Here is a 55,767-nt window from a genome sequence, read left to right on the forward strand (position 1 = left end):
CGTGCCGTCTCGAAAACCGCGGTCGGCGAACGCCGCCCCCACCGCGCTGGCCATCCCCCCGCTGCCCCGGATCAGCACCGACTGCCGCGGATCGAGACCGTTGTCGTCGATGAGTTGTTGCACGGCAAGGTAATCGGTGTTCGACGCGGTCAGCCTGCCACCCGGCGCAGAAAGGTCGTTGACGATCGTGTTGACCGACTGCAGCGTCTGCGCCGAGGGCTCCACCACGTCGACGAGCGTGAGCACGTCGGCCTTGAACGGCATCGACACCGAGCATCCGCGGATGCCGAGCGCCCGGACGCCACCGATGGCGGCGACGATGTCGGTGGTGGTGAACGCCTTGTAGATGAAGTCGAGCCCGTACACGTCGTACAGATGATTGTGAAACCGCGTGCCGATGTTGCTCGGGCGCCCGGACAGCGAGATACACACGCGGGTGTCCTTGTTCAGCGCGGGTTTGCGATCAGCCGGGCTCATCCGACGGCCCTGATCACCTGGCGCGCCACGTCGCGGATCTGCTGCACCAGCTCGGCGTCGAAGGGCAGCTCGGACGGTTTCGGCACGTCGATCTCGGTGACGACGACACCCAGGTCGTCGCGATGCCAGACGGCGCCGAACCGGTCGAGGATGGCTCGCATCGGCACGTTGTCGGACAGTACACGCGCGGTGAATCGGCGCACACCGTCGTCGTGCGCCGCCACCGAGATCGCGCGCATCAGGAACGTTCCGATGCCCCGGCCCTGGTAGGCGTCCCCGACGATGAAGGCGATCTCGGCCTCGTCGGGATGTCGCTCGTCGCGCACGAATCGGGCATCGGCCACCACGGGCCCGTCGACGCCCTCGGTCAGCACGAACACGAAGTGGTCGAGGTAGTCCACCTCGAACAGGTAGGTCATCAGCGACTTGGTCGGTGAGCGGACCGACTGGAAGCGCCGGTAGAGCGTCTCGCTGGAGAACTCGACAGGTCCGTCGGTGGTGCGCGCGTTGTCGCCCGGCAGCACCGGCCGCAGATGGAACACACTGCCGTCGCGCATCATCACCGGGATCGGCGTGATGAACGCGGCCAGTCGTTGACGCGCCGTGCGCACCAGCTTGTCCATCATGCCGGGGATCTCGAGCATCGTGGCGAAGGCTTCGCGGCCACCCACCCAACCGGTCAGCTGCTCGGTGGCGATGACGGTGGCGGTGCGGGGGGCATCACGCAGCAGCGCGATCTCGCCGACGATGAGTCCGGGACTGACGTCCACCACGGTGTCGTGGCCGTCGACGCCGGCGTGACTGACCTCGGCGTGCCCCGAGCCGATCAACAGGAAGCTCACGGCGAGCTCTCCCTGCTGCATGAGCACCTGGCCGGGGGCCGCGGACAGCGGGCGCAACTGCTCCGCGAGCGGCACCAACGTCGTCACTGCGACGCCGGCGAAGACATCGAGGCCGGCGAGGTCGTCGGCCTCTACGGCAGTCACCCCGGGCATCTCTCGAGGCTACGGGCGCCCGTCCGCGCCCGGCAACACCTCCGATGTGACGGTCGGCATGTTGCTAGGGCCCTAACTATTAGGGCACCATGATTAGGTGACCGCCGCCGCTGACGTCGACCCGCTCTCCTTGGAGCAGCAGGTGTGCTTCGCGCTGGCGGTCACCAACCGCGCGGTGCTCGCGGTCTACCGGCCCCTGCTGGAGCCTCTCGGCCTGACACACCCGAAGTACCTGGTGATGCTCGCCCTGTGGGACCACCGGAGAGCAGCCGGGGACGACCCAGCGCCGATGTCGGTCAAGCAGATCGCCACCACATTGCAAATGGACTCCGCGACGCTCTCCCCGATGCTCAAGCGGCTCGAGGCGCTGGGATTGATCACCCGCACGCGCAGCGCGACCGACGAGCGTGCCACCGACGTCGAGCTCACAGCCGAGGGAGTCGCCCTGCGCACACGGGCGCTGGCCATCCCGGCCGCCGTGGTGGCCCGTCTCGGCGTCGACATGGCCGAACTCGAACTCCTGCGCTCTACCCTGACCCGCGTCAACACCGCCGCCCTGGCAGCCGGCGCCCCGTACGAATGAACCCCACCCGAGGAGCCGACATGTCCGCCGAGAAACCCACACTGTGGCAGTACCTGACCTACATCTACGGCCGGCGCCTGCCGGCGTCGATGCAGCGCTGGGTCGCCGAGGACCTCGCGGGCGAGGGCGCGGTTCGCCGGCACATGATCCGCTACTCGATCCCGCCGATCTTCGTCCTGGCCCCGTTCTGGCTCATCCCGGTCAACCTCTACATGCACCTCGAGATGACGGCACCCATCTACGTGTGGGCCGTGCTGATGGCGCTGGCACTGAACAAGCCGTGGCGGCGGCACCGGCTGGCGGTGCACGGCCTGGACCCGAACCTGGTCGACGTGATCAAGCGCAAGAAGCAGGCGCAGATGCACGAGGACTATGCCCGGCGGTTCGGCGCACGCCCCGACTCAGCGGACTGGCAACAGAACAGCAGCCCCTTCTGAAGACGGTCAGCCCAAGCCCGGCGTGGGCACCAGCACCTCGGTGATGTTCCCGTTGACGGTGACCTGATTGGCCGGGTCGTCGAGGTTGATGTCCGAGTAGTCGGTGTGCCGCTTGCTCATCTGGCCGTCGATCGAGCGTTCGTCGCCGGGGATGTAGTAGCAGAAGCCGTCCCACTTCCGGCAGATGTCCACGACCCTGTACGGGGTGTTCGGCGGGATCCCGAAGCCCTGCGGTGCCCGCCAACGGTTCTTACCCTCCGGATCGGTGTAGACGAACCCCGTGCCCGCGCGTTCGGGGGAACCGGTGGTGACGAACCGCAGCTCGCTCGGCGGCGGCGCGGTCGGGTCGAACGAGAACTGCCGCAGCCACCGGTTGATGACGTTGGAGCCCAGCGAGTGCCCGAACACGATCTTGGGCCCCGGGGTGTTCCTGATCCACCCGTCGAGCCTCGCCACACCGTCGTCGAGGCTGGCCTGCCCGATGGCCGGTCCGGCGAGACCGACGTTCATGTAGTTGAGCGGCTCGCAGACGTTCGGGGGCGCACACAACGAGCCGTGCAGCTGTTGCATGGTCCGCTCGGGCCTGTCGAGCGCTCCCGCGAGCACCGCCACGTGAGCTCCGGAACCGGCGCCGTCGTCGACGTCGGCATGGGCGATCGCGGGCGAGACGCCGAACAGCGCCATCACCACGGTCGCGAGAATCACCAGGTGTGGTCTCATCGCGTCTTTTCCTTGCGCCGGCCGAATACGGGGTCTGGTCTCTGCATCGCAATCCCAGGCCACAAGGTTACGTCCGAACTGGCGGACGCTGCCACGAATACCCCACAGGGTATATTCGGAGACACGCTCCCCTTGAGGAAGGACTCACCGTGTGTCGTGCAGTTCAGTGCCGCACGTGCGGCAAGACGACGTGGTCAGGCTGCGGAAACCACGTCGATTCGGTGCGCCGCAGCGTCCCGGCGAACCAGTGGTGCGCCGGCCATGACGCCGTACCCGCCAAAGGTCGGATATGGAACCCGTTCGGCAAGAAGCGGATTCGATGACGGCCTGAGACCTACCGTGCCGGGTAGGCGTGAACGAGCGCCGAGGACAGCTTCGGCACCGCATGGGTGAGGGTGTGCTCGGCCTCGTGCGCGATGCGATGCGCGTCGGCGAGACTGACGGCCGGGTCGATGTCGAGTTCGGCATCGGCGTGAAGCCTGTGCCCGATCCACCTCATTTTCACGCTGCGGACCGCCGTGACACCGGGCTCGGCCGCCAGCGCCTCCTCCGCGGTGTCGACGAACCGCGGATCGACCCCGTCCATCAGCCGGCGGAAGATGTCGCGGACCGCGGTGCGCAGCACCGCGAGGATCGCGACCGTGATCACCAACCCGATGATCGGGTCGGCGAGCGGGAAGCCCGCCGCCGCGCCCCCGGCGCCGAGCAGCACCGCCAGTGACGTGAATCCGTCTGTGCGAGCGTGTAATCCATCAGCGACCAGAGCTGCTGATCCGATCTTCCTCCCGACGCGGATTCGGTACAGAGCAACCCATTCGTTACCGAGAAAGCCGATGAGGCCGGCCACCGCGACCCAGCCGACATGGTCGATGGGCACCGGGTTGATCAGCCGCCTCACCGATTCGATTCCTGCGACGATCGCGGACAGAGCGATCATCGCGACGACGAACAGCCCGGCGAGATCCTCGGCGCGGCCGAAGCCGTAGGTGTAGCGCCGCGTCGCGGCCTTGGTGCTCAACGCGAAGGCGATCCACAGCGGGATGGCGGTCAGCGCGTCGGAGAAGTTGTGGATTGTGTCGGCGAGCAGAGCCACCGACCCGGAGACGGCGACGATGCCGATCTGGGCGAGCGCTGTCGCGCCGAGGACGAGCAGGCTGATCTTCACTGCGCGGATTCCGGCAGCGCTCGACTCGAGCGCGCTGTCAATACTGTCGCTCGCGTCGTGGCTGTGCGGGGCGAAGATCTCACGCAACGCGCCGCCGAGGGTCACGCCGTGATCGTGGCTGTGCGAGTGGTGATGATGGTGCGGTTCGTGACTCATGCCCGCTGCCCTCCGTTCGTGTCGGAGTGCAGCACCGCGAGCTCGGAGTCGTCACGGTGATGACCAGGCACGCCGGGCCCGGCGTGTTCGGCGTTGTAGACCGCGTCGGTGACCAGTTGCCGCACGTGCTCGTTGTCCAGGCTGTAGTAGATCGTGGTGCCTTCGCGGCGGGTGCGGACCAGCCGCGCCATGCGCAGTTTCGCCAAGTGCTGGGACACCGACGGTGCCGGTTTCTCGATATGAGCGGCGAGATCGTTGACCGACATCTCCCGACTGCCCAGCGCCCACAGCACCTGTACCCGTGTGGCATCGGCAAGCATGCGGAAGACCTCGACGACGAGGTCGACCTGGTCGTCCGGAAGACGACGAGAGCATCCTCGGTTATCTGCATGCATACGCAGATAGTAGAAATAGGCGTTGCGATGCGTCAAGCGGGACCGAGGGTCGTGCTGCAGGTGTCTGACATCGAGACTCCCGGCCATCTTGGCCGAAACTGAGGTGCGCCAGATCGAGATGTGTGGGCCACGTGCGCTCAAACCCGCGAAGCACGGCGAACTGATGCTCGTCGACGTCGATCAACAGCACGTGCACCGCAGGCCGACGCACCAGCCCGGCATGATCGACAGCCGCATCAACGGTCTCATCTGCACCTTCGACGGCCGACGGGCCGGGATCCGCCCCAGTGTTGCCGTGCCACCGGCGTCGTCGCTGCTACGACCGGCACGCCGTTAGGTGGTAGGTCTCGGTTCGTCCAGGAATGCCATGGTGTTGCCGTGGCCGGATGCGGTGGCCAGTGGCGTGCGGTCTAGAGCTGCGACGAAAAGATCTCTGGGACTGGTTGATTCGGGAATATCAGCCGCGAGATCGATCACGTCGCGGCCTTCGAAGCTGATCCAGCGGGCACCGCTGTCAGCGATGATCGCGGCAGTGCGACGTCGATCTTCTGCTGAGAGGTAGGCCAGGGTGGCGGAGTGCTGGATGACGGCGGTGGCCCCGGAGGGCACCTCTGCCAGCAGCGCGCCCAATCCGTCGCGTAGGTCAGCACGATCGATGCGGATGGACACGCTCGCGGCCACGTTCAGTGCTGCCAGCAGCCGGGTACGTCGATCGTCGTGCTCCGGCCAGATCAGCGTCGTCAACCAGGCAGCGGTGTCTTGGTCGGAGGCATTGAGTGGGTTGAGGTCCAATCCGGCTCTCCACACGATGTCGGGGGTGGCGAGCTGAGGCGGCAGGGTGCCGGCGGTGATCTGGCAACCGATGACGACTGGCGATGGGCCAGTGGCTGGGTGGACGACGGTGCCGTCGGAGTAGCGATAACTGTAGTGGTCAGGGATGAGGCACAGCCCAGCGGCGGCGCCGAGTTCGATCAGCGCGATGGGGCCCGATATCTGATGCATGAGTGGGAGCAAGACGGCGCATCGTGCGGGCTCGTTGGTCTGGGTGGAACGCTTCAGAATTGTGGTGCGTAGCCGGTCCCAGTGGCCCAGCACACCGTCTCGCAGGGAGTCCGCGTCCCCGGGTCGGGCACCGTGCCAGCGCAGGCAGGCGAACACTAGGTTTGGCTGTCGCTTGTTCTGTGGCAGTTCAGCCAACCGAATGTGGACCTCCGGGTCTTCGACCACTGTTCGCGCCCACGATTCCAGGCTTGGCGAACTGCCGCGAGCTTGCCGGTCGGCGAACTGGGCATAGACCGCGGCAGTCTGTTCACCAGCATTCGCCATCACCTCAGGATGCCTGCGTTGGCCGAGCCCGGTGTGTGACTTCCCTTGGGGATGGGCTGCGGCCAACTTTTGTGGCGGGTCAAACCCTCGAGGCAATTGAAAGGACTCGCTACGCCCGAGACGGCCCGCCGGTGCGCAAGCTCGACAGCGCGGCCAGATAGAACAACCGCCGCAGGGGCGGTTGAAGGGCTTCGGCCGGTGCAGGTTGCCGCTGACGCGACCCGAACTGCGAATTCGTGGTGGAGCTAAGGGGAATCGAACCCCTGACCTACTCGATGCGAACGAGTCGCGCTACCAACTGCGCCATAGCCCCTGATACCGGTAGCAGGCTACCAGCCGCCGGTCACCGGCAGAAATCGCCTGGGCTACTGCCCCGCTGCGCGCGGCAGGTCGAAATGCCGGGCGAAGGCGACGTACTCGAGGTGCTCGAACTCCGGGTCTTCGTCGTCGATCTCGAGGACCGCGGCTCCGGGCCGGCGCAGCCGCGACGGGACGACGTCGAACTCCTGATCGCTGGTGTTCTCGACCCCGAGACGTGACCGCGCCATCCGCTGCGCGCGGCGGCGGCGCACCTGCTCCTCGATCCGGGTCTGACGGCGCAGATACGCCAGGTACAGCAGCGTGATCGCTGCGATGGTGCCGCATGCCCACCACATCGACGCCGACCAGGTGATCGCTGCCACAGCGCTGGCGAGGATCAGGACCGCCATCACGGCCAGCGTGCGGGCACGGAAGCGATACTTTCGCGCGCTCACCGCGGCGGCGGTGGCCGATTCACGGCGACGCCGCGACTCGCCGCGTGAACCCGCGATGCGCAGATCGCTGTCCGCGGGCGGCTCGAGACCTGAGGAGTCGTCGACGTACTCGTATTCGTCATCGTTGTGGACGTCGTCATCGGCAGCCGAGAGCTCCTCGGGGTCGTCGAGCTCCTCGACGTCCTCGACATCGGACGTCGCATCGGCGCTCACGACGGGTTCGTCGGCTTCGTCGGCCGTCGGCACCGATTCCGCGATCGGGAGCGCGCCGGACTCTTCCACGACGTCGACGTCGAGGTAGTCGGGCTCGTCGCTCTCGCGGGTGTCGGCGGCGACCATCACCACCGCGCGACCCGCCGCTTCATCGGCCTGCGCCTCGCCGTCGTCGTCAGCGGGTTGCCAGTGCGGATCGCTGCGATGTCCCGCAGCGGGCCCGCCGCGCCGACGCAGCCGCGCACCCGCACCGCTGTTGAGCACTCGGGTGGCCAGCGCGACATCGCTGGTTCGGCGCACGGCGTCGCGCTTGCTGATCAGCATCGGCACCAGCACGAACAGCCAGAGCACGACAAGGGAAATCCAGAGAAGAGATTGGGGGATGCTTGGCATGGCGCCTGCTCCTTTCCCCATCAGGCTAGGTCTGTTCGACCAGCGCATCCGTGAGCGGCGCGCCGTGACAATTACACACCTGTAATTCGCTGAGTACAAGCACCAAACGTCACACGTGTCACATCAGCCACAGCGGGCCGGGCAAAGCGGGGATCAGCCCCACGACGCGCGGCCGGCACGCACCAGTGCGGAGGTCACCGACCCGTTGACCTCTTCGATCGTCAACCCCACCAGCAAGTGGTCCCGCCAGGCGCCGTCGACGTCGAGGTAGCGTTTCAACAGACCCTCTTCTCGAAATCCCGCCTTTGCCAGAACCGCGCGGCTCGCCGAGTTCTCCGGCCGTACGGTCGCTTCTACGCGGTGCAGCATCACCGGCCCGAAGCAGTGATCCAGGCCCAGCGCCAATGCGCCGGTCGCGATCCCTCCCCCGACGTACTCCCGAGCCACCCAGTAGCCGATCCATGCCGACCGCAGTGCGCCATGAGTGACGTTCCCGATGGTCAACTGACCGGCGAACTTCCCGTCGAGTTCGATCACATAGGGCAGCATCCGCCCCTTGCGCGCCTCGGCCCGCAACCCAGAACACACCGCGGGCCACGACGAAACAGCATGGCGCAGTTGCCAATCCATATCCGTCGACGGCTCCCACGGCTCCAGGTGGTCGCGGTCGGTCAGCCGTATCCTGCTCCACTGCGCGGCGTCGCGCAGACGCACGGGGCGCAACCGCACCGTTCCCGCGGCCACCCGGATCGGACCCACGGGCTGAGGCCACCCGGGGTGCTGCGAACGGGAGCCGAGGAGGTTCATCACGGGACGTGGGGTTCGAGCTCAGCCGCGCTGAGCCAGGAACGCGACGTCGACGATCTCGCCCGTGCGGATCTGCTCGGCGTCGCTGGGCACGACCACCAGGCAGTTTGCTTCTGCGAGCGTGGCCAGTAGATGCGACGAGGCACCGGGCGACCCGCCGAGAGCCTGCACCAGGTACTCGCCGGTGTCCTGGTCGCGCATCAACTGCCCCCGCAGGTACCCCTTGCGGCCCACCACCGACGTGATCGGCGACAGCGCGCGGGCCTGCACGACGCGCCGCATCGGCTGTCGCTTACCCAGCGACAGACGCAGCAGCGGTCGCACCATCACCTCGAAGACCACCAGGGCGCTGACCGGATTGGCAGGCAAGAGGAACACCGGCACGCCATCGCGTCCGAGCTGACCGAAGCCCTGCACCGAGCCCGGGTGCATCGCGATGCGCGTCACCTCCATGTCGCCCAACTGAGCCAGCACGGACCGCACGCCCTCGGCGGCCGCGCCCCCGACCGCTCCCGCGATCACCACCGCTTCTGATCGGCTCAGCTGCCCCTCCACGATCTCACGCAGCTTCGCCGGATCGGTGGGCACGATGCCGACGCGGTTCACCTCGGCGCCCGCATCCCGTCCGGCCGCGGCCAAGGCATAGGAGTTGACGTCGTAGACCTGGCCGTTGCCCGGGGTCCGCGAAATGTCGACGAGCTCACCGCCCACGCACATCACCGACAACCGCGGCCTCGGATGCACCAGCACACGCTCCCGGCCCACCGCGGCCAGAAGGCCCACCTGAGCCGCGCCGATGATCGCCCCCGCCCGCACGGCGACATCGCCGGGCTGAACGTCGTCACCCGTGCGGCGCACATAGGCCCCCGAGCGCACACCTCGCAGCACCCGGACCCGGGATTCCCCGCCGTCGGTCCACCGCAGCGGCAGCACCGCGTCGGCAAGCGTCGGCATCGGCGCACCTGTCTGCACGCGCGCAGCCTGGCGCGGCTGCAACCGGCTCGGCGTGCGCGAACCGGCCTCGATCAGGCCCATGACGGGCAGGCTGAGGTCGCGGTTGTCGCGTTCTTCACCGTCACCGCCGTCCGGCCCGCCCCCGATGCCCAGCACGTCGACGCTGCGCACCGCGTAGCCGTCGATCGCCGCCTGGTCGAACCCGGGCAGCGGCCGCTCGGTGACCACCTCTTCGGCGCACATCAAACCTTGCGCCTCGGCTATCGCCACTCGTACGGGCCGGGGTGCCACCGCGGCTGCGGCCACCCGAGCCTGCTGCTCCTCCACCGAACGCACAGCATGCCTTTCTTCTGTTGAGCGCCTACGCGCTCCGCAGAAGATGCGCGTGATCGGTGGCGCTAGTGCTCGGTCGAATCCCGCCCGAGTCCCAGCCGCTCGACCAACCACCGCCGTAATTCGGGCCCGTAGTCGTCTCGCTCCAACGCAAAGTCAACCGCAGCCTTCAGGTAGCCCCCGGGATTTCCCAGATCGTGTCGAGATCCGCGGTGGACCACGACGTGTACCGGATGGCCCTCCTCGATCAGCAGCGCGATGGCGTCGGTCAGCTGGAGTTCGCCGCCCGCACCGCGCGGAATCCGCCTCAGCGCGTCGAAGATCGCCCTGTCCAGCACGTAACGGCCGGCTGCCGCATAGGGCGACGGCGCGTCCTCGGCCTTGGGCTTTTCCACCATGCCCTTGACCCGCAGCACATTCGGATTCGCCGCGTCGGGCACGGTCTCGACGTCGAACACGCCGTAGGCGCTGATGTCCTCACGGTCGACCTCGATGGCGCACAGCACCGATCCGCCGCGCTTGGCACGTACCTTCGACATGGTCTCGAGTACGCCGGTCGGAAGTACCAGATCATCGGGGAGAAGCACCGCGATCGCGTCTTCGTCGGGCGTGAGGCTGGCCTCGACACAACCGACTGCGTGGCCGAGGCCCTTGGGCTCGGCCTGCACCACGGACTCGACCTTGATCAGCGCGGGCGCTCGGCGCACCTTCTCCAGCATGGTCTTCTTGCCGCGCGCCTCGAGCGTGCCCTCGAGCACCAGATCCTCGACGAAGTGGGCAACCACGCTGTCCTTGCCCTCGGAAGTGATGATGATCAGACGTTCGGCGCCTGCCTCCGCGGCCTCGGCGGCCACCAACTCGATACCGGGCGTGTCGACGACCGGCAGCAACTCTTTGGGCACCGTCTTCGTGGCGGGCAGGAAACGGGTTCCCAGCCCCGCGGCGGGGACGACCGCAGTGTGCGGTATGGGAACTTCAGGCCGATTCATCGTTCACACACTAACCTCTCGGGGTCGGTAGTTCCTCCTTACCCGGCACGCGGAAGGCTACTCAGTGCGCCAGACGAAAACACAGGTACGCGCCGCAATCCTCGCCGCACGCGCGGCGTCGACGCCGCAGCAACGGGCCGCCGAGGCCACCGCGCTGACCGGACACCTGCTGGCGTGGGTCACCCCCGGCTCCACCGTGTGCGCCTACGTTCCCGTCGGGTCGGAGCCCGGGTCTGCGGAACTGCTGGACCAATTGAGCAGCCGCGGCGTGCGGGTCCTACTGCCCGTGGCGCGACAGGGCGACGACGGCGTGCCCCGACCTCTGCAGTGGGGCACCTACCGCGCGGGCACGTTGGTCCGTGCGGCGTTCGGACTGCGGGAACCACCACCTCCGCATCTGCCGCCGGAGGCTGTGGCCGAGGCGAGCGCAGTGCTGGTGCCGGCGTTGGCGGTGGACCGTCGCGGCGCGCGCCTGGGCCGCGGCGCCGGCTTCTACGATCGGACGCTGCAGCGGGCCGCCGACACGGCACCGCTGGTGGCCGTCGTCCGCGACCAGGAACTCCTCGACGCACTGCCGCACGAGCCGCACGATGTCCGGATGACTCACGCCGCGACGCCCGGCCTCGGGGTGGTCGAACTACGACGGGAATGACAGGCACCCGCTGGCGGTTCTAGCACTTGAGTCGGTAGAGTGCTAACAAGCGTGACGACCTCGGAGGAAGCTGTGCCCACCTATTCTTATGCGTGCACCGAGTGCGACAACAAGTTCGACGTGGTGCAGGCCTTCAGCGACGATTCACTGACCGAGTGCCCGCAGTGCCACGGTCGGTTGCGCAAGGTGTTCGGCAAGGTCGGCGTGGTGTTCAAGGGCAGCGGTTTCTACCGCACCGACAGCCGTGAGTCCGGCAAGAGCTCGACGAGCTCCAGCCCCAAGAGCAGCAGCACAGAGTCGAGCTCGTCCAGCTCCTCGGACAGCTCCTCCTCGAATTCCTCGACGAGCAGCTCCGCCAGTTCATCGTCGAGTTCGTCGTCGTCGACGCCTGCTGCAGCCGCGTCCAGCTGACCGTTATCCACAGGCGTCCAATAACCTCCTGACGGATAAGCGCCGTCGCCTTAGCGTGGCCGCATGTCCGGCTCGCTCGACCCCACCGCTCTGCACAAGCTCACGCGGGCGCTGCGCCCCGACTGGGCGCGGACGGTGGTCGCCCGTCGGGTGCTGGCGGGTGCGCTGGTTCTGCTGGCCGCCGCTGCTGCATGGCGTGACGATCCCCGCGACGACCGCACCGACGTCGTCGTCGCCGCCCGCGACCTGAGCCCCGGCTCGGCGCTGACAGCCGACGACGTGCGACTCGAACAACGAAGTCCCGCAACCGTTCCCGACGGCGCACAGACCCGGATCGACGACGTGGCGGGAAGCATACTGGCCGGCCCCGCCCGGCGCGGTGAAGCGCTGACCGACGTCCGGCTCCTCGGGTCGCGGCTCGCCGAATCGGCTGCCGGCCCCGACGCCCGCATCGTCGCCATCCCACTGGCGGATCCCGCCCTGCTCGACCTGATCCGGGCGGGTGATGTCGTCGACATCGTCGCCGCCCCCGCCTCGGCCGACAACGGCTCCGAGGCACGGGCGATCGCGACTGACGCGATCGTGGTGATGGTGTCGACCAAGAGCGGCGGAATCACCGCCCAGAACGGCAATCGCGTTGTCCTGATTGCCCTTCCGTCGGCTTCGGCAAAGACTGTCGCGGGTGCGGCGCTGGTGCAGACGGTCACCGTGACCCTGCACTGACCTACTTCACGGTGAGGTAGATGACGTTACCCGTCCTGATCAAGTGCTGATCGTCGAAGTTGGCGTCCCACACGCGCTTCCAGATGTCAGGACCGGTCGTCAGGTTGACCACCGTCGCCTCGTCGAGCGGAACCCGGGACTGACGGGTGACGATGACCCGATTGCCCGCGGACTCCAGTTCACTGATGGTGTCTTCGGCGCTACCAGCGGTCGGCGCGGCGAGCACAGGTGCGGCAAATCCCAGAGCCACGGCGGTGAGGGCGGTTGCTGCTGCGGTGGCGATACCGATCCTGGTCATCTCGAACCTCTGCTCTGTGGCGATGTAATCATCTAGTCGCTTAAACCCGCACCTCAGGCGGATCATTCCGGTGGCAGGAAGTATTCGATCAATGGCAGGAACGACTAACGTGGTGCCCTGTCAGTCCGCATATTCCGACCGAGAGGACCAGCATGCTCAAGGGGTTCAAGGATTTCCTCGCCCGCGGCAACGTGATCGACCTGTCGGTGGCGGTGGTCATCGGTACTGCCTTCACCGCTCTGGTGAAAGCCTTCACCGACAACGTGATTCAGCCGCTCATCGATCGTATCGGCGCGGGAGGCGACCGCGAATACGGGGTCTTGAAGGTGCCGCTGGGTGCTGACAAGTTCCTCGACTTCAACGCGGTGCTGTCCGCGGTGATCAACTTCGTCCTCGTCGCCGCCGTCGTGTACTTCGTGATCGTGCTGCCGTACAAGAAGCTGCGCGAGCGCGGCGAAGTCGAACAGGCCCAGGACACGGAGCTGAGCCTGCTCACCGAGATCCGTAACCTGCTGCGGGAGAACGAGGGTTCGGCAGGCAAGCATGTCAGCGGGCCCGGTACCGGCCCCAGCCCGGACACTGCGAAGCACACCAGCGCAGACCGCGACTGATAGCACGCAACAAAAAGCCCCCGGGTCTTCACCGGGGGCTTTTTGTTGCAGAACTCGATCAGGGGTTGTTGATGTCGAACGGGATCGCCATCCAGTTCGCGCACCACGGTCCGTCGTACACGCAGGCGCTGATGTCACCGGCAGCACCGGAGAACACCCATGCCTTCGTGCCGGGGACACCCCGGCTGGAGGTGCGAACCTCGCCGCCCTGCGAGGCGAGCGCCTCGCCGAAGCCGGAGGTGCGAACCTCGCCCTGGGCGTAGACGCCGGACGAGCCATTGGACACGTCAGGCGAACGCACAGCGCCGTCGGCCTCGCGGCCGTTACCCGGCGTCGAGGGGTCGGCGCTCATGTCGTCGGCGCTGGCAGTGCCCACGCCGATCGTCATCAGTGCGGCGGCAGCGGCGAGGCCGCTCAGCCCCATTGCGATCGGCTTCGCCAACCGCGCGGAAACGGAAGTACCGTACTCGGCCACCGGCCGTCCCTTCTCTCTGAACTGGTTGAAGCTATGTCGGCTCAGATTACCAGTGTTGATCGCGTCGCGCGCACGTAGCGCGATGTTCAGAATCATCTTCTTCACCTTGAGTTTTCCGCCACCGAAGTGGGTACAACTCTCAGTTCATGTTCCACGGTTCGCCGTAGGTGGTGACGCTGTCTCCGTCCTTGGAAATCAGCCGCGCGTACGGCCGCAACAGCACACCTCCGGCAGCACCGGTCACCGTCCCGTGCGCGTTCGAGACTGCCACCGCACCGTGGTCACCGGAGACGTCGACGGAGAACGTCGCGACCTCCTGGATACCCGGACCGTTGCCCAGATCCGCCGAGATCGAGACGCCCGGCAGCAGCGGCGGAGTCGAGATCGGCGGGAACAGATCGATGGCTCCCTGACTGGTGCCGATGACGTCCTGCGCGTCCAATGCGATGTTGGGGGTGGTGTAGCTGAAGTTGATGCCCACACCCAGCGACCACGGGAAGCCAATCTGGTACCCCAGTTCGAGCGTGCCCTCGAAGTCCTTGGCACCATCGCCGACCACGGTGTAGACCGCCTTGCCCGAATGGAACCACTCCCGGGTCAACCGGTTGCGGTCAAGGGGGAACACACCATTGAGGAACGTGTCCCACTGCTGGATCGTCAAGGTACGACCCTTGCCGTCCACGAGGCTCAGTTCGTTGTCCAGCCCTGCGTGTGAAGTGCCAGTGCTGACGAGCAGCGCCGCGACGCTCATGCTCAGTGCAACCAACACCCGAATGATCAGCTTCATGCTCTCCTCAGCCCGTAGACGGTGATTTATTGGAAAATTTCTCATCTTTGAGGAGACGAAAATAACCAGCACTGGGCCGGAGCGCTTGCCGGCCAAGCTGTTTGGTATCGAATTGCCAGCTCCGTCACAGGAAGCGGCCCCTGACCGAAGTCAGGAGCCGCTTCTGGGAGTGCGAACGTGTGAGGTCAGTTCATGTTCCAGGGCTCTCCGTAGGTGGTGACGCTGTCTCCGTCCTTGGAAATCAGCCGCGCGTAGGGGCGCAGCAGCACACCTCCGGCAGCACCGGTCACCGTCCCGTGCGCGTTCGAGACTGCCACCGCACCGTGGTCACCGGAGACGTCGACGGAGAACGTCGCGACCTCCTGGATACCCGGACCGTTGCCCAGATCCGCCGAGATCGAGACGCCCGGCAGCAGCGGCGGAGTCGAGATCGGCGGGAACAGATCGATCGGACCCTTCGCCGTACCGATGACGTCCTGCGCGTCCAATGCGATGTTGGGGGTGGTGTAGCTGAAGTTGATGCCCACACCCAGCGACCACGGAAAGCCAATCTGGTACCCCAGTTCGAGCGTGCCCTCGAAGTCCTTGGCACCATCGCCGACCACGGTGTAGACCGCCTTGCCCGAATGGAACCACTCCCGGGTCAACCGGTTGCGGTCAAGGGGGAACACACCATTGAGGAACGTGTCCCACTGCTGGATCGTCAACGTCCGACCCTTGCCGTCCACGAGGCTGAGCTGGTTGTCCAGTCCTGCGTGTGATGTCGCGGTGCTGACGAGCAGCGCCGCACTACTCATGCTCAGTGCCATCAGCACCCGAATGATCAGCTTCATGCTCTCCTCAACCCGTAGACGGTGACATCTCGCGAAGGTTCTCCTCGTCGAGGACACGAAATTAACCAGCGGCACGTCGGAATGCTTGCCCGCCAAGCTGTTTGGTAACCAGTTGCCAAGCTGGTCACAGGTGGGGCTCGCATGATCGGTAAGTGCAGGGGTGCAGAACACGAAAAGCGGCCCCTGACCGAAGTCAGAGGCCGCTTCTCAGCTGAAAGGAGTTGCGTTAGTTCATGTTCCAGGGCTCGCCGTAGGTGGTGACGCTGTCACCCGCCGACGAGATCAGCCGTGCGTAGGGGCGCAGCAGCACACCGCCGGCAGCACCGGTCACCGTGCCGTGCGCGTTCGACACCGCCACCGCACCGTTGGCACCGGAGACATCGACGGTGAACGTCGCGACTTCCTGGATGCCGGGGCCGTTGCCCAGGTCCGCCGAGATCGACACGCCGGGGAACAGCGGCGGCGTCGAGATCGCCGGGAACAGATCGATGCCGACATCGCCGACACCGATGACGTCCTGACCGTCGAGCGCGATGTTGGGGGTGGTGTAGCTGAAGTTGATGCCCACACCCAGCGACCACGGGAAGCCGATCTGGTAGCCCAGCTCCAGGGTGCCCTCGAAATCGTCGGCACCTTCACCGGCGACGCTGTAGACAGCCTTGCCCGAGTGGAACCACTCGCGGGTCAGACGGTTGCGGTCGAGGGGAAACACGCCGTTGAGGAACGTGTCCCACTGCTGGATCGTCAACGTCCGACCCTGACCGTCGACCAGGCTCAGCTCATTGTCCAGCCCTGCGTGAGAGGTGCCAGTGCTCACGAACAACGCTGCGATGGCCGCGACCATCGCGATCAGCACCCGGGAGATTGTCTTCATGGTTGTCCTTTTCAGGTGAGTGAGAACGACGGAGTGCCGGCCACAAGGACCGGCACTCCACCGAACTCATGGGCGATGCCCGTGGGTCAGTTCATGTTCCAGGGTTCGCCGTAGGTGGTGACGCTGTCACCCGCCGACGAGATCAGCCGTGCGTAGGGGCGCAGCAGCACACCGCCGGCAGCACCGGTCACCGTGCCGTGCGCGTTCGACACCGCAACCGCACCATTGGCGCCGGAGACGTCGACGGTGAACGTCGCGACTTCCTGGATGCCGGGGCCGTTGCCCAGGTCCGCCGAGATCGACACGCCGGGGAACAGCGGCGGCGTCGAGATCGCCGGGAACAGATCGATGCCGACATCGCCGACACCGATGACGTCCTGACCGTCGAGCGCGATGTTGGGGGTGGTGTAGCTGAAGTTGATGCCCACACCCAGCGACCACGGGAAGCCGATCTGGTAGCCCAGCTCCAGGGTGCCCTCGAAATCGTCGGCACCTTCACCGGCGACGCTGTAGACAGCCTTGCCCGAGTGGAACCACTCGCGGGTCAGACGGTTGCGGTCGAGAGGAAACACGCCGTTGAGGAACGTGTCCCACTGCTGGATCGTCAACGTCCGACCCTGACCGTCGACCAGGCTCAGCTCATTGTCCAGCCCTGCGTGAGAGGTGCCAGTGCTCACGAACAACGCTGCGATGGCCGCGACCATCGCGATCAGCACCCGACTGATTGCCTTCATGTTCTCCCTTGCTCAGTAGAACGGGTCCCCGTGTCGGGGCACCGGTTGCTCGTGCCTGGCCGTACCGCTACACCACACACCTCGCGAGAACTTCATGTGAGTGGAATTAAAAAGCTCACATTTTGTTCTTACGAATCACTCATCGTTTTGACGAGAGGAACATAACGAGGAGGCATCCGACCGGCAACGCGTACGTCTGTGTGGTGTCGCGAGATGCGCGCCGCGGCCATCGTTTGCTGACGACTCCTCGAGAGTCGGCGGCCCCCTCCTTGCGACGACGGGGGTTGGCCGAAGAACACCGTCGCTGATCTTGACCCCGCACCAACGTCTTCGTCACAGGCGGCGCAGGCGTTACACCACGTTCCTGTACTGCAGCTGTGGTGAACCTACAGGTCAGCCGTGATCACTGTGATGGGGCGGAATGTTGTCGCGCAGCCAGCTGTCCCGATCGGTGCCCTCCCCCGGGTGGTCGGGGTCGCGCTCGCCGGTCGGCATCTCGGGCAATGTGTCGCCGAAGATCTTGTTAACTACATTCCGCGACGGGCGGGGGTGATCGGTCATTGAGCCCATCCTATGTGACGAACATCACATCGCAGCGGAGACTGCAGTTCACCCGGCGTTAACACTGCAGGTCGAACACGCCGTACGCGCATACCAAAGCGGGCCGGAGAGGAAGCTCCTCCGGCCCGCATGCGGACTAGCTGCTGCCAGCCCACGGCGATTAGATCTCCAAACTGGATAGCTGCGCGATGATGTGCGAGGCCAGCGGCCCGAGGGTGGCCATGCCGTCGCGGACGGCGGCCCGTGACCCGGCGAGGTTGACCACCAGCGTGCTGCCAGACACGCCGGCGAGGCCGCGAGACAGTCCGGCGTCTGCGGTGCCCGCCGCCAGGCCCGACGCGCGCAGTGCCTCGGCGATGCCGAGGAGCTCCCGGTCGAGCAGATCGCGTGTCGCCTCCGGGGTGACCTCGCGCGGCGTCACGCCCGTGCCACCGACCGAGATCACGAGGTCCACGCCGCCGATCACGGCAGTGTTGAGTGCGTTGCGAATCTCGACCTCGTCGGAGGACACCACGATGACGCCGTCGACGACGAACCCGGCCTCGCCGAGCAGTTCTGCGACCAGAGGCCCGCTATGGTCCTCCTCGTCTCCGTGCGCGGAGCGGTCGTCGACGACGACGACGAGAGCCCGGCCGACCAACGTATTGGGCTGTTCCATGGGGACAACCGTATATGTCGGCACCGACGACGTCGCAGCCACTCGCAGCGTCAAATGCGGCGAGCCGTGAACCACCCTCACTGTGCCGCCTTACCCAGCGTCACGTCGACGGTCTGCGGCTTGCCGGACGGATCCAGATACGTCAGCGTCACCTTGTCGCCCGGCGCCTTGGACCGCACCGCAGCCACGAGCGCATCAGCGCTGTCGATCACCCGGTCGTCGAGTTTGGTCACCGTCACGCCCGCGGGAAGCCCGGCCGAAGATGCCGCGCCGTTCGGCGTCACCTCGACGATCTTGGCCCCGTCCCCGCCGGCGTTGTTGCCCACCTGGACGCCGAGCGAGGCGCGGGTCGCGCTGCCCGTCTGAATCAGTTCGTCGGCGATCCGCTTGGCCTGATCGACCGGGATCGCGAATCCCAGACCGATCGAGCCGCCCTGCGCCGCTCCGGAATCGGCTCCCATGGTGGCGATGGCCGAGTTGATCCCGACCAGCTCACCGTTCATGTTGACCAGCGCGCCGCCCGAGTTGCCCGGGTTGATCGCCGCGTCGGTCTGGATGGCGTCGAGCACCGTGTTCTGGTTCTGCGCGTCACCGCCGGCGGCGACCGGGCGGTTCAACGCGCTGATGATGCCCGTCGTCACCGTGCCCTCCAGGCCCAGCGGTGATCCGATCGCGACGACGTCCTGACCGACCCGCAGGTTCGCAGACGATCCGATCGCGATCGGAGTCAGGCCCGAGACACCCTTGGCACGCACCACCGCGATGTCGCTACCGGGATCGGTACCCACGATGTCGAATGGAGCGGTCCGGCCGTCGGCGAACGTGACCTTGGTTTCCGGGCCACCCGGACCGGCCGCCGCGGCGACCACGTGGTTGTTGGTCAGGATCAGCCCGTCGGTGGACAGGATGACGCCGGAACCCTCTTCGGACTGGCGGCCCTCGTTCACCTCGAGCTTGACCACACTCGGCACCACCTTCGCCGCGACCTGCTCCACCGAGCCGTTGGGCACGCTCGCGGCCGGCTGACTCGGCGCCGCACCTGACGCGCTGAACCCGGTGGAACTGTGGGCCGGATGTATCAGAGTCGCGACACCACCACCGATGCCCGCCGACACGATCGCGATGGCCACCGCTCCCGTGACGAGACCCGTTGCGCGCGAACGCTTTTTAGGGACCGAAGGGGCCGGTGGAAAACCGGGCCGCTGGTAGGGGTTGGGCATGGGCGCGCCGGGGTAGGGATCGTAGGGCGAGCGGTAGGCCTGCCGCTGCTGCTCCGTCGCGTACCGCCAGTCATAGCCGGGCTGCTCATGGGCACCGGACCGTTGGGGGCCGACCTGACCCTGCGGCGCCTGGCCAGCCATTCCGGGCTGCTGACCCGGATGCGGCCCCGGTGAGTACCTCGGATGGTTGGTCATGTCGATGCAGTGTCTTCCTCGAGTAGGGGTGGTCTACTTCACCAACGAAGTGTGTGGCATCCAGAGTGCCCACCTGGGCTGAGAGTGCCCTGAGATTCGCTTCGGTACACGCCCAGATTCTGCCGCGCTCACGTGAAGATCGTCGCTGGTGACACGCGTCACCACGGGAATCACGATGCGCGTGTCGCCGTCGTGTCCACCGCCGTGGACGGCCGGCCGGGCAACACCATGTGCACCGATGTCCCTGGCGGATCGCCGCCGGGGACGGCGTCGGTGACGAGCAGAGTTCCGCCGTGCTTGGCCACCACCTGCTTGACGATCGCCAATCCCAGTCCTGAACCCGGCATCGCCCGCGCCGCAGTGGACCGGTAGAACCGCTCGAACACGAGATCTCGTTCGTGGGAGGGGATTCCCGGTCCGCTGTCCGACACGACCAACGCCGCGTGGTTGGCGTCGACCTGCCTCATTTGGACACCGACCCGGCCGCCCTGGGGGCTCCATTTGGCTGCGTTGTCCAGAAGATTGAGAACCGCCCGCCCCAGCCCGGCCGCATCGCCGTACACCTGCCAGGGCGTGACGGTGACGTCGAACTCGATGTCGTTGCGGCGACGGCGAACCCGCTCCAAGGAGCGATCGATGACGTCGGCGATCTCCACGACCTCGTACACCACGCGGCCGGCGTCCTCACGGGTGAGATCCACCAGATCACCCACCAGCGTGGACAATTCCTCGATCTGCCCCATCACGTCGGCCTGCAGGTCGGCCATCTCGTCTTCCGGGATACGCGGGGCACCCGGCCGCATCGACGCCATCAGCAGTTCGACGTTGGTGCGCAGCGAGGTCAAAGGCGTGCGCAGTTCGTGACCCGCGTCGGTGACCAGCCTGGCCTGGCGGTCGCGTGACTCGGCCAGCGCCCGCAGCATCATGTTGAAAGCCTCTGTGAGTCTGGCCAATTCGTCGTGACCGACCACGGGGATTGGGCGAAGGTCGTCGGTGCGCGCGACACGTTCGGCCGCCTGGGTCAATCGAGCCACGGGTCGCAGGCCTGCGGTGGCCACCATCCCACCCGCGATGGCGGCGATCGCGACCCCGATCCCGCCGACCCAGAACAGCACCGTCCCCAGCTTCTTGAGAAGATCGCCGGTCGGCCCCAGGCTCTTCGAGAGCAGGAGCGACGAGCCGTTCGCGAAATGTACGGCGAACACCCGCTGGTGACCCACGGTGCGCAGCGACATTCCCAAATTGCCTGCGATGACGTCCTTTTCGGGCTGCCCGACCGGAATGTTGTCCGAGGTCCGATACCCGGCCCGGCCGGGGATGACCAGCCGCGCGTTCATGTCCGAATACGCCGTCGCTTCGATGGCCTTACCCGGGTCGACTTCGAGCGAGCCGCTCTCCACGAGAAGTTGAGCGCGCTTGAACAGCTGGCTGTCGAGGTCGTCGTAGAGCGCTCGGGACACCACGGCGTAAACGGCGACACCCATCAACACGACAGCCATCAGAACCATCGACATCGCCAGCAGCATCACGCGCCAGCGCAGCGACACCGAACTGCCGGCCGGTGGCTGTTGAGGTTGTCCCGGCCACGCGACATCGGGGTGCGGCTGCATCAGGGTGGGGTCTCCCGAAGCACATAGCCGACGCCCCGCACAGTGTGGATCAACCGCGGCTCGCCCTCGGCCTCGGTCTTGCGGCGCAGATACCCGACGTAGACCTCGAGCGCGTTGCCCGAGGTCGGGAAATCGAAGCCCCACACCTCTTCGAGGATGCGGCTGCGGGTCAGCACCCGACGGGGGTTGGCGATGAGCATCTCGAGCAACGCAAACTCCGTGCGGGTGAGGCTGATCGAACGCTCACCTCGGGTGACCTCACGGGTCACCGGATCCAGCGAGAGGTCGGCGAACGTCAACGCGGCCGATTCGCTCGAATCGTCGAGCGTGGTGCGGCGCAGCAGCGCCCGCATGCGCGCCAGCAACTCTTCTAGCGCGAACGGCTTGGGCAGGTAGTCGTCGGCGCCCGCATCCAGGCCTGCCACCCGCTCGGACACGGAATCGCGAGCCGTCAGCACGAGGATCGGCAGATCGTCGCCGGTACTGCGGAGCTGTCGGCACACCTCGAGCCCGTCGAGGCGCGGCATCATCACGTCGAGCACGACAGCGTCGGGACGAGCTGTGGCGATCAGATCCAGTGCTTCGCGGCCGTCCTGAGCCAACTCCACGGAGTAGCCGTTGAAAGACAGGGAGCGGCGCAGCGATTCGCGGACCGCGCGGTCATCATCGACGACGAGTATGCGCACCGGCACAGTCTCAACCCCGTGTCTGAGAGAGTGCTGAGAGCCGCGCCGATGAAACCTGAATGTTTCCGCTACGCGTCGTGACGGTTAGCGACGGTCCAGGTCGATGAGACCGAGACGCGCTGCCTTGAGCAGACGTCGCGGCACCTTGCGCTGCTGACCTGCAACGGTCACTCCCACGAGCCCGGTGGCCGTGGCTTTCCACTGCGCGCGCCGGCTCCGGGTGTTCGCACGCGACATCCTGCGCTTCGGGACAGCCATGATCGAGCTCCATCTGTTTCGGGGTGTCCATCGGATTACCCACGGACATCGGTACTGCCTGCAGGCCCGGGCGTACCGGGCGCGGGCAATTGGTGTCCAGGATAACCGGTGAGCTCGGCGGGTTCCAAACTCCGCGGATCCCGCCACGGGCGACACGCGGTCAGGTCTTGACGTGCTACCGCCGGTACCCGTTAACCTACCGGTTGGTTGGGCGCTCTGCCCACTGGAGCGACGGGAGAGTGCGTGAGGTCGGTGTCGGACCGCGATCCCGTCCGGATAGGGAACTGCTCGGGCTTCTACGGCGACCGACTCTCGGCCATGCACGAGATGCTCACCGGCGGCGAGCTCGACTACCTGACCGGCGATTACCTGGCCGAGCTGACCATGCTCATCCTCGGCCGCGACCGGATGAAGGACCCTGATCGGGGCTACGCCAAGACGTTCCTGCGCCAGCTCGAACAATGCCTCGGCCTTGCCATGGACCGCGGCGTGCGCATCGTGGCCAATGCCGGCGGCCTCAATCCCGCAGGCCTGGCCACCGCCATCCGTGACCTGGCCGAGCGCCTCCAGATCACTGTCGCCGTCGCGCACGTGGAGGGCGACGACCTGCTCCCCCGCGCCGGCGAGCTCGGTCTGGGCCAACCGTTGACCGCCAACGCGTACCTGGGCGCGTGGGGCATCACAGACTGCCTGCAGGCGGGCGCCGACGTCGTGGTGACAGGCCGCGTCACCGACGCGTCGGTGATCGTCGGTCCCGCGGCAGCGCACTTCGGGTGGCAGCGCGACGACGTTGACCGCATCGCCGGCGCGATCGCCGCCGGCCACATCATCGAATGCGGCACTCAGGCCACCGGCGGCAACTACTCCTTCTTCACCGAGATCGCCGACCTGGACCACGCCGGCTTCCCGATCGCCGAGATCCACGCCGACGGCTCGTCCGTCATCACCAAGCACCCGGGCACCGGCGGCGCCGTCACCGTAGGCACAGTCACCGCGCAACTGCTCTACGAGATCGGCGGAGCCCGCTACGCCAATCCTGACGCCACACTGCGGGTCGACTCGATCACGCTGACCGACGACGGACCCGACCGGGTGCGCGTCAGCGACGTCACCGGTGAGCCTCCGCCACCGACCCTGAAAGTCAGCCTCAACAGCCTCGGTGGTTTCCGCAACGAGATGACGTTCGTACTGACCGGGCTCGACATCGAGGCCAAGGCTGCGCTCGTACGCCGTCAGCTCGAGGCGAGCTTGACCGTCCGGCCGGCGGAGATGCAGTGGTCCCTGGCCCGCACCGACCACGCGGACGCCGACACCGAACAGACCGCCAGCGCCCTGTTGAGCTGTGTGGCGCGCGACCCCGACGCTGCCGCGGTGGGCCGCCGATTCTCCGCAGCTGCGGTCGAATTGGCGCTCGCCAGCTACCCCGGCTTCACGAGCACCACCCCGCCCGGTGACGGTCAGGTCTACGGCGTCTTCACTGCCGGTCACGTACCGGCCGCGCAGGTGCCCCACGTGGCCGTGCACCCCGATGGCACCCGCGTGAACATCGCACCGGCCGCGCAGACACGCGAACTCGAACCGGTTCCCGAGGTCGAGCCACCAGAGCCGAGTCCCGCCGGCGCGACGCGGCGGGTGCCGCTGGGCACCATCGCCGGCGCCCGCAGCGGGGACAAGGGCGGCAGCGCGAACGTCGGTGTCTGGGTGAAGACCGACGATCAATGGCGCTGGCTCGCATCCGCATTGACCGTCGACAAGCTCCGCGAGCTGCTTCCTGAGGCGGCCGACCTACCGGTGACCCGCCACCTGCTGCCCAACCTGCGGGCCGTGAATTTCGTGATCGACGACATCCTGGGCCAGGGCGTCGCGTCCGCGGCGCGTTTCGATCCCCAGGCCAAAGGGCTGGGTGAATGGCTGCGCAGCCGAACCATCGATATCCCCGAGGAGTTGCTGTCGTGAGCATCTGGACCACACCGGAACGTGAAGACCTGCGAAAGACGGTGCGCGCCTTCGCCGAACGCGAAGTACTCCCCCACGTCGACGAATGGGAACGCGTCGGCGAGCTCCCTCGAGATCTGCACCGCAAGGCAGCCGCGGCAGGGCTGCTGGGCGCCGGTTTCCCGGAGACGGCCGGCGGCGACGGCGGCGACGGCGGCGACGCGCTGGTCATCTGCGAGGAGATGCACCAGGCGGGAGCACCCGGCGGCGTGTTCGCTTCGCTGTTCACCTGTGGCATCGCGGTGCCTCACATCATCGCCTCCGGCGACGAGCGCCTCATCGAGACCTACGTGCGGCCGACACTGCGCGGCGAGAAGATCGGCTCGCTGGCCATCACCGAACCGGGCGGCGGCTCCGACGTCGGGCACCTGACCACCCGGGCAGTCCGAGAGGGCGATGAGTTCGTCATCAACGGCGCCAAGACCTACATCACCTCGGGCGTGCGGGCCGACTTCGTCGTCACCGCGGCGCGCACCGGCGGCCCGGGCGCGGCGGGGGTGTCCCTGATCGTCGTCGACAAGGGCACGCCCGGTTTCGAGGTGAGCCGCAAGCTCGACAAGATGGGCTGGCGCTCCTCCGACACGGCCGAACTGTCCTACACCGACGTCCGCGTCCCCGTCGCCAACCTCGTCGGCGCCGAGAACAGCGGCTTCTTCCAGATCGCCGCGGCGTTCGTCTCCGAACGCGTCGGCCTCGCCGCGCAGGCCTACGCCAGCGCGCAGCGCTGCCTCGACCTCACCGTCGAGTGGTGCCGCAACCGCGAGACCTTCGGCAAGCCGTTGATCGCGCGGCAGTCGGTGCAGAACACGCTGGCCGAGATGGCGCGGCGCATCGACATCGCGCGGGTCTACACCCGGCACGTGGTGGAACGCCAGATCGCGGGCGAGACCAACCTGATCACCGAGGTGTGCTTCGCCAAGAACACCGCTGTCGAGACGGGTGAATGGGTGGCCAACCAGGCGGTTCAACTGTTCGGGGGCATGGGCTACATGGCCGAATCGGAGATCGAGCGCCAGTACCGCGACATGCGCATCCTCGGCATCGGCGGCGGCACCACCGAGATCCTGACCTCGCTGGCCGCCAAGACGCTGGGCTTCCAGGCGTGACTCTCCACTCGACACTCGATCCCCGTTCCCCCGCCTACCGCGAGGCCGCCGACGCGATGGCGATCAAGCTCGCCGAGCTCGACGCCGAGCACGCCAAAGCGCTGGCAGGCGGCGGAGAGAAATACGTGAGCCGCCACCACGCCCGCGGCAAGATGACCGCGCGCGAACGCATCGAGGCGCTCATCGACCCCGACTCGCCCTTCCTGGAGCTGAGCCCACTCGCCGCGTGGGGCAGCGACTTCACGGTCGGAGCGAGCGTCGTCATCGGCATCGGCGCGGTCGAGGGCGTCGAATGCCTGATCGTTTCCAACGATCCCACCGTCAAGGGTGGCACCAGCAATCCGTGGACGCTGCGAAAGATCCTCCGTGGCAACCAGATCGCTTTCGAGAACCGTTTGCCGGTGATCTCGCTGGTCGAGTCGGGCGGTGCGGATCTGCCCACACAGAAAGAGATCTTCATCCCTGGCGGGCAGATGTTCCGCGACCTGACCCGGCTGTCGGCGGCGGGCATCCCGACAATCGCGCTGGTGTTCGGTAACTCCACCGCGGGTGGAGCCTACATCCCCGGGATGTCCGATCACGTCGTGATGATCAAGGACCGCTCGAAGGTGTTCCTGGCCGGCCCTCCGCTGGTGAAGATGGCCACCGGCGAGGAGTCCGACGACGAGTCCCTCGGCGGGGCCGAGATGCACGCCCGCACATCAGGTCTCGCGGACTACTTCGCCGTCGACGAGCTCGATGCGATGCGCATCGGCCGCCGCATCGTGGCTCGGCTCAACTGGCGCAAGAAGGGACCGGCGCCGAGGCCGTACGTCGAGCCGGTGTTCGACTCCGAGGAACTGCTCGGCATCGTGCCGCCGGATCTGCGCATCCCGTTCGATCCGCGCGAGGTGATCGCCCGCATCGTCGACGGCTCGGAGTTCGACGAGTTCAAGCCGCTCTACGGCGGCTCGCTCGTGACGGGATGGGCCACGCTGCACGGGTTCCCGCTCGGCATCCTCGCCAATGCGCGCGGCGTGCTGTTCAGCGAGGAGTCGCAGAAGGCCACGCAGTTCATCCAATTGGCCAACCGATCGAACACGCCACTGTTGTTCTTGCACAACACCACCGGCTACATGGTGGGCAAGGCGTACGAGGAGGGCGGCATGATCAAACACGGCTCGATGATGATCAACGCCGTCTCCAATTCGACCGTGCCGCATCTGTCGCTGCTCATCGGCGCCTCTTACGGCGCGGGCCACTACGGCATGTGCGGACGCGCCTACGACCCGCGCTTCCTGTTCGCCTGGCCGAGCGCGAAGTCGGCGGTGATGGGCGGCGCCCAATTGGCGGGCGTGCTGTCGATCGTGAGCCGGGCCGCGGCGCAGGCCCGCGGTCAGGATGTCGACGAGGCTGCCGACGCCGCTCTGCGCGCGGCGGTGGAGGCGCAGATCGACGCCGAGTCGCTGCCGATGTTCCTGTCCGGGCGGCTGTACGACGACGGCGTCATCGATCCGCGCGACACCCGCACGGTGTTGGGCATGTGCCTGTCGGCGATCGCCAACGCACCGATCGAGGGGACGTCGAATTTCGGCGTCTTCCGGATGTGAGGGCCCCCATGAGTGCGATTTCGGCGTGCTCGTCGTCGCTGAGCGCAGACAACCACGCCGAAAACGCGAGAAGGGGCGAGCGATGATCACTCGAGTTCTGGTCGCCAACCGTGGCGAGATCGCGCGGCGGGTGTTCGCCACCTGCCGGCGGCTGGGTATCGGCACGGTCGCGGTCTACACCGAACCCGATGCCGAAGCACCCCACGTCGCCGAAGCCGACGTTCGGGTGCGCCTCGACGGCACCCGCGGTTACCTGGACACCGCCCAGCTGATCGCCGCCGCACGGGCTGCCGGCGCCGACGCCGTTCATCCCGGTTACGGATTCCTCTCGGAGAACCCCGATTTCGCGGCCGCGGTGATCGACGCCGGCCTGACGTGGATCGGCCCGCCCGTGGCCGCTGTGGCTGCGATGGGTTCCAAGATCGAGGCGAAGAAGATGATGGCCGCGGCGGGCGTGCCGGTGCTCGACGAACTCGACCCCGACACGGTGACCGCCGAGATGCTGCCGGTGTTGATCAAGGCCTCAGCCGGCGGTGGTGGCCGGGGTATGCGCGTGGTGCGTGATCTCGCCGAGCTGCACGCGCACGTCGATGGCGCCCGACGAGAAGCCGAGTCGGCGTTCGGCGACCCCACGGTCTTCTGCGAGCGCTACCTCGAGGCGGGCCATCACGTCGAGGTGCAGGTGATGGCCGACGCGCAAGGCACGGTGTGGGCGGTCGGTGAGCGGGAGTGCTCGATTCAGCGCCGCCACCAGAAGATCATCGAAGAGGCGCCCTCACCCCTGGTGGAGCGCACACCGGGCATGCGGGACAAGCTCTTCGAGGCGGCCCGGCTGGCTGCCACCGCGATCGGCTACACCGGCGCAGGCACCGTCGAATTCATGGCTGCCTCGGATTCGACGAAAGACGGCGGAGAGTTCTTCTTCCTGGAGATGAACACCCGCCTGCAGGTCGAACACCCGGTCACCGAGCTCACGTCCGGCCTGGACCTGGTGGAGCTGCAGCTCGCGGTCGCCGACGGGGCGCCGCTGCGCCCGCACCCGCCGGCCTCGTCGGGTTCGTCCATCGAAGCGCGCCTCTATGCCGAGGACCCCGCCAAGAACTGGCAACCGCAGGCGGGCACCGTGCACCGAGTCGACGTGGCCTCGGCGGTCAAGCATTTCGAGCTGCTCGACCGGCCGGGTGTGCGCCTCGACTCCGGGGTGGGCGACGGCTCGGTCATCTCGGTGTTCTACGACCCGATGATCGCGAAGGTCATCTCCTGGGCGCCCACCCGGGAGCGGGCCTCCGCACTGCTGGCCGATGCGTTGACCCGCACCCAGCTGCACGGTGTGCGCACCAACCGGGACCTGCTGGTCAACGTGCTGCGCCACCCGGCGTTCCTGGCCGGCGCCACCGATACCGCGTTCTTCGACACTCATGGCCTCGCCGAGCTCGCCGCACCGGTGGCCGACACCGCGACGACGGAGCTGTCGGCCATCGCTGCGGCGTTGGCCGATGCCGCGCACAACCGCAGGACCGCAACGGTGTTCGCAGGCATCCCGAGCGGATGGCGCAACCTCGCGTCGGGCTGGCAGACGAAGAGCTACGTCGACGACGAGGACACCACCCATGACGTGGCCTACCGCGTCACGCGCGACGGCGTGCGGATCGCGGATCGCGACGACGTCACGCTGGTGACGGCGACGCCGGACCAGGTGGTGCTGAGAGTGGCCGGCGTGGACCGTCCGTTCACCGTCAGCCGCTACGGCTCCCGCGGACACGACGTGTACGTCGACTCGCCCAACGCGGCGGTCCACCTGACGGCGCTGCCGCGGTTCCCCGATCCGGCCGATGCCGTCGCGCACGGCTCGCTGCTCGCCCCGATGCCCGGCTCGGTGCTGCGGGTCGGGGCCGCCGTCGGCGACGCCGTCACCGCGGGCCAGCCGCTGGTGTGGCTGGAGGCGATGAAGATGGAGCACACCATCGCTGCGCCGGCCGACGGTGTGTTGGCCGAACTCAACGTCACCGCGGGAACGCAGGTGGAAGTGGGCGCCGTACTGGCGCGAGTCGATTCAGGAGAGGCGTCATGACCGGATTCGTCGAGACCGAAGAACAGCAGGCCCTGCGCAAAGCGGTCGGCGCGATGGCCGCCAACTACGGGCAGGACTACTACCTGGAGAAGGCGCGCGCCGGCCAGCACACCGACGAGCTGTGGGCCGAGGCAGGCCGGCTCGGCTTCATCGGGGTGAACCTGCCCGAGGAGTACGGCGGCGGCGGCGCAGGCATGTACGAGCTCAGCTTGGTCATGGAGGAGATGTCGGCAGCGGGTTCGGCGTTGCTGATGATGGTGGTGTCGCCTGCGATCAACGGGACGATCATCGCCCAGTACGGCACCGACGAGCAGAAGCAGCGCTGGCTGCCCGGCATCGCCGACGGCACGATCACGATGGCTTTCGCGATCACCGAGCCCGATGCCGGCTCCAACTCCCACCGCATCACCACCACGGCGCGGCGCGACGGCAGCGACTGGATCCTCTCAGGCCAGAAGGTCTACATCTCCGGCGTCGACCAGGCTCAGGCCGTGCTCGTCGTCGGCCGCACGGCCGACCACAAGACGGGCAATCTGAAGCCCGCGCTGTTCGTCGTGCCGACCGACACCCCCGGATTCAGCTTCACCAAGATCCCGATGGAGATCGTCAGCCCCGAGTTCCAGTTCCAGGTGTTCCTCGACGAGGTCCGCCTGCCTGCCGACGCGCTCGTCGGTTCTGAGGACGCCGCGATCGCGCAGCTGTTCGCGGGGCTGAACCCCGAGCGCATCATGGGTGCGGCGAGCGCGGTCGGGATGGGCCGCTTCGCGATCGACAAGGCGGTCGACTACGTCAAGACCCGGCAGGTGTGGAAGACGCCGATCGGCGCGCATCAGGGGCTCTCCCACCCGCTGGCGCAGAACCACATCGAGGTCGAGCTGGCCAAGCTGATGATGCAGAAGGCGGCCAGCCTGTACGACTCCGGTGACGACGTGGGCGCGGCCGAGGCGGCGAACATGGCCAAGTACGCCGCCGGCGAGGCGTCGGTGCGCGCCGTCGACCAGGCAGTGCAGTGTCTCGGCGGCAACGGGCTCACCAAGGAGTACGGCATCGCCTCGGTGCTGACCGCCTCGCGGCTGGCCCGCATTGCACCCGTCAGCCGGGAGATGGTGCTGAACTTCATCGCGCAGACATCGCTCGGGCTCCCCCGGTCTTACTGATGCTGGTGTCCTACGAGGGCGACGGCGCGGTCGCCCGGCTGACCCTCGACTCACCGCACAACCGCAACGCGCTGTCGACGGCGTTGGTCGCCCAACTGCGCGAGGGCCTCGAGCGGGCCGCAGCGGACGCGCAGGTGCGGGTCGTCGTGCTCGGCCATACGGGCGGGACGTTCTGCGCGGGTGCAGACCTGGCCGAGGCCGCAGGCCGCGATCCCTCCGAGCTGGCGCTCGACCGGGCCCGGGAGATGACGCAGGTGCTGCGCCAGATCCTGACGTGCCCGCTTCCCGTCATCGCCGCCGTCGACGGACACGTCCGTGCCGGCGGGCTCGGTCTGATCGGCGCCTGCGACATCGTGGTGGCCGGCACCGCCAGCACGTTCGCGCTGACCGAGGCCCGCATCGGGGTGGCTCCATCGATCATCTCGCTGACGTTGCTGCCGAAGATGACCTCCCGCGCCGCCGGTCGCTACTTCGTCACCGGCGAGAAGTTCGGCGCGACGGAGGCCGAGCAGATGGGCTTGGTCACCGTCGCCACTGCAGACGTCGCGGCCGCCGTCGACGACCTGACGGCGGCGATCGCGCAGGGCTCACCGCAGGGGCTGGCCGAATCGAAGGCGCTGACCACGGCCGCGATCCTCGAGGAGTTCGACCGTCGCGCCGAAGCATTGACGCAGCGCTCGGCGGCGCTGTTCGTCTCCGACGAGGCCCGCGAGGGCATCCTCGCGTTCCTGGAGAAGCGCAAGCCTCGCTGGATCAACTGACAGCTCACAGTTTGGCCACGGACCTTGCATGTACCGCCGATCGTCGTAACCTGGTGGCGATGTGCGGACGTAGCAGGAAGGCCCGATGAGCAGCCCCGCGTCACGGAGCCGCTCGATGCGCGCTGCCGACACCGATCGCATCCAGGTCGCGCAACTGCTGACCGACGCGGCAGCCTCGGGAACGATCGGCGTGACGGAGTACGAAGCCCGGTTGGCGAGGGCGTATGCGGCTCAGACCTGCGATGAACTCGATCGGCTGTCTGCTGATCTGCCGGGTGCGATCACCCGCGGCCGCAGCGGCACGTGCCGCCCCGCACCGTCGAGCACCCTGTTGGCGATCCTGTCGGGCTACGAGCGGCGCGGCCGGTGGAACGTCCCGAAGCGGCTGACCACCGTCGCGTTCTGGGGTGGCGGCGTCGTGGACCTGCGCTACGCCGACTTCACCGCACACGACGTCGAGATCCGCACCTACACGATCATGGGCGGCCAGACCATCCTGGTGCCGCCGGAAGTGAACGTCGACCTGCGCGGTGTGTCGGTGATGGGCAGCTTCGAGCACAGCATCGAGGGCGAAGGCGCTCCGGGTGCGCCCTGTGTGCGGATCTCCGGGTTCGCTCTGTGGGGCAGCGTCACTGTCAAACGGAAGAGGCGTAAGGCCTGAGGCCTACGTCCGATCGGCGGTCAGCGTCGCCGCTTCGACCCCAGGTAGTCGCCGACCACCGCCGCGCCGAGCCCGTCGAGGTCAGGCACCACGACACGACCGCCCACCCGGCGGGCGACCTGATCGATGAACCGAGCCAGGCCCGGGTCACTACCCAACCGGAAGATCGTCACCTGCGCGCCCAGCCGCGCGACCTCGTCGAAGCCCTTGACGGTGTGGCCGATCGTGCGGGGGTGCGGCGGGTAATCAAAAAACACCGCGGGACTTCCGTTCCTGTCGAAGTCCTCGAGATGGGCGGTCGGCTCACCGTCGGTGACGACGAGGACGACGGGCTGCGCGTTCGGATGCCTGCGGAGGTGACGGGTGGCCAACGCCAGCGCGTGATGCAGATTGGTGCCCTGCTCGTAGACACCCTCCAGACCGGTCAGCTCGGCCGCGGTCACCGTGCGCGCGTAGCGCCCGAACGCGATGATCTGCAGCGCATCGGAGCGGAACCGGGTGCTGACGAGATGGTTGAGCGCCAGCGCGGTCTGCTTCATCGGCAGCCAGCGGTTCTCCATCACCATCGAGAACGAGGTGTCGACGAGCAGCGCGACCGCGGCCTGCGTACGTGTCTCGGTCTCTGAGATCTCGACGTCCTCGACGGTGAGGCTGATGGCTCCCGCGCGCTCACCAGTGCCCGCCTCTCTCAAGACAGCGTTGGTGAGGGTGCGCGTGACGTTCCACGGCTCGGTGTCACCGAACTGCCACGGCCGAGTCGCACCGGTCAGCTCCCCGGCCGCACCGGCACGGCGGGTGTCGCGTTCGCCGTGCCGACCCGAGAGTTGTTGGGCCACATCCCTGAGCGCGGTCTGGCCCAGCTGACGCATCGCCTTCGGCGAGAGCCGCCACTGCCCGTCGGCACCCCGATCGAGGAAGCCCTGGTTCATCAGTGCACGTTCGAGTTCGGCCAGCGCGCGCGCGTTCACCGCAGCCTCGTCGCCGAGCTGACGGGCCAGCATGTCGAGGTCGACATCGTCCATGGAGGCACCCGAATAGCTCTGTGAAAGCTGCTCGGCGAGCTGCTCGAGCTCGGCGATGTCGGCCAGCGCCTGGGCACCCTCCCCCATGCCCATCGGGTCGTCTCCAGAGAAGCGTTCCGACCCGTTCCAGTCCTCCCCGGGCCGCGCGGCCTGCAGATGCGCGTCGAGCCGGTTGAGCGCGTTCATCAATGACGGCGACCCGAATGCCTGCTGTGCCAGCGAGTCCAGCTCGGCACGCTGCTGTTCGGACAGGCTGTTGCGGAAGCGCTGCGCGGCCGCCGACCGCTTGGCCAGCGAATCGAGCAGCTCGTCGATGTTGCGCGGGTTCTCGGGGAAGAACTCGCCGTGCTTGGCCATGAAGTTCTCGAAGTCCTGCTGATCGTCTTCGCCTTTGGCGTGCTTGTCCAGCAGGTCGTTGAGGTCGTCGAGCATGTCGTTGACGCGTTGGCGATCCTCGTCGGTGGCGTTCTCCAGCGCCTCCTTCATGCCGGCGAAACGCTGATCGAGCATCTCGCGGCCCATGAGGTCCTTGATCTGCTCGTACTTCTGCCGGGCCTCCGGGGAACGCCAGTCGTACTCCGAGAGCTCCTGGACGGCCTTGGCCGGCGACGGCGACAGCGATTCCAGCTGCAGCTCACCGAATCTCGCGTCGTCGTCGAGCGCCCGCGCCAGCTCTTTGCGTTCGGCGAGCACCGCCTCGTCGAGCAGCTTCTTGATGTCGGCCAGTGTGCCGTCGAGGTTGTTGCGCTGCAACAGCTCTCGACGACGACGGTTGGCCTCTGCGGCCAGCTTGTCGGCGCCTGGCATGTTCTTGGACCCGCGCCGCAGCAGTTCCTGCAGCGCGCGCCGTGGCGAGGTGCCCTCCATGACGTCCTGCCCGATGGCTTCGAGGGCCTCACGCAGGTCGACCGGAGGGGCCAGCGGATCAGGTCCGCCGGTGTATCGCGAGTACCGCGACAGTCGTTTAGCCATAGATGGTTTCGCCCTCTCCGGACACCTTGTCGATCCGCTTGGCCAGATAGAGCGCCTCGAGCGCCAGCTCGATCGCCGCTGCCCGCTGCCCGTCGGTGCTCGCCTCGAGGCGGCGCTGGATCTCCGCGACGGCGGGCACCTCGGGCAGTGCGGCGAGCACCTCGCGTGCAGACACCCGCTCCCCTGTCGTGACGGGCGAGCCGTTCTCGACCGCGGTGACGATCGGACCGACGTCGATACCGCCGAGGAGCCGCTGGGCGGTCTCGGCGGTGGCGCGCCTCAGCAGGTGTTCGAGCACTGCCTGCTCGCGTCCCTCTTCGCCGGATTCGAATTCCAGCTTGCCGCGCAGCACGTCGATTACGGTGCCGAGGTCGACGACGCGCGCCACCGGATCCTGTTCGCCGAGCAGCGCGGCGCGATGCCGGGCGGATGCGGCGACGGTCTCAGCCGCGGCGATCGCGAACCGGGCCGAGACACCGGAGCGCTGATCGATCGCGGTCGATTCGCGCAGTGCGCGAGCGAATCTGGCGAGGATGCTCATCAAGTAGGGCGGCACCTCGGCGGCCAGATGCGCTTCCTGCGTGATCACGCCGACCTCGGCGTCGAGCTCGAGCGGGTAGTGGGTGCGGATCTCCGCGCCGAAGCGGTCCTTCAGCGGGGTGATGATGCGCCCGCGGTTCGTGTAGTCCTCGGGGTTGGCGCTCGCGACGACGAGGACGTCGAGCGGCAACCGCAGCGTGTAGCCGCGAACCTGGATGTCGCGCTCCTCCATCACGTTGAGCATCGCGACCTGGATGCGCTCGGCGAGGTCGGGCAGCTCGTTGACCGCGACGATGCCGCGGTGCGCACGCGGGATCAGACCGTAGGCGATCGTCTCCGGATCGCCCAGGCTGCGGCCCTCGGCCACCTTGATCGGGTCGATGTCGCCGACCAGGTCGGCCACACTGGTGTCGGGGGTGGCGAGCTTCTCGGTGTAACGCTCACTGCGGTGCCGCCACGCGATCGGCAGGTCGTCGCCGGAGTCGGCGGCCCGCCGGATCGATTCCGGCGTGATGGGGCTGTAGGGGTGCTCGCCCAGTTCCGCGCCGGCGATCACCGGCGTCCACTCGTCGAGCAGTCCACTCAGCGCGCGCAGCAGGCGTGTCTTGCCCTGCCCGCGCTCACCCAGGAGCACCATGTCGTGGCCGGCGATCAACGCCCGTTCCAGCTGCGGGATCACGGTGTCGTCGAAGCCGAGGATGCCCGGCCAGATCTGTTCGGCAGTGGCTCCCGAGCTCAGCGCGGCGAGCAGGTTTTCCCGGATCTCGGCCTTGACGCTGCGCTCCTGATGCCCGGAGGCGCGCAGCTCGCCGACGGTCCGGGGCATGTCTGCAGTGGCGGGCGAGGGTTGAAAAGCTGAAGTCACCACTCCACGCTACGACTGTTCCCCGCGAGCGCGCGGGTCTGCACGCAACACACCACCTCACGCAGGCATTTTGCGCGCAGTCGCGGTGATCGTCAGTGCGCGAAGTGACGCGCTCCGGTCAGGTACAGCGTGATGCCCGCCTCCGCGGCAGCCGCGGTGACCTCGTCGTCGCGCATCGAACCGCCGGGATGGACCACCGCCGTCACACCGGCCCGCGTCAGCGTCTGCAGCCCGTCGGGGAACGGAAAGAACGCATCGGAGGCCGCGACAGCCCCCTGCGTGCGATCCCCGGCCCGCTCCACGGCCAGACGCGCCGCGTCGACGCGGTTGACCTGGCCCATACCGACGCCGACCGTCGCGCCGTCCTTGGCGATCACGATCGCGTTCGACTTGACCGCCCGGCAGGTCCGCCACGCGAACACCAGATCAGCGAGCACCGACGGATCCGCCGGCGTGCCGGTGGCCAGCGTCCAGTTCGCCGGATCGTCGCCCGAGGCGTCCACCGCGTCGCGCTGCTGCACCAGCAAGCCGCCGCTCACCTGACGGAACTCCGTGCCACCGGGCTGCGGCTCCGACGCCACCAGGATGCGGATGTTCTTCTTGCCGCGCAGCACCTCCACCGCGCCCGGCTCGTAGGCGGGCGCGACGATCACCTCGGTGAAGATTCCCGCCACCGTCTCGGCCATCTCGACGCTGACCTCGGTGTTGGTGGCGATCACGCCCCCGAACGCCGAGAGGGGGTCGCATTCGTGGGCCTTGCGGTGCGCATCGGCGACCGACACCGACGACACCGCGATGCCACAGGGGTTGGCGTGCTTGATGATCGCCACGCAAGTGTCCTCGTGGTCGAACGCCGCGCGCCACGCCGCGTCGGCGTCGGTGTAGTTGTTGTACGACATCTCCTTGCCGTGCAACTGTTCTGCCTGCGCCAGACCCGGCCAGCCGCCGTCGTCGCTGTAGAGGGCCGCCTGCTGGTGCGGGTTCTCGCCGTAGCGAAGCACCGCGGTGCGCCGGAACGTCGCCCCGAACCACGGCGGCAGCGTGGCTGCGCCGTCCTCGGCGGCGTCCTCGGGCGCCAGCACCGACTCCATCCATGACGCCACCGCGACGTCGTACTCCGCGGTGTGACGGAAAGCCAGTGACGCCAGCTTCTTTCGCTCGGCGAGCGTGAATCCGCCGGCACGCACCGCGGCCAGCACACCGTCGTAGCCCAACGGTTCGACGACCACCGCCACGCTGGGATGGTTCTTCGCCGCGGCGCGCACCATCGACGGGCCGCCGATGTCGATCTGCTCCACGCACTCGTCCACACCGGCCCCGGAATTCACCGTCTGGGTGAACGGATACAGGTTGACCACGACCAGCTCGAAGGCCTCGACGCCGAGGTCCTCGAGCGCCGAAACATGTTCGGGTTTACGCTGATCGGCCAGCAGCCCGGCGTGAACGCGGGGATGCAGCGTCTTCACCCGACCGTCGAGCACCTCGGGGAATCCGGTCACGTCCTCCACCGGGGTCACCGGAACACCGGCGTCGGCAATGGTTTTCGCAGTCGAACCGGTCGAGACGATGCTGACCCCCGCCTCGTGCAGGCCCTGAGCCAGGGGCACGAGCCCGGTCTTGTCGTACACGCTGATCAGGGCGCGGCGGATACGCCGCCTGCCGTCGAGCTCGCTCATCCTATGGTCGCCTTTCGTCCCGTCCAGGTGACGCCGCGGGTGGCCAGCGCCGCCAGGACATCCACCAGAAGTTCTCGTTCGATCACCTTGATCCGTTCGTGCAGGGTGGCCTCGTCGTCGCCGTCGAGCACGGGCACCGCCTGCTGCGCGACGATGGGGCCGGTGTCGGTGCCCGCGTCGACGAGATGGACGGTGCACCCGGTCACCCGGACGCCGTAGGCGAGCGCGTCACCGACGGCGTGCGCGCCGGGGAAGGCGGGAAGCAGCGCCGGGTGGGTGTTGACCACCCGCCCCGGGAACCGCGAAAGAAACGCCGGACCAAGGATTTTCATGAAGCCCGCCGAGACCACCAGATCGGGCTCGTGCGCTGCCGTCGCCGCAGTGATCGCGGTGTCCCATGCTGCGCGGTCGGGGTGGGCGCGGAGCGGCACGGTGAACGTCGGAACCGCCGCCCGCTCCGCGATCTCCAACGCACGGCAGTCGCGGTCGGTGCCGACGGCGACCACACGCGCGGGGTAGTCGCCGACCGCGGCCTCGAGCAGCGACGCGAGCAGGGAGCCGGTGCCGGAAGCGAGGACCACGAGCCGCGACGGCGCACTCGGGGGAACCCGGACCGGTGGCTGCACGGCTGGAAGCCTAGTGGGTGGTGCCGTCGCGGCCCGAACGCATGTCGTCGTCGGCCACGAAATGGTCCTCGGGATCGTCATGCTCGCCCGGAAGGTCTACGGCCGCGAGTTCCTCGCGCACCGGTGGCGGCGACACGTCGGGCTCGGTGTCGACGCGCTCCGAGACGATCACGACGGTGTCGGAATCCGATTCGAGTTCGGCGTAGGCCGGCTCGTCATCGTCGGCGTCCTCCGCGAGGGTGCCGGATTCGACGACGGGCTTGGGCCTGCGCACCCGGGGCGTGAAGCCGCCCGACATGGCGACGGTCAGCGCCCCGATGCCGGCGAACCACACGAAGACCGCAGGTCCGAACGTGGCATGGTCGACCCCGACGTCGCCGAAGTTGCCCAGCGGTCCGCCGCCCGCGTACCCCAGCAGCGCCATCGCCGCCGCTCCGAGGGCCGAGGCCACCACCACCTTGGCCAGCGCCTGCACCGTCGGCAGCGCGCGGCGTGCGCACTGCTGGCCTAGCGCGACCCCGGACACCGCGCCGACGATCAGCAGCGCCACCCAGACCGGGCCGAGCGGCGGGGTCGGTACGGCGGCCAGCACGGGCAGCGCCGGCACGTCACCGCCCAGGACGGTGAAGGCGCTGAACGTGGCCAAGCCGACGTGCGCGCTGGAGCCCACCGCGACGGCGGCGGCGCCGACCACGACGTTGGGCAGGTACAGCAGCGAGAGCACGGTCAGGCTCAGCTGCCCGAACAGCGAGTCGGTGATCGAGTAGAGGTCGTGCATCGTCGACCAGTGCACGACGAGCGAGCCCGCCACCACCGCCGCGGACAGAGCCGAGAGGGCCAGCACACCGACGCCCGCGGCGCGGAACGCGTCGGGCAACCACGCCGGCAACGGCGGGCGCAGCAGGCGCCGGCCCATCCGGGTGCCGACGCCCAGCGCGGCCCCCAGCAGGTGCACGGTCAGCACACTGGCGAAGGCACGCGACGCGTCCGGTGTCTGCAGCTCCGTCAGCACCGACGCGGCGTCATGGATCACCGCCAGGCACAGCGCCGCGATCAGCAGAGGCCCACCCAGCGCCGACGCCACAACCCAGCGCGTCACGAACCAGGACGTGTGGGTCACCGCGGCCGCGGTCGTGCGCGCCGTGCCGTAGACCATGGCCAGAGCGGGAAGCAGCGGCATGACCCCGAGTGCGCTGCCCGCGATGGACACCGGCACCTGATGCACACCCAGCCACATGCTCGCGATGGCACCGAGCGCACCGGTCATGTCGCTGTTGGCGATCAGAAGCTGCAGCAGCACCACCGCCGCGATGACGACCAATGCGACCAGTGACGGCCCGAACGCCACCCGGAGCAGTTCACGCGCCTGGCGTGGGCCCGCTGGTCCTGGCGTGTTACCCGCGCGTGGGGCTGTGTTCACGGGTCGGGCCGCTCCTGAAAAGACGCTCTCGGACGCGCGACGGTCACGCATGCGCGCTTGAGACTACGACGCTTGAAACACTGCGACGCGCCCGACACTACGACGCACCCGACACTACGAGGAGGACTGGCCCGACTGCGAGGACGGCGAGGGCTGCTGTTGCGTGGGGACCTGTGTCGTCGGCGTGCTGCTCGACGGCGGTTGGCCGTAGGTCGGGTAGCCGGTGGGCGGCGTCGGCGAACCCGACTGCGCACCCGAGTGCTGACCCGACTGGCTGCCCGACGGCTGCTGACCCGACGGGGACGTGGCGGGGAAGCCGCCGGTGGACGGGCCCGCGCCCGGGTAGCCGCCGTAGGGCGTCGGATAGCCGGGGCGCTGCTGCGGCTGACCGTGCTGCTGGCCGGGCTGACCCGGCTGCTGTCCGTAGTAGGACCCGGGGTACTGGCCGTACTGCGGCTGCTCGTACTTCGGCCGCGGCGTGGGCGGGGTGAGGATGCCGGAGTCGAACAGCAGCACCACGACGGCCGTCGCGGCCTGGAGCAGCGTGAACGCGGTAACCAGCCACAGACCCCAGGCGACGCTGGTCCCGCTGGGCTTGTTCAGCACCTCCGAGATGACCAGGAGGAACCCCAGCACCGACGCGACAGCGGCCAGCGCGACGCGACTCTTCTGCTTGGGCAGCAGGCCGACGCCGGCGACGAGCGCACCGACGAGCGAGGCGACGACGGCGATACCGAGCCCCACGGAGCTGCCGCTGAGCTCACCGAGACCCGGGAAATCCGAGGACTCCACGGTGAATTGCGGCGCGAAGTACGACAGGTAGGCGAGCAGGCCGAGACCGGCGACTGCGGCGCTCAGGTACTCGGGCAGCTTGCTGGGGCCTTCCGCGCCGGGGCTGCTGGGCTCACCGACCCTGGCGAACTGCTGCGTAGGCGCGCTGAACTGCGTGGTGGGCTGCTGACCCGGCTGGTAGCCGTGGCCTCCGGTCGGGCCTTGTGGGTACGACATGACCTCTCCTGTGGTGTGCGGGGCCCCGCGTCGACATCATTTGTCGACATTTGTCAACGATGTCAACGCAGGCGACTGCGATCCCGACGGACCGCCTGAGCGATTCGATGACCCACGCTAGCGCACATCGCTGGAGACCCCGTGCGGCGGAGGCGGCGGCTAGGCGGGAATCAGGACCGCCCGCTCCCCGGCCGAGCGCTCCGCGGCTTCGATCTCGCGGACGAGCGGCAACACCCTGGCGCCGAAGTACTCGATCTCCTCCTGGAAGTGCAGGAACCCGCCGAGGATCAGGTCGACGCCACGTTTGCGATAGGCCGCGATGCGCTCGGCGATCTGTTCCGGTGTGCCGATCAACTGGGTGCGGAAGCCGTCGTTGTACTGCACGAGGTCCTCGAAGCTCGAGTCGGCCCACATCCCCTTCTTGTCGCTGGTGGAGCTGCCTGCCTGCTGCACCGCCGCCCGGAAGCCCTCCACTGCGGGCTTGTTGGCCTTCTCGATGATCTCCCGCAGGGTGTCCTTCGCTTCTTTTTCTGTGTCGCGGGCGATGATGAATCCGTTCAGGCCGAATTTCACCTCCCGGCCGACCTCCCGGGCATGGTCACGAACGTCGACGATCTGTTCGGTGACGCCGTCGAAATCCTTGCCGTTGGAGAAGTACCAGTCCGCGTAGCGGCCCCCGTTTCGCCGCGCTGCGGTGGAGTTCCCGCCCTGGAAGATCTCCGGGTTGGGGCGCTCGGGCGAGTTGACCGGTTTGGGCTTGAGCGTGAATTCGTGGATGCGGTAGAAGTCGCCGAGGAACTCGACGTCGTCCTCGGTCCATATCTTGCGGAGAACCTGCAGGAATTCGGCGCTGCGCCGGTAGCGCTCGTCGTGCTCGAGCCAGGGCTCGCCCAGGTGGGTGAATTCGTCCTTGAACCATCCGGACACGACGTTGACGGCGAAGCGGCCGCCGGAGAGCTGGTCGGCGGTGGCGCCCAGCTTGGCCAGCACACCCGGCTGCCACAGTCCCGGATGGACGGCGGCGATCACCTTGAGGCGCTGGGTGGCCAGCAGCAGCGCAAGGCTGAAGCTGGTCGACTCGTGCTGGTACTCCGCGCCGTAGCTGGCCTCGTAGCGCACCTGGGACAGCGCGTAGTCGAAACCGTTGTTCTCGGCGGTCTGCGCGAGCTTGACGTTGTAGTCGTAGTTCCAGTCCGTGCGCTGCTCGATGTCGCTGGTCACCAGGCCGCCGCTGACGTTGGGCACCCAGTAGGCGAAAGAGACGTTCTCGGCGATGCGTTCGGTCGTCATGGTGTGCCATCCAAACCCCGCGACGACCACCAGTCATCGGTATGGATCGCGGTGAGGCGAAGTCAGCTCATCACGATCGGCGTGGCCTCGATGCCGTTGAACCGCGACGCGGTGACCGAGGTGTAGGCGCCCATCATCGGACTGACGAGGACGTCGCCGACGGCCAGGCTGGGCATCGGGTAGTCCCGGGCGATGACGTCGGCGCTGTCACACGTGGGCCCTGCCAACGTCACCGGCTGCAACGTCGGCTCACCCGGCCCGTCCAGCTCGGCCAGCGCCAGGATCGGCGCGTGGACATCCTCGGTCATCACGTTCGAGTAGCTTCCGTACAACCCGTCGTCGAGGTAGTGCCACGTCCGTCCGGCCCGTTCGGCGCTACCCACCACCGTCGTCAGCAAGGTCATGCAATCGGCGGCCAGGAATCGGCCCGGTTCACACACCCACGTGAACTCGTCGCGCCGCGCCCCGAGGACGTCGTCGACGATGGCGCCGATCTCGGAGATGGGCGGCTCGTCCTCGCGATAGCTGACCGGGAACCCACCGCCGATGTCGATGGTCCGTGTGGGTTGCCCCAGCGCGGCGTCGATGTGATCGGCGAGGTCGAGGGTGTGGCGGAGCGCGCGGCGGAACGGTTCGGTCGAGCTGCTCTGGCTGCCCACGTGAAAGCTGAACCCCGCGAACCCGACCCCGCCGGCCAGGACGTGCTTGACCAGTAGTTCGGCGTCGGCGGGCGTGACGCCGAACTTCGACGACAGATCCGATTTCGCGGCGGGATTGGCGAAGGCGAGCCGGACCAGCAGTTCGATGTCGGCGGGACGGCCCGCGAACTTGTGCACCTCGGCGACGTTCTCGACGACGAATGTGCGGATGCCCGCGGCGTAAGCGTGGTCGATGTCGGCCGGCTTCTTGATGGGGTTGGTGTGGATGCCACGGTGCAGCGGCAGGCCGAGGCGTCCCAGCAGATCGACCTCGCCCCGTGTCGCCACGTCGAAGCCGCCGCCGCAGATGGCGACGGTGGACAGCACCACCGGGTGCGGTAGCGCCTTGACGGCGTAGTGGACGTCGAACCCGGGTAGCGCGCGCTGCAGTTCCCGCAGGCGCCGCGCCACCCGGTGCGGTTCGAGGACGAGAAGTGGCGTGCCGTGCGTCTGGGCCAGCTGGGTCCAACGCGGCGCGGCGGCGCGCAGCTGCTCACGCAGCACAGACCTTCGGTGCGGGTTCATGACCGCCCCCTTCGTCGATGGTGGGAACGTCGGGGGTGGAAACGCGGTGCGCCAGCAGCGCGGAGAACCGTTCGTAGCTGAAGACGGCGCATCCGTAGAACGCCACGTCAGAGATCAGCTTGCCGAAGATCCAGCCGGCGGCGACGTTGCCGAACAGCGCAGGCCCGAGATAGAAGGCCAGCGGCCGCACGGCGATGCTGTCGATCAGTTCCGCGGGGCCGAACTCGATCGCGACACTGCGTAGTGCCAACAGGGTGGAGACGACGATGCGGGCACCGCGGTCCCGGTGACGGTGGTCGCGATAGGTCCACCGCAGAGCGGTCAGGAATGCTGTCGCGTAGTAGCCCCCGGATGCGCCGATGGTCGCCGCGACGGCTGCGGCTGCCAGCGAGCCGGTGGATGTGTAGGCCAGCGCCGCAGCCCCGAATTCACCTGCGGTGCCTGCTATCTCGCACGGCAGGTACCGCCGGATCCATTCCCCGATCCTCGACCGGATGGGCGTCGTTGCTTCCATGCGCAGAACTGTCGCGCGTTCGAGGTGCGAGGTCTTGAGTAGCGGGCTACGCAACTCGGCGCGCCTGGGTACTCGCCTCTACCCGGATACCCCCACTTGCGGACGCATATTGGAACACGTTCTAATTCACCCCATGGACTTTGGGTTGGTGCTGTTCACCTCCGACCGCGGCATCACGCCGGCCGCGGCAGCGAAGCTCGCCGACGAGCACGGCTTTTCCACGTTCTACGTGCCCGAGCACACCCACATCCCGATCAAGCGCCAGGCCGCCCACCCGACCACCGGCGACGAGACCCTGCCTGACGACCGCTACATGCGCACCCTGGACCCCTGGGTGTCGCTGGGCACTGCGGCCGCGGTGACGTCGCGGGTCCGGTTGTCCACCGCGGTGGCGCTGCCCGTCGAGCACGACCCGATCACGTTGGCGAAATCGATCGCCACCTTGGACCACCTGTCCGGCGGCCGCGTCTCCCTGGGCGTCGGATTCGGCTGGAACACAGACGAACTCGCAGATCACAACGTGCCCCCCGGACGCCGCCGCACGATGCTGCGCGAGTACCTGGAGGCGATGCGGGCCCTGTGGACCGACGAGGAGGCCGCCTACGAGGGCGAGTTCGTGAACTTCGGCCCCTCCTGGGCCTGGCCGAAGCCCGTGCAGTCGCACATCCCCGTACTCGTGGGGGCCGCGGGCACCGAGAAGAACTTCACGTGGATCGCGAAATCGGCCGACGGGTGGATCACCACTCCGCGGGACTTCGACATCGACGCGCCGGTGAAGCTGCTGCAGGACACCTGGGCTGCCGCCGGCCGTGACGGGGCTCCCCAGATCGTGGCGCTGGACTTCAAACCGGACCCTGACAAGCTGGCCCGCTGGCGCGAGCTCGGAGTCACCGAGGTGCTGTTCGGCTTCCCAGATCGCAGCCCCGACGAGGTCGCCGGCTACGTGGAGCGGCTCGCAAGCAAGCTCAACGCGCTGGTGTGAATTGGTGCGCCGGACTCCCCGGCGCCGGTCCTAGGCTGGTGAGAACACCGGTCTGGGGGCCTGATGTCCATCTCGATGATCCGCGCGCAGGAGCCGCAGCGCGTCGTCGACGCAGGCCACGATCTCAGCGGCAGGGCATCCGCGCTCGACGGATTGATCGGCGAACAAGTGCGCGCTGCGAACGCGATGCGGGAGAGCTGGTTCGGACGAGCCGCCACCGCGGCGGCGGCCAAGGCCTACCGCAACATCCAGCAGGAGTATCTCGAGCACGAAAAATTGGCGGCGTTGGCTGCGGCCATGCAGTCGGGCGGCAGGGCGATGGTCGCGATCCGCGCGGTGCTCCTGGCCTGGGTCGACATCGCTTCGGCGATGTTCGACGTCAGCGACGCCGGCGTGGCGACGCCCCGCCCGCCGAACGACTCGGCGCCGTGGGTGGCCATCGCAGCGGCCTACACCCGGATTATCCAGCAGCTCATCGCACAGTTCCTCACCTCCGACGAGACGACGGCCAAGGGCATCGGTGCGATCAATGCGGGCTGGCTGCCGGGCAACGACCCCCCGCCTGGCGGCATCGACCCGGACAGCCTGAACAGCGAGCAGCTGACGTGGCTGCAGAGCCTGGCCGGTTCGGGGGATCCGAAGACCGGTGACGGCGGAGTCGGCGTGCCCAACACCGACCTGTCGATCATGGGGATGACGCCTGACGGGCGCATGTTCACGATCCAGGGCGACACCGGTGTCGGTATCGGCGAGACCGGCGGACCGGGACCACGCGCCGAAGCGGGCGGGCACAACAACATCATCTTCTGGAAGATGGACGAGCACGGCAAGTGGGTGGTCGACGAGGTCGTCAACGACCCGTTCCCGAACACCCCCGGAGACATCTCGACCATTCCCACGTCGACGTTCAACGACGGCGACACGATGTACGCGTCGGTGATGAACGTCAAGAACTGGGACAACAACACCTGGCAGACGCGCAGTTCTGAACTGTACAAATCCGTCGACGGTGGCAAGACCTGGGCGAAAGCAGGCCCGGTGTGGTCGAACAATGCCTCGTCGAACAACCCGTTTCAGGTGCAGAGCTTCACTCCGCGCGACGATGGCTATGTGTACATGTACGGCTCGGAAAACGGGCGTGCGAACGACGGTCTCCACGTTGCGCGCGTCCCAATCGGCGACGTGGAGAACCCTGCGAAATACGAATACTGGAACGGCAACTCGTTCGCCGCAGGACCGCCTGCCGCCGGTGGAAGCCCACCCGTCTTGCAGGCACCCGCGGGGTTCAGCGGCGTCGGCGAGCCGAACGTGCACTTCTACGACAACAAGGCGCTGCTGACCTTCAACGACGACAAGGGAAACATCTTCACCAGCTCGTCGACGGACGGCGTCACTTGGTCCGCGCCGCAGTTGGTCACGTCCCAACCCGGCGCATACGGCGTCTTCCAGTCACCCCTGTCCGCGGGAAATTCCGTAGACGCCTCCATATCGTTGTGGAACCCCTACGGCACTCAGCTGGTCAACATCGCGAACTCGGATACCCGCGGATTGGGAGGCTATTGATGGACGCGCGTCGACACCACGGAGGTTCCCTGACATGAAACGCACCGCATTGGAAACGCTGTCGTCAGTGGCGCTCCTGTGCGTCCTTGCAGTCGCCGGTTGCGGCGAGGCAACCACCGGCCAAGCGGCGCCCTCCACGCCGACTTCCAGCTCGCCCGCCCGGCCGCCAGACTTCCCTGATCTGTCGATGCTCGCTCAGGTCGACACCGAGTCGTTCTTCAAGAGCTACCCTTACTTCCGCGGCGTGCAGTTCACGACGCCAGATGGCCTGGAGTGCGACAGCAACGACATGAACTCGCTCGACGATCCGGCGGTCCGCAGACTCACGTGCGAAGGGCCGCGGCCCGACAAAGGCCCTGGCACATGGAAGGTCGCCGTCTCGACCGACAAGCCGGCGTCCATCGAACCCGGCTCTCCGCCACTGAATCCAACGTATGTCCCCGATGCCTCCATGCAGGCCACCCCTCTCCCGCCGCAGCACGTCATCGAGTACAAGGGCATCCGATGCGGGGTCGATGACAAGGGCACCACGGCGTGCACGGTGGGCGACCACGGCTTCGTGCTCACCCCGACGACGACCAGGCTCTTCTAGCCCAAGACCGCCCTGTTGCCCTTGTCCGTAGGCGTGACAGCGACTTTCGCGCCCAACGGATCACCGTCGCACATCAGCGCGACCAGCTCGTCGTCGGTGGTGGTGGCCATGAAGCGGGAGCCGTCGGCGTCGAGCCGCCCGACGATGATGCCGGTGCGCACGGGCCAGTCGTAGCGCACGGAGTACGTCTCGACGACGCCATGCCCTTCGGGCTGCTTGGTCACCGGAACCGCCGGCAGCGCGGCGACCTGCTCGGTGAGTTCCGCGCTGCGCGACCGGCGCCATTCGACGGGTTCGGTCGAGTAGATCCCGACCGAGTACTTGCTCATGATGCCACCGTTCGCGCCGACGAAGCCGAATTGTCCAGGGCGGTCGCGCATCTGGGCGACGGTCTCGGCAATCGCGTGGGCCGAGTAGCTGTTGCCCGGCCCCCCGAAGTACGGGAGGCCCCCAGTCAGGGTCAGTCCGCGGGGATCGTCGTCGGAGACACCGAGCGCCTCGCCGGCCACGAACACCGGGAACGGAAAACAGCTGTACAGATCGAATGTCGCGATGTCGTCGACCCCCACCCCGGCCACCCGCAACGCCTCCTGTACCGCGTGGACGGCAGCGGGACTCGCGCCCATGTCCGCCCGACTCAGCAGCGCCTGCTCGACGAGGTCAGAGTGCCCGTGGACGAACACCCACTTCTCCTGCGGAATGCCATGGCGGCGAGCCGCCTCGACCGACATCACGATCAACGCGGCGCCCTGGTTCACGGTGTCGCGAGCGACCAGGTACCGCGGATAGGGGTCGCAGATCATCCGGTTGTCGTCGCTGACGGTCTCGATCTCCTCGACTGAACGCTCCACCGGAGACGACGAAAGTGGGTTCTTGGCAGCCACTTTCGACAGCGGCGCGAACAGCTCGGCCATCGCGTGGCGATACTCCTGCACGCCCAGACCGAGCCGGGCCCGGCGAGCGTTGTCCAGCAGACCGTATTGCACCGGGGCGCCGGTCAATCCGTGCGTGACGGTGTACTCGTCGATGTAGCTGTAGATCCCGTGCCCGCGATCCTCGAGCTGACCGTCGACGTTCTCGGTGAAATCCGGCTTGTCGTCGCGGTCGGCGAAGTACTTGGCCGTCGATCCCGGCTCGGAGCCCATGATCATCACGACGTCGGCGTCACCGGCGACGATCGCGGCGCCAGCCTCCGCAACCAGCTTCTGCGGGCCCTGCCCGCCCACCGGTTCGAGGACGACGCGCGCCGGGTCCCCACCCAGGCGCCGCATCACCGAGCGCGGGTAGTTGTTCGACTTACCCAGCGTTGCCGGCATCGGTCCCGAGATCTCGAATTGCCGCAGCCCGAACACCGTGTCGATGGCCGCTGTCACCGCCGTTGCGTCGGCACCGGTGTCGGCGAGCGCGGCCCGCGCGGCTTCGGTCGCCAGTTCCACAGCCGACATGCCGCGGTAGCCGGGGTCGTCGATGCGTTCGGTGAACTGACCGACTCCGACCAGAATCGGGGTGCGCGGGTCAACCGGCATGACAGGCCTCCTGACAGGTGTTAATTCGAGAGGCTAATAGAACGTGTTACCGGTCACCAAACGCGGCGAGCTCGCGGCGCAGCAGGGTCAGGAGGGGGCTGCGCCGAGGCGGGCGGAGATCCTCGCCGCCGCATCGGCGACCGCCAGCCCGAGCGGTTCGAGCATCGGCGCCGGCACGCGGAACCGTGGCGCCGACAGCATGATCGCGGCGACGAGCTCTCCGCGGTGGTCGTGCACCGGGGCAGCGATACCCACCTCCTCGATGGACGTGAGGCCGTCGTTGAGCGCATAACCACGGACGCGGGTCTCGCGTAACTCGTCGAGGAGGGCGCCGAGGGCGTCGTCGTCCGGGCCGACGAGGAGACGTCGCTCGAAGAGCCGACGCACCTGGGGTTCGGACATCGCGGCCAGGAACACCTGGACGCAGGAACTCTGGTAGGTGTCGTAGCGGGTACCGACCTCAGCAGTGTGCTTGACCTGCTTGGGGCTCGACACCTGGTCGACGACCACCGCCTCGTTCCCGTTCCACATCGTCAGCGCACTCGTCTCCCCGGTGCGGCGGGTCAGCTGATCGAGTTCGGGGTGTGCGAGGCGGCGGACGTCGAGGTTGGCCAGCAGCGGTCCGGTCAGCGCGATGAGGCCGAGGCCCAACCGGAAGCGACCCGTGTCCTGGTCGCGCTCGACGTAACCCGCCTTCTCGAGGGTGGCCAGGATGCGTGAGACGCTGCTCTTGTGCAGGTCGACCTTGCGGGCGATCTCGGTGACTCCCAGGATCGGTTCGGCGATCGAGAAGGACTCCAGGACGCGCAGCCCGTTGAGCAGCACTGACGACGATCGGGCATCGCCGTTGCGTTCCGTTGCGAGCACGCCGCTGTCGCCCTCGGTACTCACGCCCACCACCCCTTCGCCGCCATCTGCCCGGTGTCATTGTGACCGACGCAGCGGCCGGGTCCCGGGCGGCCGGGACCCGGCACTGCGCTCACGCGTCGACGATGTTGTGCTCGGGCCCGAAGGGGAACTTGGTGATGTTCTCCGCGCCGTCCTCCCCGATGACGAGGATGTCGTGTTCGCGGTAGCCGCCGGCACCGGGCTGACCCTCGGGAATCATGATCATCGGCTCCATCGAGACCACCATGCCGGGCTCGAGCACGGTGTCGATGTCCTCGCGCAGCTCCAGGCCGGCTTCCCGGCCGTAATAGTGCGACAGCACCCCGAACGAGTGGCCGTAACCGAACGTGCGGTTCGGCATCAGACCTTCGGCCTCGTAGATCTCGTTGAGTTCGGCGCAGATGTCTTTGCACACCGCCCCGGGCTTGATCAGTTCGAGGCCGCGCCAGTGCACCGCGACGTTCACCTCCCACAGCCGTAGATGCTCGGCCGAGGGCTGACCGTAGAACAGGGTGCGCTCGAGTGCGGTGTAGTACCCCGCGATCATGGGAAAACAGTTGAGCGACAGGATGTCTCCGCGCGCGACGGTACGGGTGGTCGCCCAGTTGTGCGCGCCGTCTGTGTTGATCCCGGACTGGAACCACACCCAGGTGTCGCGCAACTCGGCGTGCGGGAAGGTGCGGGCGGTCTCGCGGATCATCGCGTTCGACCCCGCGATCGCGACCTCGTATTCGGGCACCCCCTCGGCGATGGCCTCGCGCACCGCGGCACCGCCGAGATCGGCGATCCGGGCACCGTGCTTGATGAGCGCGATCTCCTCGGCCGACTTGATCATCCGCAGGCGCATGGTCGCGGCGGCGACGTCGACGGCGCGCATCCCGGGAAGTGCGCCCATGATCCGTGCCAGCAGGTCGGGGCTGATGTGGTCGTTCTCGACGCCGAGCCGGCCCTCGGTGATGCCCTGCTCGGCGAGCACCTGCGCCACGCCGTACTCGAAATTGTCTCGCCGCCAGTCGGTGTAGACGAGGTTGTCGCCGAATGTTCGCCGCCACGGCATGCCGGCGTCGATGTTAGCCGACACGGTCGTCGCGCCGTCCTCCGTCACCACGAGCGCGTACGGACGGCCGAACGCCGTGTAGAGGAAGTCCGAGTAGTAGTTGATGTTGTGGTAGCTGGTGAAGACCACCGCGGCCAAGCCGTCATCGGCCATCTGCTTGCGCAGGGTCGTCAGGCGCGCCTCCATCTCCGCAGCGGTGAACGTCGGGGTGACCTTGTCACCGTTGGGGATTCGCTTCAGGCGCTCCAAGTTCATCGGTGGTTCCTTCCGATCGTCAATGGGTCCAGTCGTGCACACGGGCTATGCATACAGTGCAACGACGTTGCACTTGTGTCAACAGGCCCTCCGTTTTCTGCTGGTCGTTGCCGGGTCTCGTAGCGCGATGTAAAGACCGTGTAAACAATAGCCAGGCGCCCTAAATGACCGTTCCACGTGCACGTCGCGTTCCTGTTGACAGGTGCTATGGCTCACACTAGATTCCGATTCAATGCATCGCCGTTGCATTAGGCGCAACTAGTTACCGGTTGGGTCGCTGACACCCGAAGGAACGTCCATGAGTACAGACCACCCCGCGTCCGTCGAGTTCGAGAAGCCGGGTGCCGACATCCCCGGTTCCGATGACATCCACCGGATCGAAGACGTGCTGCAGCCGATTCCCGAGGCTGTGCGCACCTCGCGCGTCTCCGGGCAGTTCTGGATCTGGGCCGGCGCCAACATCGCCCCGATCAACTGGGTGCTCGGCGCACTGGGCATCGGACTCGGGCTGGGGCTGCGCGACACCCTGATCGCCCTGATCGGCGGCAACGTCGTCGGCATGGCACTGTTCGGAGTCTTCGTCCTGATGGGGCAGCGCACCGGTGTCACCGGAATGGTGCTCTCCCGTGCCGCATTCGGCCGACGCGGCGCCTACGTACCGGCCGCCATCCAGGCCGTGCTGGCGATCGGGTGGTGCGCGGTGAACACCTGGATCATCCTGGATCTGGTCATGGCGCTGCTGGGCCAACTCCATCTCGTCGATCCCGACGCGCCGAACATCTCGGCCAAGGTCGCCGTGGCGGCGGTGATCATGGCCGTCCAGGTCACGATCGCGTGGCTCGGCTATCGCGCCATCGCCACCTTCGAGCGCTGGACGGTACCGCCCACACTGGCCGTGCTGATCCTGATGTCGGTCGTGGCGTGGTTCCACCTGGACATCAACTGGTCCTATGCCGGACCCGCGGGCAGCATCCTCGAGGGCACTGAGCGCATCGCAGCGATGTCGGCGGTGATGACCGTCATCGGAATCGGTTGGGGCATCACGTGGTTCACCTACGCGTGCGACTACTCGCGCTTTGTCAGCACCACGGTGCCCCCGCGCAAGCTCTACCTCGCGAGCACCCTGGGCCAGTTCATCCCCGTGGTGTGGCTCGGCGTGCTGGGAGCCAGCCTCGCCACCACGAACGGTGAGGTCGATCCCGGGGAACTGATCGTGTCGAACTTCGGATCGCTGGCGCTACCGGTCCTGTTCCTGGTGATACACGGCCCGATCGCAACCAACATCCTTAACATCTACACCTTCTCGGTCGCCACGCAGGCTCTCGACGTGAAGCTGTCCCGACGCAAGCTGAATCTGCTCGTCGGCATCTTCGCGCTCTTCGTGGTCGTCTTCTTCGTCTTCCAGTCCAGCCTCGCCACGGTGCTCAGCACCTGGCTCGGTGCGATCGTGGCCTGGATCGCCAGCTGGGCCGGCATCATGCTCGTCCACTACTTCGTGATCGAACGCGGCAACCTCGACGCACAGCGGTTGTTCGAGCCGGTCGGCTCCCGTCGCCTGCCCGACGTCAACTGGACGACCATGGCCTGCTTCGTCGCCGGCATCGTCGGCACATGGATGTTCATGTACGGCCCCCTACCGGTCATGCAGGGCTTCGGATCACGGGCAATGCACGGACTGGATCTGTCGTGGTTGGCAGGCGGCCTGGTGGCGGGCGGACTGTACGCGGTGCTCGGCCCGCGCGCCCGCCGGCGCAGTGCCGACTCCACTGTCGCCCAGTCGTCTGTCCACACCGCCGAAAGAACCGCCCCGTGAGCAGCCCCACCACCACCCGACGCGACGACCTGCGCTGGCCGGAGGGTTACCGCGCCGCGGCCGCGTTCACCTTCGACGTCGACGCCGAATCCTGTGTGCTGGCCCATGATCCGAGTGCGACGAACCGCATGTCGCTGATGAGTCACCAGTCTTACGGACCGCGGGTGGCCGTGCCCCGGCTCCTGAAGCTGCTGGCTCGCCAGGACGTCCGGGCCACCTTCTTCGTGCCGGGTTTCACTGCGGATTGCTACCCCGACACCGTCCGGGCGATCGTCGACGGTGGGCACGAGATCGGCCACCACGGATACCTGCACGAACCCATGCAGGGCATCGACGCGGCTACCGAGGCGCGCTACCTCGACCGCGGTCTCGACGCCCTCGAGCGCGTGGCCGGCGTCCGCCCGCTCGGGTACCGCGCCCCGTGGTGGGAGACGAACTGGCACACGCCGGCCCTGCTCGCCGAGCGTGGATTCCTCTACGATTCCAGCCTTCTCGACGGCGACAAGCCCTACCGATTCGCTGTGGCACCGGACGCGGCCGAGACGCTCATCGAGATTCCCGTGGACTGGGCTCTCGACGACTGGGAGCAGTACGCCTTCTACCCCGGCGTGACCGGAAGCGGGGTCATCGAGAGTCCGGCCAAGGTCCTCGAGATGTGGACCCTCGAAGCGGAAGCCCACCACCTCGAAGGGGGTTGCTTCGTTCTCACCAACCACCCGTTCATCTCGGGCCGTCCCTCCAAAGCCGTTGCGCTGGAACGACTCGTCGAGAGGGTCACCCAGTTGGACGGCATGTGGGTGACCACACTGGGCGAGATCGCCGCCCACGCGCAGCAGGCCTGCACCGAGACCTACGTGCACACCCGCTTCGAGGTGCCCGCGTTCCCCGACGTCGACGTCCGCGCGACCCGGCACCGGTGAACCCGCCCACGAGCGGAGCCGGGCACCCGCCGCTGGGGGCGATCCCCTCGACGGTGGTGCCCCGCTACGCGGGTAAATCGACGTTCGCCCGAATCGCCGACATCGGTGAGGTCGACGACTACGGGATCGCTGTGCTGGGAGTGCCTTTCGACGGCGGAACCTCCTACCGGCCGGGCGCCCGTTTCGGTCCGATGGCCGTCAGGCAGGCGGCACGCACACTGCGGCCCGGCTACCACGTCGAGTTGGGAGTCACGCCGCTGCAGGCGGTGCAGATCGTCGACGCGGGTGACATCACCGTGACGCCCTACGACATCGCCGAGGCCTGTCGCCAGATCCAGGGGCACATGCGCGAGGTGATCGGCGAGCGGGAGCGCAGGGTGGTGGCGATCGGCGGCGACCACACGATCGCACTGCCCGCACTCCGCGCGCTGCACGCCGTGCACGGTCCGGTGGCGCTGATCCATTTCGATGCGCACCTCGACACCTGGGACACCTACTTCGACGCCCCGGTCACCCACGGGACGATCTTCCGCCGCGCGTTCGAGGAGGGACTGCTGGTGCCGGATCATTCGATCCACGTCGGCATCCGCGGTCCGCTGTACGACCGCGTCGACCTCAACGAGGACGCCCGGATGGGGTTCCGCACCATCCGCGCCGGCGACCTCGACGTGATGGGAGTCGATGCAGCCGTCGACGTCGTCAGACGCCGCGTCGGAGACGTACCCGTCTATCTGTCCATCGACATCGACGTGCTGGATCCCGCTTTCGCACCGGGTACCGGGACGCCGGAGTCCGGCGGTCTGACGGCGCGCGAACTGCTCCGCATGCTGCGGAACATGCACGGCATCAACCTCGTCGGCGCCGACGTCGTCGAGGTGTCCCCCGCCTACGACCACGCCGAGATCACCTCGATCGCAGCGGCGACCGTGGTCTTCGACCTCCTGGCACTGATGACATCGGGCTGACCCCTGAAACGAGAATGCGGCCAGATCGCCGACTCAGTAGATGAGGCGATCTGACCGCAGTCTCGAATGTGTTGACTTACAGCTTTTCGAAGATCTCCCGGGCCAGCTTGGCGGTTTCGGACGGCGTCTTGCCGACCTTGACGCCAGCGGCCTCCAGGGCTTCCTTCTTGCCCTGCGCGGTGCCCGCACCGTCGGAGACGATCGCGCCCGCGTGGCCCATCGTCTTGCCCTCGGGGGCGGTGAAGCCGGCAACGTAACCGACAACCGGCTTGGTGACGTTGGCCTTGATGTAGGCGCCCGCCTTCTCCTCGGCGTCGCCGCCGATCTCGCCGATCATGACGATGAGCTTGGTCTCGGGGTCCTTCTCGAACGCCTCGATGGCGTCGATGTGGGTGGTGCCGATGACCGGGTCGCCGCCGATGCCGATGGCCGTGGAGAAGCCGAGATCGCGCAGCTCGTACATCATCTGGTAGGTCAGCGTGCCCGACTTCGACACCAGGCCGATCGGGCCCTTGCCGGTGATGTTGTTCGGCGTGATGCCCACCAACGACTCGCCCGGGGTGATGATGCCGGGGCAGTTCGGGCCGATGATGCGGGTCTTCTCACCCTTTTCCACGTTATAGGCCCACGCGTAAGCGCTGTCCTGCACCGGGATTCCCTCGGTGATGACCACCAGCAGCGGGATCTCGGCGTCGATGGCCTCGATGATCGCGTCCTTCGAGAAGGCAGGCGGCACGAAAGCGATCGACACGTCGGCGCCGGTCTCCTTGATCGCCTCGGCGACGCTGCCGAACACCGGCAGCTCGATGTCGTTGCCGTCTTTGTCTTGGTGCGAGACGGTGGTGCCCGCCTTACGCGCGTTCACGCCGCCGACGACCTGGGTGCCGGCCTTGAGCATCAGCTTGGTGTGCTTGGTGCCCTCGCCGCCGGTGATGCCCTGGACGATGACCTTGCTGTCCTTGTTCAAAAAGATCGACATCGTTTGTGTCCCTTACTTGTTCGCCAGCTCGGCGGCCTTGTCGGCGCCGGCGTCCATGGTCTCGGCCTGGATGACCAGGGGGTGGTTGGCCTCGGCGAGAATCCGTCGGCCCTCCTCGACGTTGTTGCCGTCCAAACGCACGACGAGCGGCTTGTTGGCCTCGTCGCCGAGAATCTCCAGGGCCTTGACGATGCCGTTGGCGACCGCGTCGCAGGCGGTGATGCCGCCGAACACGTTGACGAAGACGCTCTTGACCTGGCTGTCGCCCAGGATGACGTCGAGCCCGTTGGCCATCACCTCGGCCGAGGCGCCCCCACCGATGTCGAGGAAGTTCGCAGGCTTGACGTTGCCGTGCTTCTCGCCGGCGTAGGCGACGACGTCGAGCGTCGACATGACCAGACCAGCGCCGTTGCCGATGATGCCGACCTCACCGTCGAGCTTGACGTAGTTGAGGTCGTTCTCCTTGGCCTTGAGCTCGAGCGGATCGGTGGCGTCCTTGTCCTCGAACTCGGCGTGCCCTTCCTGGCGGAAGTCGGCGTTGGCGTCGAGGGTGACCTTGCCGTCGAGCGCCAGGATCTGATCATCGGGGGTCCGCACCAGCGGGTTGACCTCGACCAGGGTGGCGTCCTCTTTGGTGAACACCTCCCACAGCTTCTGGATGGTCACTGCGGCGGCATCGAGGACCTCGGCGGGCAGGTGGCCCTTCTCGGCGATCTCACGGGCGAAGGCCAGATCGACACCCTTGACGGCGTCGACGGGGACCTTGGCCAGGCGATCCGGCTTGGTCGCGGCGACCTCTTCGATCTCCATGCCGCCCTCGACCGAGCACATGGCCAGGTAGGTGCGGTTGGAGCGGTCGAGCAGGAAGGAGATGTAGTACTCCTCGGCGATGTCGCTGGCCTCGGCGACAAGCAGCTTTTTCACGACATGGCCCTTGATGTCGAGACCGAGGATGTTCTGGGCGTGGGTGAACGCGTCGTCCGGCGTGGCGGCATACTTCACGCCGCCGGCTTTACCGCGGCCACCGACCTTGACCTGCGCCTTGACCATGACCGGCTTGCCGATCTCCTCGGCGATGGCCTTCGCGTCCTCGGCGGTGTCGGTGACCCGGCCGGGCGTGGTGGGAACGTTGTGCTTGGCGAAGAGTTCTTTCGCTTGGTACTCGAAGAGGTCCATGGACTCTCAGACCATCCCTGTCTGTCGGCGGCTGGTGAATGTGTGCCCGACGGGCTCCGGAGGGAACTGTATCGACCCCGCCTTCCGAAGTTGACATCGCCTGCCCGTCATGTGGTCGATCTCACCGGCCCCCTAATCGTGATTCAAGTCACATTCTCCGGTCCACTACAGTCACGGGTTGGCACTCGCATTGGATTTTGGTTAACGTCCTGTGGTCTAGATAACGGTCTGGTCACGACGGCTCACGAGAGATTAAGGACGTCTCAGGTTG

At 67.4% G+C, this 55,767-nt stretch carries 57 protein-coding genes and 1 tRNA gene (2 of these 58 only partly in view); 21 read left to right on the forward strand and 37 right to left on the reverse strand.

All coding sequences use genetic code 11. The features are described 5' to 3' along the window. Together ACZY1G_RS07290 and ACZY1G_RS07295 are read right to left on the reverse strand one after the other, a co-directional pair. Positions 1–477: the 5' portion of a shikimate 5-dehydrogenase gene (locus tag ACZY1G_RS07290; protein ID WP_463822003.1), read on the reverse strand. 384 nt of this gene lie to the left of the window's left edge; the window shows 477 of its 861 coding nt (coding positions 1–477); it begins with the start codon at positions 475–477; its stop codon lies off the left edge, out of view. Further along, positions 474–1,472, reverse strand: a complete 999-nt coding sequence (locus ACZY1G_RS07295; RefSeq protein ID WP_463815269.1) for a GNAT family N-acetyltransferase — start codon at positions 1,470–1,472, stop codon at positions 474–476. The genes ACZY1G_RS07290 and ACZY1G_RS07295 overlap by 4 nt, the downstream gene beginning before the upstream one ends. 97 nt (positions 1,473–1,569) lie before the next feature. Between ACZY1G_RS07295 and ACZY1G_RS07300 the strand changes: the two genes are divergently transcribed. Further along, positions 1,570–2,055 (forward strand): MarR family winged helix-turn-helix transcriptional regulator, encoded by a 486-nt coding sequence (locus tag ACZY1G_RS07300; protein WP_463815268.1) that lies wholly within the window; start codon positions 1,570–1,572, stop codon positions 2,053–2,055. Between the two features lie 20 nt (positions 2,056–2,075). Then, entirely contained in the window at positions 2,076–2,492 is a 417-nt protein-coding gene (locus ACZY1G_RS07305) for a DUF5313 domain-containing protein (protein ID WP_463815266.1), read from the forward strand. A 6-nt stretch (positions 2,493–2,498) separates the two neighbouring features. On the opposite strand, the gene ACZY1G_RS07310 is transcribed toward ACZY1G_RS07305, so the two are convergent. The 3 genes from ACZY1G_RS07310 to ACZY1G_RS07320 all read right to left on the reverse strand — a co-directional run bounded on the left by ACZY1G_RS07310 (position 2,499) and on the right by ACZY1G_RS07320 (position 4,928). Next, positions 2,499–3,212: a PE-PPE domain-containing protein gene (locus tag ACZY1G_RS07310; RefSeq protein WP_463815265.1), complete on the reverse strand. Its 714-nt coding sequence runs from the start codon at positions 3,210–3,212 to the stop codon at positions 2,499–2,501. A gap of 334 nt (positions 3,213–3,546) precedes the next feature. Continuing rightward, positions 3,547–4,533: a cation diffusion facilitator family transporter gene (locus ACZY1G_RS07315; RefSeq protein WP_463815264.1), complete on the reverse strand. Its 987-nt coding sequence runs from the start codon at positions 4,531–4,533 to the stop codon at positions 3,547–3,549. Beyond that, positions 4,530–4,928 (reverse strand): ArsR/SmtB family transcription factor, encoded by a 399-nt coding sequence (locus tag ACZY1G_RS07320; protein ID WP_463815263.1) that lies wholly within the window; start codon positions 4,926–4,928, stop codon positions 4,530–4,532. The genes ACZY1G_RS07315 and ACZY1G_RS07320 overlap by 4 nt, the downstream gene beginning before the upstream one ends. An 88-nt stretch (positions 4,929–5,016) precedes the next feature. On the opposite strand from ACZY1G_RS07320, the gene ACZY1G_RS07325 reads away from it, so the two are divergent. Beyond that, on the forward strand, positions 5,017–5,265 hold the full coding sequence (locus tag ACZY1G_RS07325; RefSeq protein ID WP_463815262.1) for a hypothetical protein: 249 nt from the start codon (positions 5,017–5,019) through the stop codon (positions 5,263–5,265). Here ACZY1G_RS07325 and ACZY1G_RS07330 read toward each other — a convergent pair. From ACZY1G_RS07330 to ACZY1G_RS07355, 6 genes are all read right to left on the reverse strand, one after another. Then, positions 5,262–6,320 (reverse strand): DUF2332 domain-containing protein, encoded by a 1,059-nt coding sequence (locus ACZY1G_RS07330; RefSeq protein ID WP_463822004.1) that lies wholly within the window; start codon positions 6,318–6,320, stop codon positions 5,262–5,264. The genes ACZY1G_RS07325 and ACZY1G_RS07330 overlap by 4 nt on opposite strands. Before the next feature lie 171 nt (positions 6,321–6,491). After that, a tRNA-Ala gene (locus tag ACZY1G_RS07335) sits at positions 6,492–6,567 on the reverse strand. Positions 6,568–6,619: 52 nt separating this feature from the next. Continuing rightward, on the reverse strand, positions 6,620–7,615 hold the full coding sequence (gene sepX / locus ACZY1G_RS07340) for a divisome protein SepX/GlpR (RefSeq protein ID WP_463815260.1): 996 nt from the start codon (positions 7,613–7,615) through the stop codon (positions 6,620–6,622). Between the two features lie 153 nt (positions 7,616–7,768). After that, entirely contained in the window at positions 7,769–8,422 is a 654-nt protein-coding gene (locus ACZY1G_RS07345; RefSeq protein WP_463815259.1) for a GNAT family N-acetyltransferase, read from the reverse strand. Positions 8,423–8,443: 21 nt separating this feature from the next. Next, the gene (gene glp / locus ACZY1G_RS07350) at positions 8,444–9,712 is read right to left on the reverse strand and encodes a molybdotransferase-like divisome protein Glp (RefSeq protein ID WP_463822005.1); all 1,269 of its coding nucleotides are present in this window, start codon (positions 9,710–9,712) and stop codon (positions 8,444–8,446) included. 62 nt (positions 9,713–9,774) lie between these two features. Then, entirely contained in the window at positions 9,775–10,698 is a 924-nt protein-coding gene (locus tag ACZY1G_RS07355; RefSeq protein ID WP_463815257.1) for a UTP--glucose-1-phosphate uridylyltransferase, read from the reverse strand. Positions 10,699–10,762: 64 nt separating this feature from the next. On the opposite strand from ACZY1G_RS07355, the gene ACZY1G_RS07360 reads away from it, so the two are divergent. The 3 genes from ACZY1G_RS07360 (at position 10,763) to ACZY1G_RS07370 (ending at position 12,484) form a co-directional block, all read left to right on the forward strand. Next, on the forward strand, positions 10,763–11,350 hold the full coding sequence (locus ACZY1G_RS07360) for a 5-formyltetrahydrofolate cyclo-ligase (protein WP_463815256.1): 588 nt from the start codon (positions 10,763–10,765) through the stop codon (positions 11,348–11,350). A gap of 72 nt (positions 11,351–11,422) precedes the next feature. Continuing rightward, positions 11,423–11,761 (forward strand): FmdB family zinc ribbon protein, encoded by a 339-nt coding sequence (locus ACZY1G_RS07365; RefSeq protein ID WP_463822222.1) that lies wholly within the window; start codon positions 11,423–11,425, stop codon positions 11,759–11,761. Between the two features lie 63 nt (positions 11,762–11,824). Continuing rightward, entirely contained in the window at positions 11,825–12,484 is a 660-nt protein-coding gene (locus ACZY1G_RS07370) for an SAF domain-containing protein (RefSeq protein ID WP_463822006.1), read from the forward strand. Between the two features lies 1 nt (position 12,485). Here the strand turns inward: ACZY1G_RS07370 and ACZY1G_RS07375 are convergent, their stop codons facing one another. Beyond that, positions 12,486–12,782, reverse strand: coding sequence for a hypothetical protein (locus ACZY1G_RS07375; RefSeq protein ID WP_463822007.1), 297 nt, complete (start codon positions 12,780–12,782; stop codon positions 12,486–12,488). Between the two features lie 152 nt (positions 12,783–12,934). Here ACZY1G_RS07375 and mscL point away from each other — a divergent pair, with 152 nt between their 5' ends. Beyond that, complete coding sequence (gene mscL / locus ACZY1G_RS07380; protein WP_463815253.1) at positions 12,935–13,393, forward strand: large-conductance mechanosensitive channel protein MscL; 459 nt, start codon at positions 12,935–12,937, stop codon at positions 13,391–13,393. A gap of 58 nt (positions 13,394–13,451) precedes the next feature. On the opposite strand, the gene ACZY1G_RS07385 is transcribed toward mscL, so the two are convergent. From ACZY1G_RS07385 to rpmF, 11 genes are all read right to left on the reverse strand, one after another. After that, positions 13,452–13,964, reverse strand: coding sequence for a hypothetical protein (locus ACZY1G_RS07385; protein ID WP_463822008.1), 513 nt, complete (start codon positions 13,962–13,964; stop codon positions 13,452–13,454). A gap of 43 nt (positions 13,965–14,007) precedes the next feature. Next, a complete protein-coding gene (locus ACZY1G_RS07390; RefSeq protein ID WP_463822009.1) occupies positions 14,008–14,655 on the reverse strand; it encodes an MspA family porin in 648 nt (215 codons plus the stop codon). A 185-nt stretch (positions 14,656–14,840) separates the two neighbouring features. Continuing rightward, entirely contained in the window at positions 14,841–15,488 is a 648-nt protein-coding gene (locus tag ACZY1G_RS07395; protein WP_463822010.1) for an MspA family porin, read from the reverse strand. Positions 15,489–15,714: 226 nt separating this feature from the next. Beyond that, positions 15,715–16,362 carry an MspA family porin gene (locus ACZY1G_RS07400; RefSeq protein ID WP_463822011.1) on the reverse strand — a complete coding sequence of 216 codons (648 nt, stop codon included), beginning with the start codon at positions 16,360–16,362 and terminating at the stop codon, positions 15,715–15,717. Positions 16,363–16,448: 86 nt separating this feature from the next. Beyond that, positions 16,449–17,096 (reverse strand): MspA family porin, encoded by a 648-nt coding sequence (locus tag ACZY1G_RS07405; protein ID WP_463822012.1) that lies wholly within the window; start codon positions 17,094–17,096, stop codon positions 16,449–16,451. A gap of 393 nt (positions 17,097–17,489) precedes the next feature. Beyond that, positions 17,490–17,657 (reverse strand): hypothetical protein, encoded by a 168-nt coding sequence (locus ACZY1G_RS07410; RefSeq protein WP_463822013.1) that lies wholly within the window; start codon positions 17,655–17,657, stop codon positions 17,490–17,492. Positions 17,658–17,817: 160 nt separating this feature from the next. Further along, entirely contained in the window at positions 17,818–18,363 is a 546-nt protein-coding gene (locus tag ACZY1G_RS07415) for a MogA/MoaB family molybdenum cofactor biosynthesis protein (protein ID WP_463822223.1), read from the reverse strand. 29 nt (positions 18,364–18,392) lie between these two features. Further along, positions 18,393–19,730: a S1C family serine protease gene (locus ACZY1G_RS07420; RefSeq protein WP_463822014.1), complete on the reverse strand. Its 1,338-nt coding sequence runs from the start codon at positions 19,728–19,730 to the stop codon at positions 18,393–18,395. A 170-nt stretch (positions 19,731–19,900) separates the two neighbouring features. Beyond that, positions 19,901–21,340, reverse strand: coding sequence for a HAMP domain-containing sensor histidine kinase (locus ACZY1G_RS07425; RefSeq protein WP_463822015.1), 1,440 nt, complete (start codon positions 21,338–21,340; stop codon positions 19,901–19,903). Further along, entirely contained in the window at positions 21,340–22,026 is a 687-nt protein-coding gene (locus ACZY1G_RS07430; RefSeq protein ID WP_463815243.1) for a response regulator transcription factor, read from the reverse strand. The genes ACZY1G_RS07425 and ACZY1G_RS07430 overlap by 1 nt, the downstream gene beginning before the upstream one ends. Before the next feature lie 84 nt (positions 22,027–22,110). After that, on the reverse strand, positions 22,111–22,284 hold the full coding sequence (rpmF, locus tag ACZY1G_RS07435; protein ID WP_048632975.1) for a 50S ribosomal protein L32: 174 nt from the start codon (positions 22,282–22,284) through the stop codon (positions 22,111–22,113). Between the two features lie 252 nt (positions 22,285–22,536). Between rpmF and ACZY1G_RS07440 the strand changes: the two genes are divergently transcribed. The 7 genes from ACZY1G_RS07440 to ACZY1G_RS07470 all read left to right on the forward strand — a co-directional run bounded on the left by ACZY1G_RS07440 (position 22,537) and on the right by ACZY1G_RS07470 (position 31,624). Further along, positions 22,537–24,240 carry an acyclic terpene utilization AtuA family protein gene (locus ACZY1G_RS07440; RefSeq protein ID WP_463822224.1) on the forward strand — a complete coding sequence of 568 codons (1,704 nt, stop codon included), beginning with the start codon at positions 22,537–22,539 and terminating at the stop codon, positions 24,238–24,240. Further along, positions 24,237–25,385, forward strand: a complete 1,149-nt coding sequence (locus ACZY1G_RS07445) for an acyl-CoA dehydrogenase family protein (RefSeq protein ID WP_463822016.1) — start codon at positions 24,237–24,239, stop codon at positions 25,383–25,385. Before ACZY1G_RS07440 ends, ACZY1G_RS07445 begins: the two co-directional genes overlap by 4 nt. A gap of 56 nt (positions 25,386–25,441) precedes the next feature. Beyond that, complete coding sequence (locus tag ACZY1G_RS07450; protein ID WP_463822225.1) at positions 25,442–26,974, forward strand: acyl-CoA carboxylase subunit beta; 1,533 nt, start codon at positions 25,442–25,444, stop codon at positions 26,972–26,974. Positions 26,975–27,056: 82 nt separating this feature from the next. Next, on the forward strand, positions 27,057–29,045 hold the full coding sequence (locus ACZY1G_RS07455) for an acetyl/propionyl/methylcrotonyl-CoA carboxylase subunit alpha (protein WP_463822017.1): 1,989 nt from the start codon (positions 27,057–27,059) through the stop codon (positions 29,043–29,045). Next, complete coding sequence (locus ACZY1G_RS07460; protein ID WP_463822018.1) at positions 29,042–30,202, forward strand: acyl-CoA dehydrogenase family protein; 1,161 nt, start codon at positions 29,042–29,044, stop codon at positions 30,200–30,202. The genes ACZY1G_RS07455 and ACZY1G_RS07460 overlap by 4 nt, the downstream gene beginning before the upstream one ends. Continuing rightward, the gene (locus tag ACZY1G_RS07465) at positions 30,202–30,963 is read left to right on the forward strand and encodes an enoyl-CoA hydratase family protein (RefSeq protein ID WP_463815238.1); all 762 of its coding nucleotides are present in this window, start codon (positions 30,202–30,204) and stop codon (positions 30,961–30,963) included. The genes ACZY1G_RS07460 and ACZY1G_RS07465 overlap by 1 nt, the downstream gene beginning before the upstream one ends. A gap of 85 nt (positions 30,964–31,048) precedes the next feature. Next, positions 31,049–31,624: a DUF1707 SHOCT-like domain-containing protein gene (locus tag ACZY1G_RS07470; RefSeq protein WP_463815237.1), complete on the forward strand. Its 576-nt coding sequence runs from the start codon at positions 31,049–31,051 to the stop codon at positions 31,622–31,624. A 20-nt stretch (positions 31,625–31,644) separates the two neighbouring features. Here ACZY1G_RS07470 and ACZY1G_RS07475 read toward each other — a convergent pair whose 3' ends face one another. The 9 genes from ACZY1G_RS07475 to ACZY1G_RS07515 form a co-directional block, all read right to left on the reverse strand. Beyond that, entirely contained in the window at positions 31,645–33,618 is a 1,974-nt protein-coding gene (locus ACZY1G_RS07475; protein ID WP_463815236.1) for a vWA domain-containing protein, read from the reverse strand. Next, positions 33,611–34,984 carry a sigma 54-interacting transcriptional regulator gene (locus ACZY1G_RS07480; protein ID WP_463822226.1) on the reverse strand — a complete coding sequence of 458 codons (1,374 nt, stop codon included), beginning with the start codon at positions 34,982–34,984 and terminating at the stop codon, positions 33,611–33,613. Before ACZY1G_RS07480 ends, ACZY1G_RS07475 begins: the two co-directional genes overlap by 8 nt. A 131-nt stretch (positions 34,985–35,115) precedes the next feature. Continuing rightward, positions 35,116–36,699, reverse strand: coding sequence for a bifunctional phosphoribosylaminoimidazolecarboxamide formyltransferase/IMP cyclohydrolase (gene purH, locus ACZY1G_RS07485; RefSeq protein WP_463822019.1), 1,584 nt, complete (start codon positions 36,697–36,699; stop codon positions 35,116–35,118). Beyond that, the gene (gene purN, locus ACZY1G_RS07490) at positions 36,696–37,325 is read right to left on the reverse strand and encodes a phosphoribosylglycinamide formyltransferase (RefSeq protein WP_463815234.1); all 630 of its coding nucleotides are present in this window, start codon (positions 37,323–37,325) and stop codon (positions 36,696–36,698) included. The genes purH and purN overlap by 4 nt, the downstream gene beginning before the upstream one ends. Before the next feature lie 10 nt (positions 37,326–37,335). After that, a complete protein-coding gene (locus tag ACZY1G_RS07495) occupies positions 37,336–38,796 on the reverse strand; it encodes a cell division protein PerM (RefSeq protein ID WP_463822020.1) in 1,461 nt (486 codons plus the stop codon). Between the two features lie 63 nt (positions 38,797–38,859). Further along, positions 38,860–39,753, reverse strand: coding sequence for a DUF5336 domain-containing protein (locus ACZY1G_RS07500; protein WP_463822021.1), 894 nt, complete (start codon positions 39,751–39,753; stop codon positions 38,860–38,862). 159 nt (positions 39,754–39,912) lie between these two features. Continuing rightward, the gene (sfnG, locus tag ACZY1G_RS07505; protein WP_463815231.1) at positions 39,913–41,043 is read right to left on the reverse strand and encodes a dimethylsulfone monooxygenase SfnG; all 1,131 of its coding nucleotides are present in this window, start codon (positions 41,041–41,043) and stop codon (positions 39,913–39,915) included. Positions 41,044–41,105: 62 nt separating this feature from the next. Then, positions 41,106–42,266, reverse strand: a complete 1,161-nt coding sequence (locus ACZY1G_RS07510; RefSeq protein ID WP_463815230.1) for a type III PLP-dependent enzyme — start codon at positions 42,264–42,266, stop codon at positions 41,106–41,108. Beyond that, on the reverse strand, positions 42,235–42,780 hold the full coding sequence (locus ACZY1G_RS07515) for a hypothetical protein (RefSeq protein ID WP_463822022.1): 546 nt from the start codon (positions 42,778–42,780) through the stop codon (positions 42,235–42,237). Before ACZY1G_RS07515 ends, ACZY1G_RS07510 begins: the two co-directional genes overlap by 32 nt. A gap of 133 nt (positions 42,781–42,913) precedes the next feature. Here ACZY1G_RS07515 and ACZY1G_RS07520 point away from each other — a divergent pair, with 133 nt between their 5' ends. The 3 genes from ACZY1G_RS07520 to ACZY1G_RS07530 all read left to right on the forward strand — a co-directional run bounded on the left by ACZY1G_RS07520 (position 42,914) and on the right by ACZY1G_RS07530 (position 45,917). Beyond that, a complete protein-coding gene (locus ACZY1G_RS07520) occupies positions 42,914–43,762 on the forward strand; it encodes an LLM class F420-dependent oxidoreductase (protein ID WP_463822023.1) in 849 nt (282 codons plus the stop codon). A gap of 63 nt (positions 43,763–43,825) precedes the next feature. Next, positions 43,826–45,325: a DUF4185 domain-containing protein gene (locus ACZY1G_RS07525; RefSeq protein ID WP_463822024.1), complete on the forward strand. Its 1,500-nt coding sequence runs from the start codon at positions 43,826–43,828 to the stop codon at positions 45,323–45,325. Between the two features lie 34 nt (positions 45,326–45,359). Continuing rightward, positions 45,360–45,917 carry a hypothetical protein gene (locus tag ACZY1G_RS07530; RefSeq protein ID WP_463822025.1) on the forward strand — a complete coding sequence of 186 codons (558 nt, stop codon included), beginning with the start codon at positions 45,360–45,362 and terminating at the stop codon, positions 45,915–45,917. Here the strand turns inward: ACZY1G_RS07530 and ACZY1G_RS07535 are convergent. The 3 genes from ACZY1G_RS07535 to ACZY1G_RS07545 all read right to left on the reverse strand — a co-directional run bounded on the left by ACZY1G_RS07535 (position 45,914) and on the right by ACZY1G_RS07545 (position 49,643). Continuing rightward, the gene (locus tag ACZY1G_RS07535; protein ID WP_463815225.1) at positions 45,914–47,443 is read right to left on the reverse strand and encodes an acetyl-CoA acetyltransferase; all 1,530 of its coding nucleotides are present in this window, start codon (positions 47,441–47,443) and stop codon (positions 45,914–45,916) included. The two genes, ACZY1G_RS07530 and ACZY1G_RS07535, sit on opposite strands and share 4 nt — an antisense overlap. An 87-nt stretch (positions 47,444–47,530) precedes the next feature. Then, the gene (locus ACZY1G_RS07540) at positions 47,531–48,334 is read right to left on the reverse strand and encodes an IclR family transcriptional regulator (RefSeq protein WP_463815224.1); all 804 of its coding nucleotides are present in this window, start codon (positions 48,332–48,334) and stop codon (positions 47,531–47,533) included. Positions 48,335–48,422: 88 nt separating this feature from the next. Further along, entirely contained in the window at positions 48,423–49,643 is a 1,221-nt protein-coding gene (locus tag ACZY1G_RS07545) for a M24 family metallopeptidase (protein WP_463822026.1), read from the reverse strand. A gap of 298 nt (positions 49,644–49,941) precedes the next feature. Between ACZY1G_RS07545 and ACZY1G_RS07550 the strand changes: the two genes are divergently transcribed. The 3 genes from ACZY1G_RS07550 to speB are packed head-to-tail and all read left to right on the forward strand — an operon-like array spanning position 49,942 to position 53,341. After that, on the forward strand, positions 49,942–51,456 hold the full coding sequence (locus tag ACZY1G_RS07550; protein ID WP_463822027.1) for a purine-cytosine permease family protein: 1,515 nt from the start codon (positions 49,942–49,944) through the stop codon (positions 51,454–51,456). Then, complete coding sequence (locus ACZY1G_RS07555) at positions 51,453–52,376, forward strand: polysaccharide deacetylase family protein (protein ID WP_463815221.1); 924 nt, start codon at positions 51,453–51,455, stop codon at positions 52,374–52,376. The genes ACZY1G_RS07550 and ACZY1G_RS07555 overlap by 4 nt, the downstream gene beginning before the upstream one ends. Beyond that, positions 52,373–53,341, forward strand: coding sequence for an agmatinase (gene speB / locus ACZY1G_RS07560; protein ID WP_463815220.1), 969 nt, complete (start codon positions 52,373–52,375; stop codon positions 53,339–53,341). The genes ACZY1G_RS07555 and speB overlap by 4 nt, the downstream gene beginning before the upstream one ends. 76 nt (positions 53,342–53,417) lie before the next feature. On the opposite strand, the gene sucD is transcribed toward speB, so the two are convergent. Together sucD and sucC are read right to left on the reverse strand one after the other, a co-directional pair. Next, a complete protein-coding gene (sucD, locus tag ACZY1G_RS07565) occupies positions 53,418–54,320 on the reverse strand; it encodes a succinate--CoA ligase subunit alpha (RefSeq protein WP_463822028.1) in 903 nt (300 codons plus the stop codon). A gap of 12 nt (positions 54,321–54,332) precedes the next feature. Continuing rightward, positions 54,333–55,496, reverse strand: a complete 1,164-nt coding sequence (gene sucC, locus ACZY1G_RS07570; RefSeq protein ID WP_463815218.1) for an ADP-forming succinate--CoA ligase subunit beta — start codon at positions 55,494–55,496, stop codon at positions 54,333–54,335. Positions 55,497–55,764: 268 nt separating this feature from the next. Between sucC and ACZY1G_RS07575 the strand changes: the two genes are divergently transcribed. Next, positions 55,765–55,767, forward strand: the 5' portion of a protein-coding gene (locus ACZY1G_RS07575) for a M23 family metallopeptidase (protein WP_463822029.1). The gene runs 1,044 nt beyond the window's last position; 3 of the gene's 1,047 nt are visible here — the first part of the coding sequence; it begins with the start codon at positions 55,765–55,767; the stop codon falls past the right edge of the window.

The sequence above is a fragment of the Mycobacterium sp. IDUB_5 genome, assembly GCF_055419565.1.

Excerpts from the sequence above, each read along its gene's own strand:
- ACZY1G_RS07295 (WP_463815269.1), bottom strand. The coding sequence starts at position 1,472 with ATGCCCGGGGTGACTGCCGTAGAGGCCGACGACCTCGCCGGCCTCGAT.
- ACZY1G_RS07305 (WP_463815266.1), top strand. The coding sequence starts at position 2,076 with ATGTCCGCCGAGAAACCCACACTGTGGCAGTACCTGACCTACATCTAC.
- ACZY1G_RS07310 (WP_463815265.1), bottom strand. The coding sequence starts at position 3,212 with ATGAGACCACACCTGGTGATTCTCGCGACCGTGGTGATGGCGCTGTTC.
- ACZY1G_RS07315 (WP_463815264.1), bottom strand. The coding sequence starts at position 4,533 with ATGAGTCACGAACCGCACCATCATCACCACTCGCACAGCCACGATCAC.
- ACZY1G_RS07320 (WP_463815263.1), bottom strand. The coding sequence starts at position 4,928 with ATGCATGCAGATAACCGAGGATGCTCTCGTCGTCTTCCGGACGACCAG.
- sepX (WP_463815260.1), bottom strand. The coding sequence starts at position 7,615 with ATGCCAAGCATCCCCCAATCTCTTCTCTGGATTTCCCTTGTCGTGCTC.
- ACZY1G_RS07345 (WP_463815259.1), bottom strand. The coding sequence starts at position 8,422 with ATGAACCTCCTCGGCTCCCGTTCGCAGCACCCCGGGTGGCCTCAGCCC.
- ACZY1G_RS07355 (WP_463815257.1), bottom strand. The coding sequence starts at position 10,698 with ATGAATCGGCCTGAAGTTCCCATACCGCACACTGCGGTCGTCCCCGCC.
- ACZY1G_RS07370 (WP_463822006.1), top strand. The coding sequence starts at position 11,825 with ATGTCCGGCTCGCTCGACCCCACCGCTCTGCACAAGCTCACGCGGGCG.
- ACZY1G_RS07375 (WP_463822007.1), bottom strand. The coding sequence starts at position 12,782 with ATGACCAGGATCGGTATCGCCACCGCAGCAGCAACCGCCCTCACCGCC.
- mscL (WP_463815253.1), top strand. The coding sequence starts at position 12,935 with ATGCTCAAGGGGTTCAAGGATTTCCTCGCCCGCGGCAACGTGATCGAC.
- ACZY1G_RS07385 (WP_463822008.1), bottom strand. The coding sequence starts at position 13,964 with ATGATTCTGAACATCGCGCTACGTGCGCGCGACGCGATCAACACTGGT.
- ACZY1G_RS07390 (WP_463822009.1), bottom strand. The coding sequence starts at position 14,655 with ATGAAGCTGATCATTCGGGTGTTGGTTGCACTGAGCATGAGCGTCGCG.
- ACZY1G_RS07395 (WP_463822010.1), bottom strand. The coding sequence starts at position 15,488 with ATGAAGCTGATCATTCGGGTGCTGATGGCACTGAGCATGAGTAGTGCG.
- ACZY1G_RS07400 (WP_463822011.1), bottom strand. The coding sequence starts at position 16,362 with ATGAAGACAATCTCCCGGGTGCTGATCGCGATGGTCGCGGCCATCGCA.
- ACZY1G_RS07405 (WP_463822012.1), bottom strand. The coding sequence starts at position 17,096 with ATGAAGGCAATCAGTCGGGTGCTGATCGCGATGGTCGCGGCCATCGCA.
- ACZY1G_RS07410 (WP_463822013.1), bottom strand. The coding sequence starts at position 17,657 with ATGACCGATCACCCCCGCCCGTCGCGGAATGTAGTTAACAAGATCTTC.
- ACZY1G_RS07420 (WP_463822014.1), bottom strand. The coding sequence starts at position 19,730 with ATGACCAACCATCCGAGGTACTCACCGGGGCCGCATCCGGGTCAGCAG.
- ACZY1G_RS07425 (WP_463822015.1), bottom strand. The coding sequence starts at position 21,340 with ATGCAGCCGCACCCCGATGTCGCGTGGCCGGGACAACCTCAACAGCCA.
- rpmF (WP_048632975.1), bottom strand. The coding sequence starts at position 22,284 with ATGGCTGTCCCGAAGCGCAGGATGTCGCGTGCGAACACCCGGAGCCGG.
- ACZY1G_RS07450 (WP_463822225.1), top strand. The coding sequence starts at position 25,442 with ATGGCGATCAAGCTCGCCGAGCTCGACGCCGAGCACGCCAAAGCGCTG.
- ACZY1G_RS07455 (WP_463822017.1), top strand. The coding sequence starts at position 27,057 with ATGATCACTCGAGTTCTGGTCGCCAACCGTGGCGAGATCGCGCGGCGG.
- ACZY1G_RS07460 (WP_463822018.1), top strand. The coding sequence starts at position 29,042 with ATGACCGGATTCGTCGAGACCGAAGAACAGCAGGCCCTGCGCAAAGCG.
- ACZY1G_RS07465 (WP_463815238.1), top strand. The coding sequence starts at position 30,202 with ATGCTGGTGTCCTACGAGGGCGACGGCGCGGTCGCCCGGCTGACCCTC.
- ACZY1G_RS07470 (WP_463815237.1), top strand. The coding sequence starts at position 31,049 with ATGAGCAGCCCCGCGTCACGGAGCCGCTCGATGCGCGCTGCCGACACC.
- ACZY1G_RS07475 (WP_463815236.1), bottom strand. The coding sequence starts at position 33,618 with ATGGCTAAACGACTGTCGCGGTACTCGCGATACACCGGCGGACCTGAT.
- ACZY1G_RS07480 (WP_463822226.1), bottom strand. The coding sequence starts at position 34,984 with ATGCCCCGGACCGTCGGCGAGCTGCGCGCCTCCGGGCATCAGGAGCGC.
- purH (WP_463822019.1), bottom strand. The coding sequence starts at position 36,699 with ATGAGCGAGCTCGACGGCAGGCGGCGTATCCGCCGCGCCCTGATCAGC.
- ACZY1G_RS07495 (WP_463822020.1), bottom strand. The coding sequence starts at position 38,796 with ATGCGTGACCGTCGCGCGTCCGAGAGCGTCTTTTCAGGAGCGGCCCGA.
- ACZY1G_RS07500 (WP_463822021.1), bottom strand. The coding sequence starts at position 39,753 with ATGTCGTACCCACAAGGCCCGACCGGAGGCCACGGCTACCAGCCGGGT.
- sfnG (WP_463815231.1), bottom strand. The coding sequence starts at position 41,043 with ATGACGACCGAACGCATCGCCGAGAACGTCTCTTTCGCCTACTGGGTG.
- ACZY1G_RS07510 (WP_463815230.1), bottom strand. The coding sequence starts at position 42,266 with ATGAACCCGCACCGAAGGTCTGTGCTGCGTGAGCAGCTGCGCGCCGCC.
- ACZY1G_RS07515 (WP_463822022.1), bottom strand. The coding sequence starts at position 42,780 with ATGGAAGCAACGACGCCCATCCGGTCGAGGATCGGGGAATGGATCCGG.
- ACZY1G_RS07520 (WP_463822023.1), top strand. The coding sequence starts at position 42,914 with ATGGACTTTGGGTTGGTGCTGTTCACCTCCGACCGCGGCATCACGCCG.
- ACZY1G_RS07525 (WP_463822024.1), top strand. The coding sequence starts at position 43,826 with ATGTCCATCTCGATGATCCGCGCGCAGGAGCCGCAGCGCGTCGTCGAC.
- ACZY1G_RS07530 (WP_463822025.1), top strand. The coding sequence starts at position 45,360 with ATGAAACGCACCGCATTGGAAACGCTGTCGTCAGTGGCGCTCCTGTGC.
- ACZY1G_RS07535 (WP_463815225.1), bottom strand. The coding sequence starts at position 47,443 with ATGCCGGTTGACCCGCGCACCCCGATTCTGGTCGGAGTCGGTCAGTTC.
- ACZY1G_RS07545 (WP_463822026.1), bottom strand. The coding sequence starts at position 49,643 with ATGAACTTGGAGCGCCTGAAGCGAATCCCCAACGGTGACAAGGTCACC.
- ACZY1G_RS07550 (WP_463822027.1), top strand. The coding sequence starts at position 49,942 with ATGAGTACAGACCACCCCGCGTCCGTCGAGTTCGAGAAGCCGGGTGCC.
- sucD (WP_463822028.1), bottom strand. The coding sequence starts at position 54,320 with ATGTCGATCTTTTTGAACAAGGACAGCAAGGTCATCGTCCAGGGCATC.
- sucC (WP_463815218.1), bottom strand. The coding sequence starts at position 55,496 with ATGGACCTCTTCGAGTACCAAGCGAAAGAACTCTTCGCCAAGCACAAC.